The following is a 56,797-nucleotide window of genomic DNA, read 5'->3' as shown; positions in this document are numbered from 1 at the left end:
GATTTGTTCGCGAAGCTTTCACGGTAGGCACGCAGGCTACGGTAGAACGCGTAGAACTCCTGGTCCTGGCCGTAGGCCTTGGCATAGATCGCCGCTGCCTGGGCATCACCGTCACCGCGAGCCTCTTCAGACTCCCGATAGGCTTCAGCCAACAGCACGCGACGCTGACGATCGGCATCGGCACGGATGCCTTCCGCCAGTTCGTTACCCTTGGCCCGGTGCTCGCGAGCCTCACGCTCACGCTCGGTGCTCATGCGCTCGAACACGCTGCGGTTCACTTCCTTGGGCAGGTCGATGGCCTTGACCCGGACATCGACCACTTCGATACCCAGCTCCTTTTCCGCCATCTTGTTCAGCGACGCCGTGATATCCGCCATCAGCGCGTCACGCTCACCGGAAACCACTTCGTGCAGGGTGCGCTTACCGAACTGGTCACGCAGGCCCGACTCCAGGCGACGGGAAAGACGCTCGTCGGCAATCTGCTTGAGGCCGGAAGTCGCGGTGTAGAAACGCTCGGCATCCTTCACCCGCCACTTGGCGTAGGCATCCACCATCACGGCTTTCTTTTCCAGGGTCAGGAAGCGCTGCGTCGGTGCATCCAGGGTCATCAGGCGTGCGTCGAACTTACGCACCTGGTTCACGTAGGGCACTTTCACATGCAGGCCAGGCTGGACATCCGCCTGAACCACACGACCGAACTGCAGCAACACCGCACGCTCAGTCTGAGCGACGATGTAGAAGCTGTTCCAGGCAACCACCGCCACGACAACGCCCACGATCAGGGCGATCAGCGATTTATTGCTCATCAGCGAGTCTCCCTAGAACGCGTCTGCTGCTGTTGCTGCATATGGTCAGCCGCGGCGCGCGCATTCGCTTCATTGCTGGCCGCCGACGCTGCGCCCGTTACCGGAGCACTGCCGCTACGACCACTGTCGATCATCTTGTCCAGCGGCAGATAGAGCAGATTGTTCTGCCCGCCCTTGCTGCCAGTCACCAACACCTTGCTGGTGTTGCTGAAGACTTCCTGCATGGTGTCCAGGTACAGGCGCTGACGGGTGACTTCAGGAGCCTTGCGGTACTCGGCAACCAGTTTGGTGAAGCGATCTGCCTCACCCTTGGCCCGGGATACCACTTCGTCACGGTAACCGTTGGCATCCTCGAGGATGCGCTGGGCCTGACCACGGGCTTCCGGCACGACGCCGTTGGCATAGGTTTCAGCCTGGTTGCGCGAACGCTGTTCATCTTCACGGGCACGGATCACGTCATCGAAGGCTTCCTGTACTTCACGCGGTGCCGCTGCGCTCTGTACGTTCACCTGGGTCACGGTGATACCGGTGCGATAGTTGTCCAGGAAGCGTTGCAGACGCTCCTTGATCTCACTGGCCATCAATTCACGACCTTCGGTCAGCACCTGGTCCATGGCGGTGGAACCCACCACGTGACGCAGGGCGCTGTCGGTCGCATGCTGCAGGCTGATTTCCGGCTGATCGACGTTCAGCACGAAATCCTGCAGGTTGCTGATCTTGTACTGCACGGTCAGCGGCACTTCGACGATGTTCTCGTCCTCGGTGAGCATCTGGCCCTGCTTGGTGTAGGCACGCTCGCGCGTGACGTTTTCCATGTACTTGCGATCGATCGGCGGGAAGTAGATGTTCAGACCCGGGCCGACGGTTTCGTAGTATTTGCCGAAGCGCAGCACTACGGCCTGCTCCTGCTCGTCTACTACATACACCGCGCTGTACAGCCACACGGCAGCCAGCACGACAAGACCGATACCCAGCAGGCCGAAACCACCGCCCTTGCCGGAACTACCGCCGTCATCACCACGTTTCTTACCACCACCGAACAACCCATTCAGGCTTTCCTGCAGCTTACGGAAGGCCTCGTCGAGATCTGGTGGCCCCTTGCGATCGCCATTATTGCGGCGCTTACCACCCCAAGGGTCCTGATTATTCGAGTTGCCACCCGGCTCATTCCAAGCCATAGCGCTCTCCATCTGATAAAGCAAAGACGCACCCACGGCGCGCCGGCCAATGCTACAGAATGCCTGCTACAGCGGCACAACCGCTTGCCCAGGCTTTTATTGCAAAGTGTGTTGCTCGATGAATTCCGACGGCTGCATGCCTTCGCGACTGACCAGCCGGTTCAACTCGGCCCGTGGCAGGCGAACAGCAAGCAAGCTGACACCTTCGTCGTCGTGATCTTCTTTCTGCACAGCGTTCAACTGGAAAAACTGTGCTCGCAGTCGAGCAAAACGCTGAGGCAAGCGCAAGGTGCCTACAAACAAATCTTCACCCAGCAGCTCGGCGATGGCCTGCTTGAGCAGATCCAGCCCCTGGCCATCACGGGCCGACAGCCAGACCCGCTGCGGCTTGCCGTCGGGGTCGCGCTGGATCTGCGGCTCCACACCCTCGAGCAAATCGAGTTTGTTATAGACCTCCAGGATCGGCAAGTCTTGAGCCCCGATCTCCCCCAGCACCACCATAACCTGCTCGATCTGCGCCATGCGCTCGGGCTCATGGGCATCGATCACATGCAGCAGCAAATCGGAGTTGCTCGATTCTTCGAGGGTAGCCCGAAACGCCTCCACCAACTTGTGCGGCAAGTGGCGAATGAACCCCACGGTATCGGCCAGCACAATCGGCCCCAGGTCATCCAGCTCAAGCCGGCGCAGGGTGGGGTCGAGGGTGGCGAACAATTGGTCGGCAGCGAAAACATCGGACGCAGTGACCGCATTGAACAGCGTGGACTTGCCGGCGTTGGTGTAGCCCACCAGGGACACTGAAGGGATATCCGCACGCTTGCGGCCACGACGGGCCTGCTCACGCTGGCTGCGAACCTTCTCCAGGCGCGCCTTGATCTGCCGCAGACGCACTCGCAACAGGCGCCGGTCGGTTTCCAGCTGGGTTTCACCGGGCCCGCGCAGACCGATACCGCCTTTCTGCCGTTCAAGGTGAGTCCAGCCACGAACCAGACGGGTGCTCATGTGCTCAAGCTGGGCCAGTTCAACCTGGAGCTTGCCTTCATGGGTGCGCGCGCGCTGAGCGAAGATATCGAGAATCAGACCCGTGCGGTCGATCACGCGACACTCGAATACACGTTCGAGGTTACGTTCCTGACTGGGTGTGAGGATGTGATTGAAAATCACCAGGTCTACCTGTTCGGCTTTGACCAGGTCGCGTAACTCCTCGACCTTGCCGCTGCCAACCAGGTATTTGGCGGTTGGCCGATGACGCGGCACGCTAACAAACGCGACGGTCTCGGCGCCGGCCGATAATGCCAGCTCCTGAAACTCCTGCGGATCTTCGCGCGCCTCAGGGTCCTGACCATCCAAGTGAACGAGAATGGCCCGTTCACCACCACCGTGGCGCTCAAAGAACAAAGGAGACTCCTATCAGGCGTTACCTGGCTCAGCGTCACCCTGTTCGGATTCGGAAGCGCTAGGCAGGCGAATCGGGCGAACTGGAACCACTGTCGAGATAGCGTGCTTGTAAACCATTTGGCTGACGGTGTTCTTCAGCAGGATGACGAACTGGTCGAAAGACTCGATCGTACCTTGCAGCTTGATCCCGTTGACCAGATAGATGGAAACCCCAACCTTCTCTTTACGCAATGTATTCAAGTAAGGGTCTTGTAGCGAATGCCCTTTTGACATGTGCCGCACTCCTTTAAGGATCAATAATAAAAATCAGAAAACAGATGGCCAAAGCCGTCACACCCCCAAGGATAGACGGCAATTGCAAGGACTCAGCTCAATATGGAGATCGTCCCCAAGTATTTCAAGGCGCGTGGCAGATTGTCGCAATCCAGGCTGTCCAACCATTGCAGGTCAGCCCAACTACGTAACCAGGTGAACTGGCGTTTCGCCAATTGGCGCGTGGCAATGATGCCCCGCTCCTGCATTTCGGCTGACGTCAGCTTGCCATCCAGATGATCCCAGACTTGGCGGTAGCCCACTGCACGTATAGACGGCAACCCGGCATGCAGGTCACTTCTGGAACGCAGAGCTACGACCTCGTCAATGAATCCCTGTTCCAACATTTGTGTGAATCTTTGTGCAATACGCTGGTGCAGTACCTGGCGATTCGCCGGAGCGATGGCCAGATTGGCGACAGTATAGGGCAATTGACTGCGTCCCGATGCGCCTGCTTCAGTACTTTGCGCCAATTGACGCTGGCGATGGGCGGTCATTGTCAGGCCACTGACCCGATAGACCTCAAGCGCCCGGGTCAGACGCTGGGGGTCGTTGGGGTGGATCCGCGCCGCCGACTCGGGGTCCACCGCCGCCAGCTGGTCGTGCAGGGCCTGCCAGCCAAGGCGTGCAGCCTCGTCCTCCAGCTCGGCACGTACCTGCGGATCCGCCGCAGGCATGTCCGCCAGGCCTTCAAGCAGCGCCTTGTAATACAGCATGGTGCCGCCCACCAACAGCGGGATCTTGCCCCGGGCGGTGATATCGGCCATGGCCGCCAGCGCATCGGTACGGAAATCCGCCGCCGAGTAGCTCTCGGCAGGGTCGAGAATATCGATCAGGCGATGGGGAAACTGCGCCAGCAGTTCCCTGGAAGGCTTCGCGGTGCCAATGTCCATGCCGCGGTAGACCAGCGCCGAGTCGACACTGATCAGCTCGCAAGGCAGCACCTTGGTCAGTTCGATGGCCAGATCGGTCTTGCCCGCAGCGGTCGGGCCCATCAGGAAAATCGCTGGAGGAAGCTGGGTCATCAACGGCCGCGCAGAAAGAGTTTGTCCAGATCGTCCAGGCCCATTTGGGTCCAGGTCGGTCGACCGTGGTTGCATTGGCCACTGCGCTCGGTGTTTTCCATGTCCCGCAGCAAGGCGTTCATTTCCGGCAGGGCCAGGCGTCGATTGGCGCGGATCGCGCCGTGGCAGGCCATGGTGCCGAGCAGCTCATTGAGGTGGGCCTGGATCCGGTCACTGGTGCCGTACTCCATCAGGTCCGCCAGTACGTCGTGCACCAGGCGATTGGCTTCCGCCTGCTTCAACAATGCCGGGATCTGGCGGATCGCCAGGGATTCCGGGCCCAGGCGCTGCAGCTCGAAGCCCAGGCGCTGAAACCAGCTCATGTGTTCTTCAGCGCAATCGGCCTCACGCTGGCTGACGGCAATCGACTCCGGCACCAGCAGCGGCTGGCCGCTCAGGCCTTCGCTGGCCATGGCCACCTTCAAGCGCTCGTACATGATCCGCTCGTGAGCCGCGTGCATGTCCACCAGCACCAGACCCAGGGCGTTTTCCGCCAGGATGTAGATCCCCTTGAGCTGGGCCAGGGCATAGCCCAGGGGCGGAATGTCCTCCTGGCCGTCCGGCAAGGCCGCCGCCGGCGCCCCCGGCAACGGGGCAAAGAACTCGCGGTACACGCCCTGGCTCTCGGCGGCCGGCAACACTGGCTGTGGCCGTGGCGTGTACTGATATTGATAGCCACTGCCGGCTCCCGCGCCCGGCGCATTGAAGTTCGGCTGGGATTGGGGCTGCTCCAGAGCCAGGTTCGCGGCCAGGCGCATCTCACCCTGAGGCCCGAACTCACCGGCCTCGATACCTGTCGGGCGCACGATGCCGGCGACCGCCGCCGGCGCCGCCAACTGATCCTCGGGCCGCACATCACCCAGGGCCCGGTGCAAGGTGCCATAAAGGAAGTCGTGCACCATGCGCCCGTCACGGAAACGCACTTCGTGCTTGGTCGGGTGCACGTTGACGTCGACCACCGACGGGTCGACTTCGAAAAACAGAACAAAGGTCGGGTGTCGACCGTTGAACAGCACATCGCGATAAGCCTGGCGTACCGCGTGAGCCACCAGCTTGTCCCGTACTGCGCGACCGTTGACGTAGAAGTACTGCAGGTCCGCCTGGCTGCGGGAAAAGGTCGGCAAGCCCACCCAGCCCCACAGATGCAAGCCGTTGCGCTCGACTTCAATGGGCAACGCCTGCTCCAGGAAGCCCGAACCGCACACCGCCGCCACACGACGGGCACGAGCGGCGTCGTCCTTGGCCTCGTGCAGGCTGAGGATGCTCTTGCCGTTGTGCCGCAAGTGGAAGGCCACGTCGAAACGCGCCAGGGCCAGGCGCTTGATCACTTCCTGCAGGTGATCGAACTCGGTCTTTTCCGCCTTGAGGAACTTGCGTCGTGCCGGCGTATTGAAGAACAGGTCGCGGACTTCCACCGAAGTGCCTACCGGGTGCGCCGCCGGCTGCACCCTTGGTGCCATGTCCCGGCCTTCGGTTTCCACCTGCCAGGCCTGCTCGGCATCCCGGGTACGGGACGTAAGGGTCAGGCGCGCCACGGAGCTGATGGAAGCCAGGGCCTCGCCGCGAAACCCCAGGCTCATCACCCGCTCCAGGTCCTCCAGGTCGCGGATCTTGCTGGTGGCGTGCCGAGCCAGGGCCAGCGGCAAGTCGTCGGAGGAAATACCGCTACCGTCGTCACGTACCCGCAGCAGCTTGACCCCGGCCTGCTCCACATCCACATCGATGCGCTTGGCGCCGGAGTCCAGGCTGTTTTCCAACAGCTCCTTGATCACCGAAGCCGGGCGCTCGACCACCTCGCCCGCGGCAATCTGGTTGGCCAGGCGCGGGCTGAGCAGCTCGATGCGCGCGCTACTGATTACCGATTCACTCATTCCTTGGCCGCCAGTTCTGTACCGGGGATGGTCAACACCTGCCCCACTTTCAATTCATCGCTTTTCAGGTTGTTGGCACTGCGTAGCGTGGCCGCGGAGACCTGATAGCGCACGGCGATCATGGCCAGGGTTTCCCCCGGATTGACCCGGTGATCACGCGGCCCCTGGGCGATCTTCCCGGAATCGCGCAGCCAGGCAATATAGGTGCCCGGTGGCGGGTTCTGCTGGAAGAACTGCCGCACGCCGCTGCTGATGGAACGCGCCAGGGCCTGCTGATGGCTGGCGGTGGCCAGCTTCGAGGCCTCGTTGGAGTTGGAGATAAAGCCGGTTTCCACCAGGATCGACGGAATATCCGGAGATTTGAGCACCATGAACCCGGCCTGCTCCACCCGCTGTTTATGCAACGGAGTCACCCGGCCGATGTTGTTCAGGACTTTCTGCCCGACATTCAGACTGGAGGTCAGGGACGCTGTCATCGACAGGTCCAGCAGCACCCCGGCCAGCATCCGGTCCTTGTCATCCAGGCTGACGTTGCCAGCCCCGCCGATCAGGTCGGAACGGTTCTCGCTGTCCGCCAGCCAGCGCGCGGTTTCCGACGTGGCACCACGTTCAGACAAGGCAAACACCGACGCGCCAAAGGCCGCGGCCGAAGGCGCAGCGTCGGCATGGATCGAGACGAACAGGTCGGCGCCCTTCTTGCGGGCGATCTCGGTACGACCGCGCAATGGAATGAAGTAGTCGCCAGTACGGGTCAGCTCGGCGCGGAAACCCTTGAGGCCATTGACCTGACGTTGCAATTCGCGAGCAATGGCCAGCACCACGTCTTTTTCATGCTGCCCGCGGGAGCCGGAGGCACCCGGGTCTTCGCCGCCGTGGCCGGCATCGATCACCACAATGATGTCGCGCTTGCCCGCCGGGGCTGGCGGCAGCTTGATCGCCGGCTCCGCCGGAGTGACGGGCACTGCTGGGACAGTGGCCACAGTAGGTGGCGGCGCAGCAGGTGGCGCGGCGTCAGCCGGGTTGTCGAACAGATCGACCACCAGGCGATTGCCGTACTGAGCGTTGGGCGCCAGGGTGAAACTCTTCGGCGTGACGGCCTTTTTCAGGTCGATGACCACCCGCAGGTCACTGGGCGTGCGCTGTGCCGAGCGCATGGCGGTAATCGGTGTATTGGCCGTGGCGACGTTCAGCGGACCGCCAAGGGTCGCGCCATTGATATCGATCACCAGACGATCCGGGGCCGTCAGGGTAAAGACGCTGTGCTGAACAGGGCCGGACAGGTCGAATACCAGTCGCGTGTTATCCGGTGCCCGCCACAGGCGGACGCTGCGAACCTGTGTAGCGGCCACAGCATCGACGGCCAATGCCGTAAGCAACAGTCCTACGACAGCAACCAACGCGCGAATGCGCATACCTAACCCCATCAATTATTTGAATTCCAACGCCAAAGCGGCACACCAGGACTCGCCACGCGAGCCTTGAGACAACAGATGCACAGAACGCCCATTGTTATGCGGGGTAATGGTAATGGTCAGGTCAGGCTTTGGCAAAAAGCCTGCACCACGCTGGGGCCACTCCAGCAGGCACAGAGCATCGCCCTCGAAGTAGTCGCGAATCCCCAGGAACTCCAGCTCCTCAGGATCCACCAGACGGTACAGGTCGAAGTGGAAAGCCCGCACCGAGCCGATCTCGTACGGTTCGACCAGGGTAAAGGTCGGGCTCTTCACTGCCCCCGCGTGCCCCAGGCCACGGATGATCCCTCGCGACAAGGTGGTTTTGCCCGCTCCCAGGTCACCCTCGAGGAAGATCACCCCCACGCCTTGGGTCACCTGGGCAATACGTGCACCAAATTCCACCATGGCCGGTTCGTCGGCCAGAAAAAGGGTTAACTCAGACACGGTGATTGTTCCTCCAACAACTGACGAATGGCTGGAATCAGATCACTGGCCGCCAGCCCTCGGCCTAATTTGCCTTGCTGCTCGCCCGCGCTGGCATGCAGCCAGACCGCCAGGCAGGCGGCATCGAATGCCGACAAGCCTTGCGCCAGCAAGGCGCCGATCAGGCCAGCCAGCACATCACCCAAGCCTGCCGTGGCCATCGCCGGATGCCCTACGTCACAGCGGGCCAGCCGCCCATCGGCAGTGGCGATCAGGCTACCGGCCCCCTTGAGTACCGCAACCGCTGCGTATTTTTTGCTCAACGCCAGGGCCGCTGCAGGGCGATCCGCCTGCACCTCGGCGCTGGAGATACCCAGCAGCCGCGCCGCCTCTCCCGGATGGGGAGTGATGACACTCGCGGCAGGCAGTTGCAGCCCGCCCTCGGCCAGCAGGTTCAAGGCATCGGCATCCCACACCTGGGGCAACGGCGCATTGGCCGCCGCCGACAGCAGACTGCGCCCCCAGGCGCCCTGCCCCAACCCCGGCCCGACCACCAGCACCGTGGCCCGAGCCAGCAACCCCATCAACTGGTTGGCCGAATGAGTGCCCTGGGTCATGACCTCCGGCAAGCGCGCCGCAGCGGCAGCCACATGCTCACTGCGGGTCGCCAGGGACACCAGCCCCGCGCCACTGCGCAAGGCACTTTCCGCACTCAGCAAGGCGGCGCCGGCAAAACCTCGATCGCCCCCAATCAGCAACAGGTGGCCGAACTGACCCTTGTGGGCATCGCGAAGTCGCCCATTCAGATGTGGCAAATGGCCAGAAGTCAGCAACTGAACGTCAGGTAGAGGGTGTTTTGTCTGCGGCATGCGTCTTCGAGCTCCGATGTCTGGCAGAATTATACGCACCTCAGCCCCGGTTTCTCTCGCCTCATGCCCGCTATTACCCAGGATCTTCCCGCTCTCGCCCAATCGATCAAGGACTGGGGCCGCGAACTGGGCTTTCAACAAGTCGGCATCAGCGGCCTGGACCTGGCCGAGCATGAGCAGCACCTGGAACGCTGGCTCGCCGCCGGCTACCACGGCGAGATGGAATACATGGGCGCCCACGGCAGCAAGCGCTCCCATCCCGACCAGTTGGTGCCTGGCACCCTGCGGGTGGTTTCGCTGCGCATGGACTACCTGCCCGGCGACACCCAGATGGCCCAGCGCCTGGCCCAGCCTTCCAAGGCCTATGTTTCGCGCTATGCCCTGGGGCGCGATTATCACAAGCTGATCCGCAAGCGCGTACAGCAACTGGCCGAGCGCATCCAGCAAGCCATCGGCCCCTTTGGCTACCGCGCCTTCGTCGATAGCGCTCCGGTGCTGGAAAAAGCCATCGCCGAACAGGCCGGGCTCGGCTGGATCGGCAAGAACACCCTGGTGCTGAATCGCAAAGCCGGCAGCTACTTCTTCCTCAGCGAACTGTTCGTCGACCTGCCCCTGCCGGTGGACGCGCCCCACGCCACGGAACACTGCGGCCGCTGCACCGCCTGCCTGGACATCTGCCCGACCAACGCCTTCGTCGGCCCCTATGTGCTGGATGCCCGACGCTGCATTTCCTACCTGACCATCGAGCTCAAAAGCGCCATCCCCGAAGACCTGCGCCCGCTGATCGGCAACCGGGTATTCGGTTGCGATGACTGCCAGATCGTCTGCCCCTGGAATCGCTTCGCCCGCTCAACGGCCGAGGGCGACTTCAAGCCCCGGCACAACCTGGACAATGCCGAACTGGCAGAGCTGTTCATGTGGGACGAGGACAAATTCCTCAGCAATACCGAAGGTTCACCCTTGCGCCGCGCCGGCTACGAGCGCTGGCTACGCAACCTGGCGGTGGGCCTGGGCAACGCACCCTCTAGCATTCCGGTGCTGGAAGCCCTCAAGGCCCGCCAGGACTACCCCTCGGAACTGGTTCGCGAACATGTGCAATGGGCCCTGGACCAGCACGCCAACCGTCAGTGTTCGTCGTTGTAGACGAACTTGGGCATTTCCCAGTGAAAACGGATCGCCAGCAGGCGCAATAGAAAGCCGCCGAACAGGGTGACCAGGATCGACTGCTCGCTGGGCAGTTGCAGGTAGATGCACAGCATGTAGCACCAGGCCGCGGCGAAGGACACGCTGGCGTACAGCTCGCGGCGAAAGATCAGCGGGATATCGTTGCAGAAGATGTCCCTGAGGATGCCGCCAAAGACCCCGGTGATCACCCCGCTGACTGAAGCCACCAGCATGCCGTGGCCCATTTCCAGGGCAGTCATGCAGCCGATCAGGGTAAAGGCCACCAGGCCCACGGCGTCGAGCACCAGAAACAGCGAGCGCAGGTGACGCATCAAGGGCGCGATGAAGATCGTCACCAACGCCGCCACCGACGTCAGCACCAGATATTCCGGGTGCTTGACCCAGGTCAGCGGGTAGTGGCCCAGCAGCACATCACGCACCGAACCGCCGCCGAGTGCGGTGACGCAGGCAATCAGCACCACACCGAACCAGTCCATGCCGCGCCGGCCGGCAGACAGGGCGCCGGTCATGGCTTCGGCGGTAATGGCAATCAGATAAAGCATCAACAGCATGATGGCGGTCCTTGCAGGAAGGCGCGCAGTCTACTCAGTTGAAGCGGGCACCAAAAGGGGGCGGGTGCGGGCGCCGAGTCGCAGCGAGCGCCCGTTAGCCGGCAAGCCGGCGCCTGCGGGTCAGAACTTGATGAAGTGCTTGCGGTAGTGCTGGAGCTCGGCAATGGACTCGCGAATATCGTCCAGGGCCAGGTGGGTGCTGCCTTTCTTGAAGCTGTCGCGCACGTCCGGCGCCCAGCGGGCGGCCAGTTCCTTGAGGGTCGAGACGTCCAGGTTGCGGTAGTGGAAGTAGCTTTCCAGAGCCTTCATGTGGCGGTACAGGAAGCGCCGGTCCTGGCAGATGCTGTTGCCGCAGATCGGCGATTTGCCCTTGGGTACCCACTGCTCCAGGAAGGCAATGGTCTGGGCTTCTGCTTCGGCCATGCTGATGCGGCTTTCGCGAACCCGCTGGGTCAGACCGGAACCGCCGTGCTGGCGGGTGTTCCATTCATCCATGCCGGCGAGGATCTCGTCGCTCTGGTGGATGGCAATGACCGGTCCTTCAGCCAAGGTGTTGAGGTTGCTGTCAGTGACAATGGTGGCCATCTCGATGATGACGTCGGTGTCAGGGTTCAGACCGGTCATTTCCAGGTCGATCCAAATCAGGTTCTGCGGGTTTTGCATGGGTGGGCTCCTCGGCGTAGTTGCGCAGTTTAGCCTAGAGGGCCTGCCCGGCGTGCTAAACTCGCCGCCGTTTTACCTATCCGCCGTAATTATCGACACGGAACACCAATGGCCAAACGCCAGCTCAATCGCCGCCAAAACTGGCGCATCGAAAAGATCCAGGGTGAGCGCGCCGCCCGCGCCGCCAAACGCGAGTCCTCTGCCGTCGAGGCGCTGGAAGGTGGCGACCTGGGCCCGGAACAGACCGGCCTGGTCATCGCCCACTTCGGCGTCCAGGTCGAAGTCGAGGCTCGCGAAGGCGAAACGGCCGGCCAGGTGTTCCGCTGCTACCTGCGGGCCAACCTGCCGGCCCTGGTGACCGGCGACCAGGTGGTCTGGCGCGCCGGCAACCAGGGCATCGGGGTGATCGTCGCGCAACTGCCGCGCAGCACCGAGCTGTGCCGCCCGGACAGCCGCGGCCAACTCAAGCCGGTGGCCGCCAACGTCGACATGATCGTGATCGTGTTTGCGCCCATGCCCGAGCCCCACGCCAACCTGATCGACCGCTACCTGGTAGCCGCCGAGCATGCTGGAATCCGGCCGTTGCTGCTGCTGAACAAGGCCGACCTGATCGATGAGCAGAACGCCCCTGCGCTCAACGCCCTGCTCGCGGTCTACCGCCAGCTGGGCTACCCGCTGCTGGAGGTCTCGGCTCATCACGGCGACGGCATGGAGCAGTTGCAAGCCCTGCTGGACGGGCGCATCAGTGTATTCGTCGGCCAGTCGGGGGTGGGCAAGTCGTCCCTGGTCAACAGCCTGCTGCCGGAAGTCGAAACCCGCGTCGGCCCGCTGTCGGAGTTCTCCGGCCAGGGCACTCACACCACCACGACCGCGCGCCTATTCCACTTCCCCGGTGGCGGTGAGCTGATCGACTCCCCCGGTATCCGTGAGTTCGGCCTCGGCCATGTCAGCCGCGCCGATGTCGAGGCCGGGTTCATCGAGTTCAATGACTTGCTGGGCACCTGCCGCTTCCGCGATTGCAAGCACGATCGCGAGCCGGGCTGTGCCTTGCTCAAGGCCCTGGAAGACGGGCGCATCCAGCAGCAACGGATGAACAGCTACCGCTCGATCCTCGCCAGCCTGCCAGACAACAGTTACTGATTGACCTGACCCAGATACGACAAGGCCGCGATCTTCGCGGCCTTGTCGTTTGTCACTTCGCCGTGCCCGGCGTAGCGGGCGGCGTCACCGGAGCAGTGGGAGCCGGAGCCGGAGCCGGAGCGGAAGACTGGCCCGCCGCACCCTGCTCGTCCATCTTCAGCACACCGTCCTCGAAGATATTCATACGTTGACGCACCTCGTGCGCCGGCAGCGGTTCGCTACCGGGCGGCAAGGCATTCGGGTCGGCTGCCGCCCCCGGTACTTCACCGGGAGCACCGCTACCCTGGGTCGGTACCGGAGCATTGGGATCGGTCTGCTCACCCTCGATGGCACGCTGGGCCTTCTTGGTCAGCACGACGATATCGATGCGCCGGTTGACCGGGTTGAACGGGTCCTTGCGATCGAATAGCGCCGACGAAGCAAAGCCCACCACACGCGCAACTTGCGGATCAGGATAACCACCCGCCACCAGCGCCCGACGCGCAGCGTTGGCCCGGTTGGCCGACAGTTCCCAGTTGCCGAAGTCGCCAGTGCCCGAATAGGGCTTGGCGTCGGTGTGACCGCTGATGCTGATCTTGTTCGGCACGGTCTTGATGGTGTCGGCCATGGCCAGCAGGATGTCTTCGAAATACGGCTTCAGACGTGCACTGCCAGAGTCGAACATCGGCCGGTTCTCAGCGTCCATGATCTGGATCCGCAAGCCGTCCGGGGTGATCTCGAAGAGGATCTGGTCCTTGAACTTCTGCAGTTGCGGGTTTTCTTCAACCTTGTTCTGCAACTCTTGCAACAGCAACTCGAGACGCTCGCGCTCGACCTGCTCGGCCATGCCCTCCACCTGGTCGGCATCCACCGTGACCTTGTCCGGTTGTGGCTGGGACTTGATCTCGGGGTTGAGGGTGTTGTCCGGCGCCAGCTCAGGGGAGCCGCCCAGGTCGATGATGTAGGGCGTACCGCTTTCCGAGAAGCCGATCGGATCCTTGAAGTAACCGGCGATGGCGATCTTCTGTTCCGGGGTGGCCGTGGACAGCAGCCACAACACTAGGAAGAACGCCATCATCGCCGTGGCGAAGTCGGCGAAGGCGATTTTCCAGGCGCCCCCGTGATGTCCGCCAGCGAAGCGCTTGACGCGCTTGATGATAATCGGCTGATTATTTTCCATGACTTAGCGACCGCGAACCGCTTGTTCCAGCTCGGCGAAGCTAGGACGGTGCGCCGGGTACAGAACCTTGCGCCCAAACTCCACGGCCAGGGACGGCGGCATGCCGGAAGCCGAGGCCACCAGCGACGCCTTGATGGCTTCGTAGACGTTCAGTTCTTCCTTGGCGTCGTGGGCCAGGGAGTGGGCCAGCGGGCCGAAGAAGCCATAGGCCGCGAGAATACCGAAGAAGGTACCCACCAGCGCCGCACCTACGTGCAGGCCGATGGACTTCTGGTCGCCATCGCCCAGGGAAGCCATGGTCACCACGATCCCCAATACCGCCGCGACGATACCGAAACCGGGCATGCCGTCGGCAATCCCGTTGACCGCATGGGATGGATGCTCAAGGTCTTCCTTGAGGCTGAACAGCTCCATGTCGAACAGGCCTTCCAGCTCGTGGGGAGCCATGTTGCCGGAGGACATGATGCGCAGATAGTCACAGACGAAGGCGGTCATGCGTTCATCTTTGAGCACCGCAGGGTACTTGGCGAAAATCGGGCTGGCCGCGGCGTCCTCGATATCGCCTTCGATGGCCATCATGCCTTCGCGACGACTCTTGTTGAGGATCTCGTAGATCAGGCCCAGCACTTCCAGGTAGAAGGTGTGGGTGAAGCGCGAGCTGAACATGCCCAGGGATTTCTTGACGACGTGCATCGTCATGTAGCCCGGGTTGGCCTGGAGGAATGCGCCAAAGGCTGCGCCGCCGATGATCAGCACTTCGAAAGGCTGGATCAGTGCCGCGATTTTGCCGTGGGAAAGCACGTATCCGCCGAGCACGCTCGCGAATACGACGATGATGCCGATAATTTTAGCCATAGGTAGGGGAGTACTTATTGAGTCGGGTTCAAGGTCATATTCGGAAGTTCTTAAAACTCTTCTTCTACTTATCGGCAAAACTGCGCCAGACTATAGCCAGTTAAGGCGAAAAGCCAGTTTGGCCCGCTCTGGGCGTGTTCACAGCAGACGATGATTGCGCCCGACCATGTCTAATGAAACCAGCGTCCCACATTCTCCGCCCGCCTCTCTCGACGCCTGGGTAAAGCTCCTCAATGGCGTGCGCCTGCCGGTGCCCCAGGCCAGCCATGACCGGGTCTGCCGCGCCATTGCCAACAACCGCAGCTCGCTGCGGGAGATTGTCGATCTGATGCAAAACAGCCCGGCACTGGCCTTGAGCGTGATCCGCGAAGCCAACCGGCATTCCCACGGCAGCATGAGCGAACCGGCGGAAAACCTGGAGATCGCGGTCAACCGCCTGGGCCTCAAGCGTACCGAGGAGTTGCTCGAGCAACTGCCGACGCTGCCTGAAGAGCAGATCCCCCAGGCATTGCGCCAGTTCCAGCTGATCAGCCAGCACGCCAGCCAGCAAGCCAATGGCTTCTTTGCCGGACGCCTGGCGCGACTCTGGCAGGACATCCACTGGGGCAGCCTGCTGTTTCTCTCGCCGCTGTGGGCCATGGCCCTGGTCTATCCCAAGCTGCTGGAAGAGTGGGAACTGCGGGTCATCTACAAGCACGAATCCGCACACGACGTTGAACTGCAACTGTTCGGAGTGCGGCTGATGGAAATGTGCCAGGCCCTGGTCCTGGCCTGGCACCTGCCGATCTGGGTCCAGCAGGGCTATCGCCTGCTGACCCAGGAGCAGCACCTGCTGGCCAAGGTCATGCTGATTGCCCGCGACAGCGACAACCCGCTGCGCCAGCAACAACGCCTGGACGCTGAACCGGATCTGCGGCGCTGGCTGAACCAGCCGGCCAACACTGTGTTGCTGGCCAACGGCCTGGCGCTGGCGGCGCAACAGTCCTGGAACAGTCCCCATGGCCGGCGCTGGCAGAACCTTACCGCTCTTTATCTGCAGATCCCCCTGGACCAGGTCCAGCAACAGTTGCACCAACAGGCAGCACAAAGCGCCCGCAACGACACCCAGCCCGATCTCTGGCACCCGGCCCAGGCCCTGCTCTGGCCTTGGGATGCCCGACGCCTGCATCACGGCGAGCAACCAGCCCCGGCGCCCACCGCACTGGAACTGGCCAAGTGGCGCAAGCTCTGCGGCGAACTGTTGCTGGACCCCAGCCCCTTTACCAACGCCGTGCACCTTACCGGCTTTGCCCGGGATGCCCTGGCGGCATGCGGCATGCATCGGGTCATGCTGCTGATGGTCGATCGCAGCCTGAGCCACCTGCGAGTGCAACAGCTTTACGGCCTGCCCAGGGAAGCGGCCAGCCTGACCCTGCAGGCCAAGCAGAGCCCGCTGTTGCAACGCCTGCTGGAAAAATCCGCGCAGATCCGCCTGACCCCGGCCAACCGGGCCCAGTTCGCCCCTCACCTGCCAAGCTCGCTGCGCCAGCTGTTTCGCGGCGAACACCTGCTGATCCGCTCACTGTCGTGCAATGGCCGGGTACTGATGCTGGCGATCGCCGACCAGGGCGGCGTGCCGTTCTCGGAAATCAGCGTCCAGGCCTTCGGCAAGACCGCCCAGTGCATCGAAAAAGCCTTGCACAGCTTTACCAACCGCAGCCAATGACGCTTGCGCTACAATCCTTCCCTTTGCGCCCTGGGGACCTGACATGTCTGACTTCTCTGGCTTGCCGCTGGTCATTGAACCGAGCGACCTGCTCGCCCGCCTGAACGCCCGCGAACTGATCCTGGTCGACCTGACCAGCGCTGCCCGCTATGCAACCGGGCATATTCCCGGGGCGCGCTTCGTCGACCCCAAGCACACTCAGCTGGGCCAGGCGCCGGCTCCCGGGCTGCTGCCGCCGCAAGCGGCGCTTGAAACGCTGTTCGGCGAACTCGGGCACAACCCGGACGCGGTCTATGTGGTCTACGACGATGAAGGCGGTGGCTGGGCCGGGCGCTTCATCTGGCTGCTGGACGTGATCGGCCACCACCGCTACCACTACCTCGACGGCGGCCTGCCGGCCTGGCTGGCGGAAGGCCTGCCCGTGTCTACCGAAGTCCCGGCCGCGGTCGGCGGCCCCGTGGCGCTGGCCCTGCATGACGAGCCCACCGCCACCCGCGAATACCTGCAAAGCCGTCTCGGCGCGGCGGACCTGGTGATCTGGGACGCCCGCGGACCGCTGGAGTACTCCGGCGAAAAAGTCCTGGCAGCCAAGGGCGGGCATATCCCCGGCGCGGTGAATTTCGAATGGACCGCCGGCATGGATCAGGCACGCCACCTGCGCATCCGCCGCGACATGCCACAGATCCTTGCGGACCTGGGCATCAGCAAAGACAAAGAAGTGATCACCCACTGCCAGACCCACCATCGCTCCGGCTTCACCTATCTGGTGGCCAAGGCGCTGGGCTACCCACGGGTCAAGGGCTACGCCGGCTCCTGGGGCGAATGGGGCAATCATCCCGATACGCCCGTAGAGATTTAAGGTTTTTAAGGACACCCAATGAAAAAGCGTTTGTTCATCATCAGCCAGTACCTGCTGCCTCATCACCTGCTGTCGCGCCTGGCCGGCTGCATTGCCGAGTGCCGCGTGCGCTGGTTCAAGAATGCCTTCACCCGCTGGTTCGCCAAGCAGTATCAAGTGGATATGTCCGAGGCCCAGGTCGAGGACGTGACCGCCTACGAGCACTTCAACGCCTTCTTCACCCGCGCCCTCAAAGACGGCGCGCGGCCGCTGGACCCGACCCCGGGCGCGGTGCTCAGCCCTGCCGACGGCGCGGTCAGCCAACTGGGCCCGATCGAACACGGCCGAGTGTTCCAGGCCAAGGGCCACAGCTACAGCGTGCTGGAACTGCTGGGCGGTGACCCGGCCCTGGCACAGCCGTTCATGGGGGGCGACTTTGCCACCATCTACCTCTCCCCCAAGGACTACCACCGGGTGCACATGCCCCTGGCCGGCACCCTGCGGGAAATGGTCTATGTGCCGGGCCGGATCTTCTCGGTCAACCAGACTACCGCTGAAAACGTACCCGAGCTGTTCGCACGCAACGAGCGCGTGGTGTGCATCTTCGATACCGAGCGCGGCCCGATGGCGCTGGTGCTGGTGGGCGCGATGATCGTCGCTTCGATCGAAACCGTCTGGGCCGGCCTGGTAACGCCGCCCAAGCGCGAACTCAAGACCGTACGCTACGACGAAGCCGCCCGCGCTCCGATCCACCTGGAGAAAGGCGCCGAAATGGGCCGCTTCAAGCTGGGCTCCACGGCCATCGTGCTGTTTGGCCCGGACCAGGTGCAGTGGGCCCAAGAGCTGGCTGCCGGCTCGCCCGTACGGATGGGCCAGGGCCTGGGCCTGGGCCTGCCCAAGGCTTGAGGCCTGAATGCCGGACATAAAAAACGCCGCTGATCAGCGGCGTTTTTTATGGGCGGGGATTTTCCGGCGGCTCAGAGCTGCCCGTCGCGGTCACGGAACCCCAGCAGGTACAGCACGCCATCCAGGCCCAGGGTCGAGATCGCCTGCTTGGCCGACTGCTTGACCAGCGGCTTGGCGCGGAATGCCACGCCCAGGCCGGCAATGCCGAGCATCGGCAGATCGTTGGCGCCATCGCCGACAGCGATGGTCTGCTCCAGGCGCAGGCCTTCCTTGTGCGCCAGCTCACGCAGCAGATCAGCCTTGCGCTGGGCGTCGACAATCGGCTCCACCGCCACGCCAGTGACCTTGCCGTCCACCACTTCCAGCTCGTTGGCGAACACGTAGTCGATACCCAGCTTGGCTTGCAGCTGCTTGGCAAAGTAGGTGAAGCCGCCGGAGAGGATCGCGGTCTTGTAGCCCAGGCGCTTGAGTTCGGCGAACAGGGTTTCGGCGCCCTCGGTCAGGCGCAGGGAGGCGCCGATGGCGTCCAGCACATTGACGTCCAGGCCCTTGAGCAACGCCAGGCGCTCCTTGAAACTGGCGCGGAAGTCCAGCTCGCCGGCCATCGCCCGCTCGGTGATTTCCGCGACCCGATCGCCGACACCGGCCGCCTTGGCCAGCTCGTCGATGACTTCGGCCTCGATCAGCGTCGAATCCATGTCGAACACCGCCAGGCGCCGGTTACGGCGGAACAGCGAGTCTTCCTGGAAGGCGATATCGACGTTCAGCTCCTGGGCCACGCTGAGGAACTCGGCCCGCAGGGCTTGCGGATCGGCGGCTTCGCCACGTACCGAGAACTCGATGCAGCCCTTGCCCTGGTCGGCAGGCATATCCAGGGGCATGCGCCCGGACAGGCGATCGATATGGTCGATGTTCAGGCCGTACTTGGCGGTGATGGAGCTCACGCGCTGCAACTGTTCGGCGGTAACCTTGCGCGTCAGCAGGGTCACGATATGGCGCTTCTTGCCCTGCCCGGCGACCCACTGCTGGTAATCCTGCTCGGACACCGGCGTGAAGCGCACCTGCTGGTCGAGCTTGTAGGCGGTGAACAGGATGTCCTTGAGCACCGACGAGCTCTGCTCGTTGCTGGGAATTTCAACCAGGATGCCGAACGACAAGGTGTCGTGGATCACCGCCTGACCGATGTCGAGAATGTTCACACCACCCTGGGCCAGAACGCCGGTAATGGCCGCAGTCAGACCGGGACGATCTTCGCCGGTGATGTTTATCAGGACAATTTCGCGCAAGGCGCACCCCCGAGGTGGAAAAAAAGCGCATTCTACCCACTTTCGGTGACCATCGGGCACAGCCAGCGCTTTGCCGGTCTAGGGCCTGTCGCTATACTGCGCGTCAACTTCACGGACAAAAGAGCCGAGCTCAGTGAACCGGCCCACGCCAGTTAAAACCGATAACTTCTTCCTGCTGATCTTCCGTGCACTGCGCCACCGCCGTGTGCCGATTGCATTGCGCATTGCCAGCCATAACGTGATCCTGGTCGCCCTGGCCCTGGTGATCTATGCCGGCGTGATGGGCCTGCAGTTCAAGCAAGCCATGCACGAACAAGCCGACGCCCTGGGTCAGAGCCTGACCACCCAGACCGCCACCTCGGCCACCGAGCTGCTGGTGTCCAACGACATCCTCAGCCTCAACGTCCTGCTCAACAATCTGACCAAGAACCCGCTGGTGGCCCACGCGGCCATCTACAGCGTGGACAACCGCATCCTCGCCGAGGCCGGCCAGCGCCCCAAGAGCAGCCTGCTGGGTGAAACCGAGGGCGTGTACCAGACCAAGATCACCTTCCAGGACGTGACCGCGGGCAACCTGCGAATCAGCCTGGACATGGCGCAATTCCAGCAGCCGATGACCATCAGCCTGCAAAGCATGGGCATCCTCAGCGCCATCCTGCTGGCCCTGGCCCTGGCCTTGAGCCTGCGCCTGGGGCGGCACATCTCGACTCCGCTGCTGCAACTGCGAGTCTGGCTGCGTGACCTGGACGAACACACTCCCGCCACCCAGCGCCAGGACGAAATCGGCGATCTGGCGCGTCAGCTGCATGCCCGCCTGGTGCCGGAAAAACCCGAACCGGCACCGCAGCCCGAGGCTGAAGTGCAAGACGACGAGGACGATGAGCCGGCATTCGAAGTGCGCAACCTGCGGGACCCGAGCTTCGACGAAAGCGCTCCGGTAGCAGGCCTGAAGCCTGCACCCCGGCACCTGGTTCACGCCGAAGAAGATGAACTGGACGAGGAAGACCCCTTCGCCGACCTGCGGGACAGCTCATCGACGCCTGCTGCCAAGCCACAACCGCAACCACAGGTTCCGGCCCAGCCCCAGCACAGTGCGGTACTGGCGGTGCAACTCGGTGCCCAGGAGCAACTGCGACGCCTGCCCCGCGCCCGCCTGATGGAACTGCTGGAACGCTACCGCGATTGCCTCGACCAGGCCGCCTCGCTGTACCAGAGCGAACTGCATACCCTGAACGATGGCAGCACGCTGATGCTGTTCCACAGCGAAGACAGCGGTGACGACTACCTGACCAACGCCATCTGCTGCGGCGAGCTGCTGCGCGCCCTGGGCCATGCCCTGCAGATCGAAGTGGCGGACAGCGGCATCACCCTGCAACTGCAACTGGGCCTGACCCTGGGCGACGAACTGTTCGGCCTGAGCCAGATCGACCTGCTGCTCACCGAAACCGCTCAGGATGCCCTGGCCCTGTCCCAGCACAGCCGCAACCTGCTGCTGGTGGAGCGCAAGGTCAATGACGACCCGCTGCTGCGCCAGCGGGCACGTATCCGCCCGATCGCCAGCCCGGAAGGTGCCTGCTGCGTGGAACGCCTGATGGAGCCCTACCCGTCGATGCTGGAGCGGCAACTGGCACGCATGCATGAAACACGGGCCAAGCTGTAAGGCTGACCCGCAAAAAGAAGCCCGCCCAGTGCGGGCTTTTTCATGAGCTTTGTGTAGCCGCTGGCGCAGCCTGCGACAAGCCCCGCAGGGGCTTCAACGCTGGTGATATCGCTGCGTGCCTGCGGCCCGCTCGCAGCCTTCGGCAGCGGCTACAGGAGATTGCGTTGGCCAGAGCCAGAAACGACAAGGCCCGCTGTTGGGCGGGCCTTGTCTCGCGGCGTGTCAACTCAGAACCTGAACACTTCCATATCCGTGCGGATCGGCGTGGCCATCGGGATCTTCGGTTGCTTTTCCTGCTCGGCAGGCTTGGGCGCAGGAGCCGGGGCCGCCTTGCGTGGCACCTCCGCCACCGCCGGCTGATTGGCCAGAGGCTTGAGGGCACCCGACAACTGTTCCGCCAGACGCTGCAACAGCACGCCCTGGGCCTGGACCTGGGACGCCGTGGTTCCCGCGTGCTGCTCCTGCAGATGAACGATGCGGTTGTCCCGCACCTGGCCACGGCGGTCGATCAGGCGCCATTGCGCATCCAGCACCGCCGGCTGCGACTTGCCTGAATCCAGGCGAGTGATCGACAGCAGCACCTGGACATCCGGAGTGAAGCCGCTGGTGGCCGGAGCCAATACAACCCGCTGGCTGTCGAGATGACCGGCCACCTGGCGCAACAGCAACTGGTCGATGTCCGAAGACAGACTGCCGGCCCAGCGACCATCAGTGGAGGCCTGCAGGCTGCCATCATCCTGACGCTGCAGGAGGGTTTCACGTTGCAGGTAATCGGCGATCAGCACCGGCCCCAGCAATACCGACATGCCGGCACTGGCCGGCTGAGCTGGACTTCCGCTGTCCAGCTGATACAGCGACACCGGCTGGTGTACGCTGCAACCCGCCAGGCCAAGAACGCCGGCGAGCAAGAAAACAAGAGGAAGGCGCAGAGCAGTCATCATCCCATCCAGGTGGCGGCCACAAGGCTAGCCACAGTGTAAATACTCAAAAAAACCTGAATAACGCCCGGCCACGCCAGCGTTTGAAAGCGCATATCATCCGTGAATATGCGCCCTGACTCCAGTGTTGTAGCGTCGATCCTGCGCTTAAATCGCAGATCGAACGCTCTAGCCCGCCCTTAACTGAGAGGCTCTACCAACAACGCATCCACCCGCTGGAAGCCGCGAGGCAGTTTGTTGCCACGGCGCCCGCGCTCGCCTTTGTAGTGCTCCAGATCGTCAGCCTTGAGCGACAAGGTGCGCTTGCCAGCCTGCAGCACCAGGGTCGCGCCGTCCGGCAGCACCGCGATATCGGTGACGTACTCTTCGCGGCTGGCCACGCGCTCACCGGGAATGCCGATGATCTTGTTGCCCTTGCCCTTGCCCAGCTGCGGCAGGTCGCTGATCTTGAACACCAGCAGGCGCCCTTCGGTGGTCACCGAAGCCAGCCAGTTCTGTTCACGATCGGCCACTGGCCGCGGCGCCAGCACCTTGGCATTGTTCGGCAGGCTCAACAGCGCCTTGCCTGCCTTGTTCTTGGCCTGCAGGTCCTCGCCCTTGACCACGAAGCCGTAGCCGGCGTCAGAAGCGATCACATACAAGGCATCGTCATCCGGCAGCAGCACGCATTCGAACGTCGCACCCGGCGGCGGTGTCAGACGGCCGGTCAGCGGCTCGCCCTGACCCCGGGCCGATGGCAGCGTATGGGCCGCCACCGAGTAACTGCGCCCGGTGGAGTCGATGAACACCGCGAACTGGTTGGAACGCCCGGGCGCGGCGGTCTTGTAGCCATCGCCGGCCTTGTAGGACAGACCAGTGGCGTCAATATCATGCCCCTTGGCGCAACGCACCCAGCCTTTTTCCGACAGAACGATAGTCACCGGCTCGGTAGGCATCAGCTCGTTTTCCGACAGCGCCTTGGCCTCGGCCCGGGCGACGATCGGCGAACGGCGGTCATCGCCGTAGGTTTCTGCGTCTTGCAGCAACTCGGTGCGCACCAGCTTCTTCAGTTTGGCTTCGCTGTTGAGCAAGGCTTGCAGCTTGGCCTGCTCCTTGAGCAACTCATCCTGTTCGGCCCGCAGCTTCATCTCTTCCAGACGCGCCAATTGGCGCAGGCGCGTGTCGAGGATGTAGTCGGCCTGGATTTCGCTCAGGGCGAAACGCTCGATCAGCTTGGCCCGTGGATGCTCCTCGGTACGGATGATGTGGATCACTTCATCCAGGTTGAGGTAGGCAATCAGCAAACCGTCCAACAGATGCAGGCGACGCTCGACCTTGTCCAGGCGGAACTGCAGCCGGCGACGCACGGTGGTGACCCGGAACTCCAGCCACTCCACCAGCAGGGCCCGCAGGTTCTTCAACTGCGGCTTGCCGTCCAGGCCAATGATGTTGATGTTGACCCGGTAGGTGGATTCCAACTCGGTGGTGGCGAACAGGTGCTGCATCAACTCATCGGCGTCGACCCGGTTGGAGCGCGGGATGATCACGATGCGGCACGGGTTCTCATGGTCCGACTCGTCACGCAGGTCGGCCACCATCGGCAACTTCTTGGCCTGCATCTGGCCGGCGATCTGTTCCAGCACCTTGGCCCCGGAGACCTGGTGCGGCAGCGCGGTGACGATGATGTCGCCGTCCTCGACCCGGTACACGGCGCGCATGCGCACCGAGCCACGGCCGGTTTCGTAGATCTTCAGCAGGTCGGCACGCGGGGTGATGATCTCAGCTTCGGTGGGGTAGTCCGGGCCCTGGATATGCTCGCAGAGCTGCTCGACCGTGGCCTTGGGCTCATCCAGCAGGCGCACGCAGGCCGAAGCCACTTCCCGCAGGTTGTGCGGGGGCACGTCGGTGGCCATGCCCACGGCGATGCCGGTGGTGCCGTTGAGCAGGATGTTCGGCAGGCGTGCCGGCAGTACCAGAGGCTCCTGCAGCGTGCCGTCGAAGTTCGGCCCCCAGTCCGCAGTGCCCTGGCCCAGTTCGCTGAGCAGCACTTCGGAATAGCGCGACAGGCGCGCCTCGGTGTAACGCATGGCAGCGAAGGACTTGGGATCATCCGGCGCACCCCAGTTGCCCTGGCCGTCCACCAGCGTGTAGCGGTAGCTGAACGGCTGGGCCATCAGCACCATGGCCTCATAACAGGCCGAATCGCCGTGCGGGTGGAACTTGCCGAGCACGTCACCCACGGTACGCGCGGATTTCTTGTGCTTGGAATCGGCATCCAGCCCCAGCTCACTCATGGCGTAGACGATACGCCGCTGTACCGGTTTCAGGCCGTCGCCGATATGCGGCAGAGCACGGTCCATGATCACGTACATGGAGTAGTTGAGGTAGGCATTTTCGGTGAAGTCAGCCAGTGACCGGCGTTCTACGCCATCCAGGCTGAGATCAAGGGAGTCGCTCATGCGGGCCTCATTGGTTCGTAGTCTGGCGCAGCAGCATGCTGCCGCCGCGCTGAGTAAATTCAAGTTTTTTCAAAGCGCTCATGCCCAGCAGAACCTGGTCGCCGTCGAGCCCCGGCGCCACCAGCGCGGCCACGTCCCGCAGCACGATATCCCCCAGCTGCAGGAGTTCGATACGGGTCCGATAACCTTCGCTGCGCCCATTGGCCGTGCTCAGGGTGACCGGCGCACCGCGCTCCAGGCCCAGACGTTCAGCGAGATCCGCAGGTACCGAGACATCGGTGGCCCCGGTGTCGAGCATGAATTGCACCGGCCGCCCGTTGATATGGCCGCTGGCGACGAAATGCCCCTGACGATTGCCCGCCAGTTGCACTTCGATGTAACCCTCATGTTGTTGCGAACTGACGACAGTGTTGGGGTTCTCCTGGTGCGCTTCCCAGTCGGCAAAGAACCGCGTGGCCAGGAACAGCGCCGCCGCCCAGGCCATGATCAGCATCACCCGCCCGGCACTCTTCCCCGGTTGCTGGCTCACGGCTTGGCACTCCAGCCGCCTTCGGGAGCTGCAAAACGCCAGACGATCGGTCGGGCCTCGCCATCGGCGCGAGCACCGTTGTTGTTGTCCAGGCCAATCCAGGCGCCCTTGGCGTCCACCACCAGGGCTTCCGCCAACCCGTAGGGCTGTGGATAACGCCGATGCTCCACCAGTGCTTCGCCAGCATACGACCAGCACTGCTCGACCTTGGCGCTCAGCGCGTCCCGGCGACAGATCTGATAGGCGTTGCGCTCCAGGGTGAACAGCTTGCCGTCAAACAGCGACAGGTCGGCAAAGTCACGGGATACGGCCTTGGCGTTGGGCACCTGCTCAGGCTGCATTAGCGCCCCTGCTTCACTGAGCAGCACGCAACCGCCATCGCAGTCCCAGGTGGTCTGGCCACGCTTGATCAACAGCAGCCCGCGCCGCTCGCGTTCCGCCGCCAGCCAGATCCGATCCCCGGCAGGGTTGACCGCCAGCCCTTCGAACAGGGCATTGAAGTGCAGCAGCATGCCGCTGGCACGGGCTTCGCGCACCATGATCGGGGAAATCTTCAACCATGCCGCCGCGCCTTGCGCCGGAACCTGCAGCACCGCGGCATGGGCTTCGCTGACCACATATTTGTTGCCGGCGGCATCACAGGTGATGCCCTCGAAATCCAGGTCGCCGCCACGCACGAAGGACGCCGCCCAGGTCCGCACCTTCAAGCCCCAGGGCAAGCCGGAATCCGGCACCGCAGGCACCTCGATCCCGACGGTCTCGGCCTGCCAGACAGTGTTCCGGGTATCGAGCCTGTAGATCTGCTCGTCGTCGCGATCGGAGACGGTCCAAAGCTCCTGACCACACAGCGCCAGCCCGGACAGATTGCCGCCGCGCATGCCTTGCACAGGATGCTCGGACAGCAGTTTCAGTTCGGGCGCCGGCGCGGCCACCACCGAGGTTGCCAATAGCGCCAGGGCCAGGGCAAAACCTCTGTGCATCAGGCCAGCACCTCGGCCAGGTTGCCCTTGGACTCCAGCCAGGACTTGCGATCACCGGCGCGCTTCTTGGCCAGCAGCATGTCCATGATTTCCGCGGTGGCCTCGACGTCGTCCAGGGTCAACTGCACCAGGCGCCGGGTGTTCGGGTCCATGGTGGTCTCGCGCAGTTGCGGCGGGTTCATTTCACCCAGCCCCTTGAATCGGGTGACCTGTGGCTTGCCGCGCTTCTTCTCGGCCACCAGGCGGTCGAGAATGCCGTCGCGCTCGGCTTCATCCAGGGCGTAGTAGATCTCCTTGCCCAGGTCGATGCGGTACAGCGGCGGCATGGCCACGTAGACGTGACCGGCATCCACCAGCGGACGGAAATGCTGGACGAACAAGGCACACAGCAAGGTAGCGATGTGCAAGCCGTCGGAGTCGGCGTCGGCGAGGATGCAGATCTTGCCGTAGCGCAGCTGGCTCATGTCCTCGGCGCCCGGATCGACCCCGATGGCCACGGCGATGTTGTGCACTTCCTGGCTGGCCAGGACCTCGCTGCCGTCCACTTCCCAGGTGTTGAGGATCTTGCCGCGCAACGGCAGGATCGCCTGGAATTCCTTGTCCCGCGCCTGCTTGGCCGAACCGCCGGCGGAGTCACCCTCCACCAGGAACAGCTCGGAGCGCATCGGGTCCTGGCCGGCACAGTCCGCCAGCTTTCCTGGCAGCGCCGGGCCCTGGGTAATGCGCTTGCGCTCGACCTTCTTGCTGGCCTTCAAGCGGCGCCCGGCGTTGCTGATGGCCAGCTCCGCCAGTTGCATGCCCAGCTCGGGGTTGGCGTTGAGCCAAAGGCTGAAGGCGTCCTTGACCACCCCGGAAACGAACGCCGCCGCCTCGCGGGATGACAGGCGCTCCTTGGTCTGGCCGGAGAACTGCGCATCCTGCATTTTCATCGACAGGACAAAGGCAATGCGCTCCCAGACGTCTTCCGGGGCCAGCTTCAGGCCGCGGGGCAGCAGGTTGCGGAACTCGCAGAACTCGCGCATGGCATCCAGCAGGCCCTGGCGCAGGCCGTTGACATGGGTGCCGCCCTGGGCCGTGGGGATCAGGTTGACGTAACTTTCCTGGACGCTGTCGCCGCCTTCGGGCAGCCACAACAGGGCCCAGTCCACCGCTTCCTTGTTCCCTGCCAGGCTGCCGCAGAACGGCTCGGCCGGCAGGCGTTCGAATTCACTGACCGCATCCACCAGGTAGGAGCGCAGGCCATCTTCGTAGTGCCACTCGACCTTCTCGCCGCTGGACTTGTCCTCGAAGCTCACCAGCAGCCCCGGGCAGAGTACGGCCTTGGCCTTGAGCACGTGCTTGAGACGGCTGACGGAGAATTTCGGCGAGTCGAAGTATTTTGGGTCCGGAGCGAAGTACACGCTGGTGCCGGTGTTGCGCTTGCCCACGGTGCCGACCACTTCCAGCTCGGTGGCCTTGTAGCCGTCGGCGAAAGTCATCTGGTATTCGTTGCCGTCGCGCTTGACCCGCACCCGCACCTGGTTCGACAAGGCGTTGACCACGGAGATGCCCACCCCGTGCAGACCGCCGGAGAACTGGTAGTTCTTGTTGGAGAACTTGCCGCCGGCGTGGAGCTTGGTGAGGATCAGCTCGATCCCGGACACGCCTTCTTCCGGGTGGATGTCCACGGGCATGCCGCGGCCGTCGTCGGACACTTCCAGGGAATGGTCGGCGTGCAGGATGACCTGTATCGACTTCGCATGGCCGGCCAGGGCTTCGTCGACGCTGTTGTCGATGACTTCCTGGGCCAAATGGTTGGGCCGCGTGGTGTCGGTGTACATGCCCGGGCGTTTGCGCACCGGGTCGAGTCCCGAGAGGACTTCGATGGCGTCTGCGTTATAAGAGCTAGCGCTGGGAGTGGCCATGGGTTCTCGTCGTTAGTCGTTCAATGAATATGGGGCGAAGGCTCACAGTGCAGTGAAGTCGATCGCCTGGTACTGATCGGCAGTGATGCCGGCAAAATTCAACATCGCCGGCAATTGTCCGGCAAAACCTTGGAAACTATGATCGCCGCCGGCCTGTATGCGCAAGGCGCAGGCGCGGTAGTAGCGCTCGGCGCTGCGATAGTCCAGCGTCTCGTCCCCGGTCTGCAACCACACCTGATAACGCTCAGGGTCCTGGGGTGGCGCCACTTCCAGCGCTGCCAGGGCCGCGACATGGTCGTGGGTCAGCTCCCAGGTCTCGTCGGTGTACAGGTTCTTCTGCGTGCCCAGATAACCGTCGAACATCCGGTGCGGGCTGACAGCAGGGTTGATCAGCAGGGCCTTCAGACCATAGCGCTCGGCAAGGTGAGTCGCATAGTAGCCGCCGAGCGAGCTGCCGACCAGCAATGGACGACCGAGTTCGGCAATCGCCTGTTCCAGCTGGCCAATGGCCTGGCGCGGATGGTGATGCAGGGCCGGCACCCGCAGTTGCCCGGCCAGGCCGAGCTGCTCCATGACCTGGCGCAACTGGGAGGCCTTGGTCGATGCCGGAGCACTGTTGAAGCCGTGGATATAGAGGATCGAACCGGACATGCGAGCTCCCTGTGCACCTGGGCAAAAGCCGCAGTTTACAGGGATGGGGCCAGGTTACGCAGCCGCTTCAGTAGCCTTCGCTACCGTAGTCGATGGTGAATTCATAGCCTTCGACCCGCTGCACGCCGGTTTCCAGCCGTCCATCGGGCAGCAGCCGCAACCAACGGTAGCCCGGCACCTGCTCCTCGACCTTGAAGTCGTCGCTCAAGGGCTCGAACTGGATGCAGGTGGAAGGTGAGGCCAATAGCCGCACGTCGCCCCGCAGGCGATCGATCTCCTGGTGAACATGCCCCCAGAGCACGGCGCGCACCTGGGGGAAAGCGTCGATCACGGCAAACAGCGCCTGGGCATTGCGCAGGCCGATGGGCTCCATCCAGGCGCAATCGATGGACACCGGATGGTGATGCAGGCAGACCAGGTGGTGCCGCTCTGGTGCTTCGCTCAGGGAGCGGGTCAGCAGTTGCAACTGCTCATCCTGCAGATAACCCGGTACCGAACCCGGCACCGCCGAATCCAGCAGGGTGATGCGCCAGTTGCCGATGTCCACCACCGGGTCCAGCAAGTCACTGCCGCTGGCGGCCTGCTCCATGACCTGCGGTTCGTCGTGGTTGCCCGGCAGCCAGCGGCCTGGGGCGGCAATCTGCCGGGTCAGTTGGCGAAAGCGTTGATAGGACTCCAGCGTGCCGTCCTGGGACAGGTCGCCGGTGGCCAGCATCAGGTCGATCCGTGGCTGCTGCGCCAGCACCAGGTCGATGACCCGTTGCAGGCTGTCGGCGGTGTTCATGCCCAAGAGCGTGCCGTCCGTCTCGGCAAACAGATGGCTATCGGACAGCTGCACCAGCAACACGGGGTCGGCGGCAGTCAGTGCGGATACGCTTGGCACGGCGTTCTCCCGGAGCAAGATCACAAAGCGTGAAGAAGGGAGCAATTATGCTGGGGGAAGTGAAAAAGAGGAAACCTGGGAAGCGGACCCAGTTCACATCTAGCGCACGGCTTCGAACTCGTGGCCGCAGGCCAGGCAGTGGCTCAGCCACTCGCCGAGGAACACGTTCAGCTGGGCCTTTTCATCAGGCTGGTGCATGAAGGCATTGGGATAGGGATAGATGCTGCGAAAACGCCGGGCATGTTCGGCACTGATGACTTCCGCCATGCGCGCGTCGTGATAGACCTGCACTTCCAGCTGCGGCACAGGCAGCCAGGGCAGGCTGTGCTCCTGGCGCACCTGCAAGGTGGTGGTATACGGGCAGGCCAGTACCACCTCCAGGGCCAGTACGCCGAGCATCTGGTCACCCTGGGTCACGGCGATGCGCCGCGCCACGGGCTGGTTGCGCATGTCGGGCAGCAGGCGCATCAGCCGGGCGTAGTTGGCCTCGCAGGAAGCTTGCAGCCCCGCGAGATCCACCCGATAGCGGTCGCGTACCTTGTTTACGACCATAACCCCCTCACTTCCGCGCGATTGAGCGCCAGCCACTGCAAGGCAATGATGCTGGCGGCATTGCAAATCCGCCCGTCGCGCATGGCCTGCAAGGCATCCTCATAGGCCATCACGCACACCCGAATGTCTTCCGCCTCTTCCTCCAGCCCATGCAGCCCACCGGCGGCGCTGCTGTCGCAACGCCCCAGGTACAGATGGACGAATTCGGTGCTGCCACCGGGCGACGGGAAGTACTGGGTCATCGGCCACAGCGCCGAGATGTCCAGGCCAGCTTCCTCCTGCGCCTCGCGGCGGGCAACCTGTTCCGGCTGCTCGTCCTTGTCGATCAGCCCGGCCACCAGTTCCACCAGCCAGGGCGAAGCCGTCTTGCCCATGGCACCGACGCGGAACTGTTCGATCAGCACCACCTCATCGCGCTGCGGGTCGTACGGCAGTACGCAGACCGCATCGTGACGGACAAAGACTTCACGATTGATTTCACGCCCCATGCCACCGGCGAACAGCTCATGACGCAGTTGCAGGCGATCGAGCCGGTAGAAACCCTGGAAACAGTTTTCGCGCCGGATGATCTCGACGGCACTCGGCGTGGAGTTGGCAAAGTCAGTCATAACAATCCTCGTGTACAGCATGTTCAATCCGAGGATCCCCCTCGACTTCGCGCCATCCTAACGCGCTCGCAGCTGATCATGCAGCCCCTTTACCCTCAGCGGGATAGACGGCGAGGGGCTAAACCTACTCTAATTGCCTCTATTGAGCTTAGTGGCGAACCGACTGCCTCGCAGGCAGTCGAAGCCGGTAACTTTTGCCTCCCCCTGGTTTATGAAGGACGCCCATGTCGCTTGTCAAAATCGCCTCCGTGGCCTGTATCGCCCTGACCCTGGGTGCCTGCCAAAGCCTGTTTCAACCCAGCTACATGACCCCGCTGGAACCCACCCGGGACAAGTCCGAACAACTCAAGCCCGGCTGCAGCGGCGCCGACTGCCCACTGGTCAACCTCGACACCGTGCATTTCCCCGCCGAACCGCAGCTGGATGCCATCATTGAAAAGCGCCTGCTGCAAATGACCCGCACCAGCCCCGATGCTGCGCTGCCGGCCAGCCTTGCGGCCTATCGCGAGCAGTTCCTGCGCAGCGCGCCGGACCGCCACGGCATGTACCTGCAATCCAAGCTACGCGAGCAGCATGACGGCCTGGTGATCATCGAACTGGCCAGTTACCTGGACACCGGCGCCGCCAATGGCACCCCGGGCCGTGGCTTCGTCAACTATTCACGCCAGCAGCACAAGGCCCTGAACCTGGCGGACATGCTCCTGCCCGGCCAGGAAGAGATGTTCTGGAAGGCCGCGCGGGTCGCCCACAACAACTGGCTGATCAGCACTCACCTGGATCGCGAGGCCGAGTTCGTGAAGACCTGGCCCTTCCAGAAGACCCAGAACGTAGCGCTGACCCGCAACGCCGTGACCCTCAAGTACGACGTCACCACCATCGCGCCCTCGGTCCTGGGCCACATCGAACTGCAGATCCCCTACGACCGCCTCAAGGGCGTGCTCAAGCCCGAGCTGTTTCCTGGCGGTAACTGAAAGCCCGGCCCAACAGCCATTGCAGCAGCCCTGCCAGTACCAGTGACGGCAGGGTTGCGCCGATATCCGGGTACAGATTGGCCAGCAGGTGATAGGTGCTCACCCCACCCAGCCAGGCCAGCAGCGCCGGCCAGCGCAAGGCTGACGCCGGGTTCTGCCCCGAGCGCCGACGCAGGATGAAGTGATCCACCAGCACCACGCCAAACAGCGGCGCGAATACCGAACCGATCAGCAACAGGAAGTTCTGGTACTGGGCCAATGGCGCCAGGCAGGCGATCAGGGTGCAGAGCACGCCTATGGCCAGCGCCAGGTGCTCGACCTTGAGGCGCAGCAGGATGCCGCTGGAAACCGCCGCCGAATGGATATCGGCAAAGGCATTCTCCGATTCGTCCAGCAGAATCAGCAGCAACGGAATCCCCAGCCCGGCCCCGGCCAGCGCCAGCAGCAAGGCATTCACTTCACCACTGGGAGCGAAGGCCAGGGTGTAGGCGACGCCCAGGCTCATCAACCAGAAATTGCCGATGAAAAAGCCCAGGGCCGTGCCGCCGAACACGCTCTTGGCGCGCTTGCCGAACCGCGAGTAGTCGGCGATCAGCGGCAACCAGGACAAGGGCATGGCGATGGCGATATCGAAGCCCACGGCGAACGGCATCGAACCGTCCCCGGCCTGGGCCCAGAGCGCCGCCAGGTCGGCTCGGGCGAAGAGGTTCCAGGTCAGCCACAGGCAGGCGGCCAACAACAACCAGATTCCCCATTTGCGCAGGATCTGCCGGACGAAGGTCAAGGGCCCGCTGACCGCCAGCAAGGTGGCCAGGGCACCGAAAAACAGGGTCCAGAGCAACGGGTTGGCCAGCAAGCTGCCTTCGCTGAAGGCCCGGCTGCCCAGGAGGCTCGCGGCATCGCGCATGACGATGATTTCAAACGAGCCCCAGCCCACCAGTTGCAACAGGTTCAACAGCGCCGGCAGGCTGGCACCGCGCCGGCCCAGGCTGAGCTTGAGCGCAGCCATGGACGACAGGCCGGTGTCGCTGCCGATCACCCCCACCGCCGCCAGCAGCAGAACGCCGACCGCGGTGCCGAGCAGGATCGCCAGCAGCGAATGGGCCAGCCCCAGGCCTGGCGCCAGCAAGGCGCCGGTCTGCAGCACCATCAGGCCGATACCGAGGGAAAACCACAGGGAAAACAGATCGCGGGCGCCAAACACGCGCTTGTCGGCCGGTACCGCGAGATCGGGAGAGTAGGTACTGATTGGACTGCTCAAGGTTGATATCTCGAAGGAATAGGGTCTGCAGGAGCCGGATTGCCGGCGAAAGCGCCACCTTGTCGAGAGCGCGGCGCCCGGTTCGCGGGCAAGCCCGCTCCTACAGGAATGTTCACGGGGGCTATCTCGAACGCCCAGCCTCTGCAGGAGCCGGCTTGCCAGCGAAAGCGCCACCTTGTCGAGAGCGCAGCGCCTGGTTCGCGAGCAAGCCCGCTCCTGCAGAGAGGGGTCAGACTTTCTTGTACAGCTGGCTGCCTTCCTGCTTGAAGCGCTCGGCCTGTTCCGCCAGGCCCTTGGCGACATCCACATCCACCGCTTCGATACGCTGGTTGGCTGCGTACTCACGCACTTCCTGGGTGATTTTCATCGAGCAGAACTTCGGCCCGCACATGGAGCAGAAATGCGCGACCTTGGCCGAATCCTTGGGCAGGGTCTCGTCGTGGTACGAACGGGCGGTGTCCGGGTCCAGGCCGAGGTTGAACTGGTCTTCCCAGCGGAACTCGAAACGCGCCTTGGACAAGGCGTTGTCGCGGATCTGCGCGCCCGGGTGACCTTTCGCCAGATCCGCAGCATGCGCGGCGATCTTGTAGGTGATGATCCCGGTCTTCACGTCATCCTTGTTCGGCAGGCCCAGGTGTTCCTTGGGCGTGACGTAGCAGAGCATGGCGCAGCCGAACCAGCCGATCATCGCCGCACCGATACCGGAGGTGATGTGGTCGTAGCCGGGGGCAATGTCGGTAGTCAGCGGGCCCAGGGTGTAGAACGGCGCCTCGTCGCAGCACTCCAGCTGCTTGTCCATGTTCTCCTTGATCAACTGCATCGGCACGTGGCCCGGGCCTTCGATCATGCACTGCACGTCATGCTTCCAGGCGATCTTGGTCAGCTCGCCGAGGGTCTCCAGTTCACCGAACTGGGCTTCGTCGTTGGCGTCGGCAATCGACCCCGGGCGCAGGCCATCTCCCAGGGAGAAGCTGACGTCGTAGGCCTTCATGATTTCGCAGATTTCGTCGAAGTGGGTGTAGAGGAAGTTCTCCTTGTGGTGCGCCAGGCACCACTTGGCCATGATCGAGCCACCCCGAGACACGATGCCGGTGACCCGCTTGGCGGTCAGCGGCACGTAACGCAGCAAGACGCCTGCGTGGATGGTGAAGTAGTCCACGCCCTGCTCGGCCTGCTCGATCAGGGTGTCGCGGAACAGCTCCCAGGTCAGGTCCTCGGCCACGCCGTTGACCTTTTCCAGGGCCTGGTAGATCGGTACGGTACCGATCGGCACCGGCGAGTTGCGGATGATCCACTCGCGGGTTTCATGGATGTGCTTGCCGGTGGACAGGTCCATCACCGTGTCCGACCCCCAGCGGATGCCCCAGGTCAGTTTCGCCACTTCTTCCTCGATCGAGGAACCCAGGGCACTGTTGCCGATGTTGCCGTTGATCTTCACCAGGAAGTTGCGGCCGATGATCATCGGTTCCAGTTCGACGTGGTTGATGTTGGCCGGGATGATGGCGCGGCCACGGGCGATTTCCTCGCGGACGAACTCTGGGGTGATTTCTTTCGGAATGCTGGCGCCGAAGCTGTGGCCGGCGTGTTGCTGCTTCAGCAGGCCGGCGGCACGGGCCTCTTGCAGCTTCATGTTTTCGCGGATGGCGACGTATTCCATCTCGGCGGTGATGATGCCTTTGCGCGCGTAGTGCATCTGGCTGACGTTGGCCCCGGCCTTGGCCCGGCGCGGGTTGTTGACGTGGGCGAAGCGCAGCTTGGTCAGCTCCGGGTCGGCCAGGCGCTGCTGGCCGAAGTTGGAGCTCAGGCCGGCCAGGCGCTCGGTGTCGCCACGGTCTTCGATCCAGGCCGAACGCACATCGCCCAGGCCCTTGCGCACATCGATCACCACGTTCGGATCGGTGTAGGGGCCGGAGGTGTCGTACACGGTCACCGGGGCGTTGATCTCGCCGCCGAAGTCGGTGGGGGTCACGTCCAGGGTGATTTCGCGCATGGGCACGCGGATGTCCGGGCGCGAACCCTGGACATAGACTTTTTGCGAGCGGGTAAAGGGCTGAACCGATTGTTGGTCGACTTGGGCCGACTCACTGAGGTTGCTAGCGTTTTTTAATTTTGTAGTCATCACGGGCTCTCCAGACAGCATCCAGGCAGTGGATTTTTGTCGGAGCGAACCTGTAACGGACGGACGCACCCTGGCTAGGCAACTAGTTGAGTGCAGTGCTTGGTACTCGAGGGGTGTTCGATTGTCGAACAACATCCCGGACGAAGCACAAGAGGACTCGCCGGGTGACGAGAAATCTTGTTCCCTACGCAGGCGCTAACCTGATCAGGTTCAACGGGATCCGGATTATCCGATCTCAGCCTCATAGCAAGGCACCCCGACAAGAACCGGGCCAGTCTAGACAAAGCCACAGCAGAACGCCAACCCCCCGTACGATCAGCATGATGAATGGCGTAATTGCAGGATTGTTGCCACCCCCCAGCGCATCTACACTCGTTGCCCTGTGTCGAACCTTGACGCTCCGTGGGTCGCGCCTTAGCCTTGGCGCCTGAATTATTGCCGTAATATCAACTCTAGGGATCGCCGAATGCTGCGCAAACTCTCACTGGCTGTTGCCGTGTCTTGTGCGTCCAATGGAATGGCCTGGGCAGCAGAAGCGCCTTTGACCACCAAGACCGATCTGGTCAGCGTCTACCAGGAAGCGGTGGACAACAACGCCGATCTGGCCGCTGCGCGCGCCCAGTACGGTGCCCAGAAGGAAGTGGTGCCCCAGGCTCGTGCCGGGTTGCTGCCTAACCTTTCGGCCGGCGCGGACATGAACAACACCCGCACCAAGTTCGACGAACCGTCGATGACCTCTACCCGCAGCGGCAACGTCTACCAGGCGACCCTGGCCCAGCCACTGTTCCGGGCCGACCGCTGGTTCCAGCTGCAGGCGGCCAAGGACATCAACGAACAGGCTTCCCTGCAACTCTCGGCCACCGAGCAGAACCTGATCCTGCAGAGCGCAGAGAACTACTTCGCGGTGTTGCGCGCCCAGGACAACCTGGCCTCGACCAAGGCCGAGGAAGCGGCCTTCAAGCGTCAGCTGGACCAATCCAACGAACGCTTCGACGTGGGCCTGTCGGACAAGACCGACGTCCTGCAATCCCAGGCCAGCTACGATACTGCCCGGGCCAACCGGATCCTTGCCCAGCGCCAGGTGGATGATGCCTTCGAGGCCCTGATCACCCTGACCAACCGCGAGTACAACTCGATCCAGGGCATCGTCCATACCCTGCCAGTGCTGGCGCCGACCCCCAACGACGCCAAGGCCTGGGTGGACACCGCCGCCAAGCAGAACCTCAACCTGCTGGCCAGCAACTACGCAGTCAGCGCCGCCGAGGAAACCCTCAAGCAGCGCAAGGCCGGGCATGCCCCGACCCTGGACGCAGTGGCGCAGTACAAGAAAGGCGACAACGATGCTTTGGGCTTCAGCAACCCCAACCCGCTGACGCGCTATGGAAGCGACGTCGAACAGCGCTCCATCGGCCTGCAACTGAACATTCCGATCTACAGCGGCGGCCTGACCAGCTCCCAGGTGCGTGAATCCTACTCGCGCCTGAGCCAGACCGAGCAACAGCGTGAATCCCTGCGCCGCCAGGTGGTGGAAAACACCCGCAACCTGCACCGCGCGGTGAACACCGATGTCGAGCAGGTCCAGGCCCGGCGCCAGTCGATCATTTCCAACCAGAGCGCAGTGGAGGCCACGGAGATCGGCTACCAGGTGGGCACGCGCAATATCGTCGATGTGCTCGACGCCCAGCGCCAGCTGTACACCTCGGTGCGCAACTACAACAACAGCCGCTACGACTACATCCTCGACAACCTGCGCCTGAAACAGGCGGCCGGCACCCTCAACCCGGGGGACCTGCAGGACCTGTCGCGCTATCTCAAGGCCGACTACAACCCGGATCGCGACTTCCTGCCGCCAGACCTGGCCAAGGCCGCCCAGGAGCAGCTCAGGGCCCGCCCCTGAAGGTCGCAAGCATGAAAAAGGCCACCTTTGCAGGTGGCCTTTTTCATGGCGGTGTAACGGCCTTTTATGGCCACTGCGCAGCCTGCGGCAGCGGCTACAGAAGGCGACGATCAGTGCCTGCCCAGGAGGCGGCCAAGGCCATCGAGCAGCCGTTGCAAGGCGCCCTGGTTGGCCTTGAGCACCTTGAGCCCCGCATCGGCCATCTTGCGCGCATCCTGGGGTAGCTCGAACAGACGCTGCACCGCCACCGCGAGCCCCTCGGCATCGTCCACTTCCTGCAAGGCTCCGGCCTCACGCAGCATCGCGGCGATTTCCAGGAAATTGAACAGATGCGGCCCGCTGATCACCGGCTTGGCCAGGGCCGCCGGCTCCAGCAGGTTGTGCCCACCGTTGGGCACCAGGCTGCCGCCGACAAAGGCGCTGTCGGCCAGGGCATAGAGGAACAGCAATTCGCCCATGGTGTCCCCCAGCAGTACCGAGGTGGTGGCAAGCACCGGCTCGGCTGCAGAACGGCGTACCGTGGCAAAACCCTGCTGCCGGCACAGCTCATGCACCGAGTCGAAGCGCTCCGGGTGCCGCGGCACCAGGATCAGCAAGGCATTGGGGTAATTGCCCAGCAGTTGCCGGTGGGCATCGAGCACCACCGCGTCTTCGCCCTCGTGGGTACTCGCGGCGATCCACACCGGGCGCTCCATGGCCTGCCATTGCTGGCGCAGCTCAGTGGCCCGCTGCAGCAACTGCGGGTCGATGCTCAGGTCGAACTTGATCGATCCGGTCACTTGCACAGTCTCTGGCCGGGCCCCAAGCCGGAGGAAACGCTGGGCCTCGGCTTCGGTCTGCACCGCGAACAGGCTCATCTGCGCCAGCATCGGTGCGGTCAGCCGAGCAAAACGCCCATAGCCCTTGGCCGAACGCTCGGACAACCGGGCATTGGCCAGGGCTACCGGAATCCCGCGCCGGGCACACTGGTCGATATGGTTGGGCCACAGTTCGGTTTCCATGATCACTGCCAGCTTGGGCTGCACCCGATCGAGAAACCGCGCCGCGGCGCAAGGCAAGTCGTAGGGCAGGTAGCAGTGCTGGATCCGCGGCTCGTTGGCAAACAGCGCGTGGATGCGCTCGGAGCCGGTGGGAGTCATGCAGGTCACGGTAATCGGCAGCTGTGGATAACGCGCCAGCAGCGCCCGGATCATCGGCGCGGCAGCGATGCTCTCGCCCACCGACACCGCATGCACCCAGATGCCACCGGGTTGCATGCTCGGCAAGCCGAGAGAGAAACGCTCGCCAATGCGCTTGGCATAAGCCGGCGCCTTGCGCGAGCGCAGCCACAGGCGGATCGCTACCAACGGCAGCCCCAGGTAAAACAATGCGGTATAGAGAGTTCTATTCATGGCGGCGGAGTTTATCGGTTTTTTAGCCGATCGCCTTCAGGTGCACGGCAAAACGTTCTGCCAGCCAGTGCGCCGCGGGGCCCAGAGGTTCGTCACGGCGCCAGGCCAGCTCCACCACCAGTGCCGGGGGCGTCCATTGGCTGGCCAGCTCCACCATCTGGTTCTGATAGGCCGGGTACTGCACCACATGCCGTGGCAGCCAGGCCCAGCCCAGCCCGCGCATCAGCCATTCGGCCAGGACGTAGAAGCTGTCAGCCCGCCAGACCTGGGGGCTGACCTGCTCACCACCGGGGTAGCCACTGGCTTGCGGAGCGATGAGCAACTGCCGGTGTAGCGCCAGCAACTGGCGGTTGACCCTTTTTTCATGGGCCAGCGGATGCCCCACGGCGCAGACAGTGACCATCTCCACACTGCCCAGGGCCCGGCGCTCCAAAGTTTCCGGCATCTGCTCATGGTGAAACAGCAACCCCAGGTCGGCCCGGCGCTCCACCAGTTTGCGCGCTACGTCGCCCTGGGCCCCGCTGGCCAGTTGCACCTCCAGGCTGGGAAAGTGTTCCGCCAGGGCCTCCAGGCTGTCGAGCACCGGCTGATAGGGCATCGCTTCGTCCTGGGCCAGGCGCAACCGCGCTTCCTGGCCGCGCATCAAGGCCAGCGCCCGGCCATTGAGGCGGTCGCACTGGCGCAGGATCTCCCGCGCTTCCTGCAACAGTGCGCTGCCCGCCTCCGTCAGCCTTGGCTGGCGGCCACTGCTGCGTTCGAACAGGCTCACTCCCAGGTCATCCTCCAGCTGGGCGATGGCACTGCTGATGGCCGATTGCGCCTTGCGCTGCTGGCGGGCCACGGCAGAAAACGAACGCAGTTCGGCGACCCCGACAAACAGGCGCAACTGCTCCAGGTTCCATTGCATGTTCATGGCACAACCTATCTATCATCCAGATAGGTAATGACTTTACCCCATCTGAACTTTCTCTAGAATGCCGACCTCATAAAGCAGTCCCAGCCCCGAGGAACCCTCCCATGAACGCTTACTACTACCTGGCTATCGCCATCTGCGCGGAAGTGATCGCCACTGTTTCAATGAAAGCGGTCAAGGGCCTGAGCACTCCGCTGCCCCTGGCATTGATCATCGTCGGCTACGGGGTGGCCTTCTGGATGCTGACCCTGGTGGTGCGTACGGTGCCGGTGGGCGTGGCCTACGCGGTATGGGCCGGCATGGGCATCGTCATGGTGAGCATCGCCGCGCTGTTTCTGTACGGCCAGAAGCTGGATATCCCGGCGATGCTGGGCATGGCGCTGATCGTCCTCGGCGTGGTGGTGATCCAGTTGTTCTCGAAAACCGCCGGGCACTAGAAAGCAGCCTCACGCCACACGCCTCAAGCGGCCAGAGTGAGCGCCAAGCTTGCAGCTTGAGGCCTGAGGCTTGAAACTTGCGGCTTCGTTTTACTTACCGAGGTCGCTGCATGCCATCCGCTATTTCCACCGATGTGCTGATTGTCGGCGCAGGCGTCGCCGGTCTCTGGCTCAACGCTCGCCTGCAACGCCTGGGTTTTTCCACCGTGCTGGTGGAAAGCGCCAGCCTCGGCGGCGGACAGAGCGTGAAATCCCAGGGGATCATCCACGGCGGCGCCAAATACGCCCTGCACGGCGCCCTCACTGGCGCCTCCGAGGCCATTGCCGACATGCCACGGCGCTGGCGCGAAGCCCTGGCGGGCAATGGCGAGCTGGACCTGTCCGGCGTGCGCCTGCTGTCCGAGGCCCACTACCTCTGGTCCCCCGGCACCCTGGCCGGCAACCTCACCAGCTTCTTCGCCAGCAAGGCGGTACGCGGGCGGGTCGATCAGGTCAAGGGCGAGCAACTGCCCCCGGCCCTGCAGGACAAGCGTTTCAAGGGCAAGGTTTACCGCCTCGCCGAACTGGTAGTGGATGTGCCGAGCCTGATCGAGCGCCTCGCGCACCTGGCGGGAGACAGCCTGCTGGCCGGGCAGAAGATCGAGCCCCTGCTGGAGAACGGCCAACTGCTGGGCCTGCGGGTCGACGGCCGGGAAATCCGCGCGCAACGCATTGTTCTCAGCGCCGGAGCCGGCAATGCCGAGCTGCTGCAAGCGGCCGGCCTGAGCCAGCCCGCCATGCAAAGGCGACCATTGCACATGGTGCTGGTCAAGGGCCCGAGCCTGAAACCGCTGTACGCCCACTGCCTGGGCGGCGGGCCAAAACCACGGATCACCGTCACCACTCACCCGGCCGCCGACGGCCAGTGGGTCTGGTACCTGGGGGGCGATATCGCCGAAGCCGAGGGAGTGGCCCGGGAACCGGCAGCGCAGATTGCCGCAGCCCAGAAGGAACTGGGGCAACTGCTGCCCTGGATCGACCTGAGCCAGGCGCAATGGGCCACCCTGCGGGTCGACCGCGCCGAACCGGCACAGTCGGGCCTGGCCCGCCCGGACAACGCCTTCCTCGCCGAGCAGGATCGCCTGCTGGTGGGCTGGCCGACCAAGCTGGCCCTGGCACCGGACTTCGCCGACCGGGTCCTGGCTGCCCTGGAGCGCGACGGCATTCGCCCCGCCGCCGACCAGGCCCTGCCCGAACTGCCCAAGCCGCCCCTGGCGCAACCAGCCTGGGAGCAACTGCTGCCATGAGCCAGCCAACCCTGCACGATCTGCATCGTCCCTTGGGCAGCACCGGCCTGCTGGTGTCGCCCCTGGGTCTGGGCACGGTGAAACTGGGCCGCGACCAGGGCGTGAAATACCCCAACGGCTTCCAGATCCCCGACGACCAGGAGGCCCGCATGCTGCTCAAGCTGACCCGCGACCTGGGCATCAACCTGATCGACACCGCTCCGGCCTACGGCCGCAGCGAAGAGCGCCTGGGCCCGCTACTGCGCGGCCAGCGCCAGGAATGGGTGATTGTCAGCAAGGTCGGCGAAGAGTTCGCCGATGGCCTGTCGCGGCACGATTTCAGCGCGGCCCATACCCGGATGTCCGTGGAGCGCAGCCTGCAACGCCTGGAAACCGACTTCATCGACCTGGTGCTGGTGCATTCCGACGGCAACGACCTGGCGATCCTCGAGCAGTGCGAGGTCTACCAGGCCCTGGCGCAGCTCAAGCAGGAGGGCAAGATCCGTGGCTTCGGCTTCTCCGGCAAGACCGTAGACGGCGGCCTGAAGGCCCTGGAGCAAGGCGATTGCGCCATGGTTACCTACAATCTGAACGAACAGGCCGAGCGGGCAGTCATTGACTACGCTACCGCTCACCACAAGGGCATCCTGGTGAAAAAGGCGCTTGCCAGCGGCCACGTCTGCCTGAGCCCGGGCATCGATCCGGTGCGGGCCAGCTTCGAGCTGCTGTTTGACCGGCCCGGTGTCGCCAGTGCTATTGTCGGGACCATCAATCCCTTGCACCTGGCCCATAACGTGTCGACTGTGGCGCAGGTCCTTGGCAAGAACTGATGCCGCCGACGCGGCCGACCCCGACGCAAGAAGGAGCCGAGATGTCGCGACCGCTCATTAGAAAGAACCCCAGCAACTTCAAGACCCTGCCCCTGTTCGTCGAAGCGACTCCCGAAGGCTTGAGCTACCAGAGCGTCGGAATGCCGCTGAACTTCGCCCAGACCCTGCAGCGCCGGCGCGCGGTGACGGTGGCCGACAATCAGCGCTTCGCCCTGGAGCTGGCCAACCTCGGGGTCTCGGTGCGCCTGACCCTGCACTGGCAGAACCGCGACTACTGGGTGCTGGTGCGCCAGCGCCGCCAGGATCGCGGCGATGTGGTGCTCAAGCTGATTTCCGGCTACGTCCCGGCTCACGAGCTCAACCTGCCACTGCATACCGCGATCCAGGAAATTGCCGAGGAATGCCTGCTGGAAACCCCCGAAGGCTGGCTCGGTGGGCGCTTCAATGACACCTGGCTGCCCGCGCCCTACGCCGGCGCCCTGCACTATCGCGAGGCCCTGCCCTTTCGCCTGACCCCGCTGTCCGGGGCGGCGCTGCCGGTGCGCTGTGGCAACCTGCAGTTGCTGGAGCGTCCCCGGGCCTATGTGCACCTGCCCACCGCCTCACTGCAGTTGATCTACGACCTGCGCCTGGACGTGCCGAGGGAAGCCAAGTCCCTGAGCCTGTTCCACGTCGACGAGCGCCTGGAGGGCGACCAACTGGTGGCACGGCTGGACCGCAAGCGCCCGGACCTGTACCTGATGCCCCTGGACAACGGCGAGCCCTGCGCCGAGCTCTACACCCTGAAGAAAGACCAGTTGCATCCGGCCAGCACCCGCGGCCTGTACCTGGCGGAAAGCTTCGCCCAGCAGGAAGGCTGGGTGGTGAGTGACGAGCGGATTCGCTGGAAGGACTGGCTCAGGCAGCGGGGCCTGGAGCCACCGCAAAAGGCGTCGAAGCTATCGCGGCTAACCGGCCGGGCCCGGCAGATCCTGCGCAAGATCGTCCCCGGCAAGGCCCGGCGCCAGGGCTGAGGCAAAAAAAAGGCGCCTGCAACAGGCGCCTTTTTTGCGGACCGCAAGGCCGTTACTCGGCCTTGTCGGTCTTGCGGATCTTCTCGACGATAGCCGTGGTCGAGCTGTTTTCCACCAGCCCCAGCACCTTAACGGTGCCGCCATAGGCACCGACTATATCGGCACCTACAACCTGGTCGATGGAATAGTCACCGCCCTTCACCAGCACGTCCGGCCGAACCTGGGACAGGAGGTTTTCCGGGGTGCCTTCGGGGAAACTGATCACCCAGTCCACCGCCCCCAGCCCCGCCAGCACCGCCATGCGCCGGTCGACACTGTTGATCGGACGGCCAGGGCCCTTGAGGCGGCTGACCGAAGCGTCATCGTTGATCGCCACGATCAACCGGTCGCCCTGGGCTCGCGCCTGTTCCAGGTAGGTCACGTGCCCGGCGTGCAGGATGTCAAAGCAGCCGTTGGTGAAGACGATCTTCTCGTTGTGGGCTCGGGCATCATCGATGGCCAGCAACAACTGGTCGAGGCTCAGCACCCCGCGCTCGGAGCCTTCCTCGCGCTGGATCGCCCGGCGCAGTTCGGGAGCACTGATGGCGGCGGTACCCAGCTTGCCAACCACGATGCCGGCCGCCAGATTGGCCAGGCCCACTGCGTGGGGCAGCTCTTCGCCGGCGGCAATGGCGGCCGCCAGGGTGGAGATCACCGTATCCCCGGCACCGGTAACGTCGAACACTTCCCGGGCCCGGGCTGGCAAGTGCATGGCCGGGTGGTCGGGGCGCAACAGGGTCATGCCATGTTCGCCACGGGTCACCAGCAGCGCCCCCAGCTCCAGGTCATGCATCAACTGCGCGCCCTTGCTCACCAGTTCGTGCTCGTCGGCGCAGCCGCCGACGATGGTCTCGAACTCGCTGAGGTTCGGCGTGATCAGGCTGGCGCCGCGGTAGATGGAGAAATCCTTGCCCTTGGGGTCCGCCAGCACCGGAATGCCCCGGGCCCGCGCAGCGGCGATCAGCACCTGGTGATTGCGCAGCGCGCCCTTGCCGTAGTCGGACAACACCAGCACCTTGATCCCGTCGAGCAGGGCATCGACCTCGGCCGCCAGGGCTAGGGCGTCGGTGGCGAAGGGTTCTTCGAAATCGATACGCAACAACTGCTGGTGACGGCTCATGACCCGCAGCTTGACGATGGTCGGCTGGTGCTTGATGCGCTGGAACAGCGCACGCACGCCCGCGCCTTGCAGGCTGTTGGCCAGGCTGTCGGCGGCTTCATCGTCGCCGGTCACGCCCACCAGGGAGGCCGGCGCGCCGAGGGCAGCGATGTTCAGGGCAACGTTGGCGGCACCGCCGGGGCGATCCTCGATTTGCTCGACCTTGACCACCGGCACTGGCGCCTCAGGGGAAATCCGTGAGGTACCACCATGCCAGTAACGGTCGAGCATGACATCGCCGACCACCAAGACGGGGGCTTGATCGAATCGCGGCATGGACAACTTCATGGAGCATCCCACATACAAAATGAACAGGGGCGCGATATTAACACAGGGTTGGCGCCGCCTAGTTCTATGCCTTGAATGGGGCCGACGAAGAATTCTTGCCGCTTATTTACGGGGCAGCAGTTGCAGCAGGCGGCGGATCGCCTCCGGCAGTGCCACGGTCGCCGTGTCGATCTCGCAATCGGCCTGCAACGGCGCTTCATAGGGGCTGTCGAGCCCGGTGAAGTCCTTGATCCGCCCCTCCAGCGCAGCCTAGTACAACCCTTTGGGGTCACGCCGGGCACAGGTGTCAAAAGGTGTACTGACGTACACCTCGATGAATTCCCCCGGGCCGAACAGCGCGCGGGCGGCATCGCGCTCGGCGCGAAACGGCGAGATCGCCGACACTATGACCAGCAGGCCGGCGTCCACCATCAGCCGTGCCACCTCGGCCATGCGGCGGATATTCTCCTTGCGCGCCTCGGCCCCCATTCCCAGGTCACTGCACAGGCCACTGCGAACGTTGTCGCCGTCGAGGACGAAGGTGTGCATACCCAACTCGTTGAGCCGCAGTTCCAACAGATTGGCCAGGGTCGACTTGCCGGCCCCCGACAATCCGGTCAGCCAAAGACAGCAGGGTTGCTGCTGCTTGAGGGCGGCCCGGGCCTCGGTGGACAACGACAGGCTGTAGGGACGGATTTGCGGGCGCTCCAGCGGTACACAGGCAAGCTTATTCATAACCGAGCATCTCGTAGTCGCGTTGATAGACCCGGCGCACCAGGCGCCGGGTGCGTACCGAACAGATATCCCTGACGGGGGTGCTATGGCGCTGCTGGGTGCTGTTGACATGGGGCAGTCGGGTCTGGACCTGCAACTGCTCGCACAGCAGTTGGAAATCTCGCTGCAGGTGCTCCTGATAGCCGACGAAATCCAGGGCCAGGCGGCCCAGGGAGTCGGTGAGAAAATCGCTCTGGGCAGCAAAGTGCATCTGCTTGTGGATGGTTTCCGGGTGCAGCCAGCGGCCGATAAAGTCATCGAAGTCGCGGTAATGCCCTACCAGCGCCTGGGCTACCTGGTCCCGTCGGCCGAGGCGATTGCCACGCAGGAAAGCGTAGGCCGAGTAGGCGCGCTCCAGGGGGTCGCGCACGAAAGCAAACTTGAAGCTGCTGGAAAAGGCCTGGGGAAACTGCTGCTCGTACCAGTACAACGGCAGGTGCCCGGGCATCCAACCGTCGAACAATGCCGAACAGATGCTGCTGCCCGCGCACTTGGGGACATGAATGAACAGGCAGGAGTGTCGGGAGAAGGCATCAGGAAAGCGCACATTGGCCGACATGGACTTGTTAACCACTTGGCGATCCACCACCGAGAGGCGCCCAAGCAGGAAATTGCGCTGGGTCTTGGGTAATAACTTCCACACAAAGCGTTGCAACATTCTGCTACCCACGCGAGAGGGATGGCCCCCTCGATCTGTTCAAAGATTCAGGCGGGAACCATAACAAGCGGGAAACGCAAAATTATTTAGGCTTGGTCAAGACTGTAAGGAAGCGGCTACAAATGATGCCAAGGTGCCTTGCACACCAAGGCCCCGGGGAGCGAGCCGGCTCGCTCCCCGGAACAGGTCAGGCGATTCCGCTGGGCGCGGGCTCTTCCAGGCCCATGGCATGCAACCGCGAGTAGTAGCCGTTCTGTGCCAGCAACTGGGCATGGCTGCCGCGCTCGACAATCCGCCCCTGGTCCATGACCAGGATCAGGTCGGCTTTCTCGATGGTCGACAGGCGGTGGGCAATCACCAGGGTGGTGCGGCCCTTCATGACCTTGTCCAGGGCGGCCTGGATGTGCCGCTCGGATTCGGTATCCAGGGCCGAAGTGGCCTCGTCGAGAATCAGCAGCGGGGCGTTCTTCAGCAAGGCCCGGGCAATCGCCAGGCGCTGGCGCTGGCCACCTGAAAGCAGTACGCCGTTCTCCCCTACCTGGGTATCCAGGCCTTCGGGCAACTGGGCAATGAAGTCCATGGCATAGGCATCGGCGGCGGCCTTCTCGATGTCCTCACGCGGCGCACCGGCCAGGTCACCGTAGGCAATGTTGTTGGCCACGGTGTCACTGAACAGGGTGACGTGCTGGGTAACCTGAGCAATATGCCGACGCAAGTTCAGCAGGCGGAAGTCTTCGACCTCGGTGCCATCCAGAAGAATCTGGCCCTTGTCGTGGTGGTAGAACCGCGGAATCAGGTTGGCCAGAGTCGACTTGCCACTGCCGGAACGCCCCACCAGCGCCACCATTTTCCCGGGCTCGATACTGAAGCTGATGTCATCGAGCACCTGCCGTTCGGTTCCCGGGTAGGTGAAACTCAGGTTGCGCACCTCCAGGTGCCCATTGATGCTGGCGCGCTCGACGGTGCCGCGATCGACCTCAGGCTCGACGTCCAACTGCTCGAAGATGCTCTCCGCACCCGCCACGCCTTTCTGGATCGTTGAGCTGACTTCGGACAGCTGGCGGATCGGCTTGGGCAGCAGACCGGCCATGGTGATATAGGCCACCATTTCACCGGCAGAAGCATCACCGCGCAGATACAGCACCAGGAACATCAGCACCGCCATGGCGCTGTAGATCACCAGTTGCAACAGTGGGGTGTAGATGGCGCCGGTACGGGTCATGCGCAGTTGCTTGTCAGTGTTGCCCTGGCTGGCCGCAAGAAAACGCTGCTGCTCATAGGTCTCGCCGCCAAAGCTGCGAACCACGCGATAGCCCTGGATGGTTTCCGAGGCAACATGGGTCACATCACCCATGGCCACCTGGATCTTCTTGCTCTGCTTGCGGAATTTCTTGCTGGCGGTGCGGACCATGACCGCGATCAGCGGCAGGATGGCGATCATCACCAGGGTCAGGCGCCAGTTCATCCACAACAGCGAGCCGAACAGGAAGATCACGGTCATGCCTTCGCGGATCACCACCTTGATCGCGTCCGTCGCCGCCCCCGTGACCATGGTCACGTTGAAGGTGATACGCGAGATCAGGTGCCCGGAGTTGTGCTTGTCGAAGTAACGGTTGGGCAGGGTCAACAGGTTGTTGAACAGTTGCACCCGCAAATCGTGCACCAGCCCCAGGGATACCTTAGCCAGGAAGTAGTTGCCCAGGTAGGAGCCCAGGCCTTGCCAGGCAGCGATCAGCACGATCAGCAGCGGCACCGCTTGGAGCAACTGCATGTCGCGCAGATAAGGCACACCGGGAAACAGCACCGCCTGAGGGTTGGACAGGCCGTCGACGAAATACTTGAGGATGTAGCCGAGCATGGGCTGAGTCGAAGCGAAGATCAGGAACCCGACGATGCTGATGAGAAACAGACCAATATAGGGCCGCACATAGCCGAGCAGACGGAAGTAGATTTTCAAGCTCGAGGGGCTTGCGTCAGGACTGGAGTCGGTCATATCACGCGAATGTCGTCAAAAAGGAGGCTGACTTTAGCACAGCTTGTTCGCGGTACTGGCACTCCCATAGGCCCGAGATTGTTCAGCTGACCAACGACATCGCCAGCCATAAGTCGTTATGATTGCCAGCTTAACTTCCGGGATGAACGTTCAAGCATGCAACCCAATGCCCTTCACAACACGGCCAATCGAGTATTCGATTTCATTTGCCTGTGGATTCTGCCTATCGGTTATCTACTGCTTCTCTGTGCGATGTTCTTCCTGCCGGGGCGCAGTGGATTGCACAAGCTGTACTACGGACTGTTCAGCATCCCGACGCTGATCGCGCTGTGTACTCGCCCCAGCGAACTGAAAAGCCTTCTGCGCGAACCTGTCTTCATCGCCATGTTGCTGTTCTGCACCTGGGCCATTGTCAGCCTGGCCTGGAGCCCTCCGGTGGACAGCGTGCTGGGGGAAATCAAGACGCCTCTGCACACCCTGATGCTGTTCGCCGGCTGCATGCTACTGGTTCGCTACCGCGGCGAGGTGCTACAGCCGCTGGTCTTTTGTGCTGCGATCGTTGCTCTCATCGCCTCGATCTTCAACCTGTACGTCTTCGTTCGATACCACACCCCCGAACTGCGCATGATCGGTGCGGGCGCCTTTGACAACCCATTGCTGAGCTCCCATGTCTTTGGGTTCTTCTGTGTCTACTGGCTGTGCCTGAGCATGAACTGCCGTCGTTACCAGATACTCTGGCTGAGCGTTCCGGCGCTGGTCATCATGGTCGCCGCGCTGATCGCCACGGGCTCCAGAACGCCTCTGGTGGCATTGACCCTGGCGGCACTGTGGCTGAGCTTCATTAGTTGGAACCGTCGTTCGCTGATGCTGCTGGGCGGCATGCTGGCAGGCGGTATAGCCGTCGTTGCGCTGTTCTCGCAGATGCTTCTGGAACGGGGCAGCTCTTCGCGTTTCGATCTCTGGCGCCTGGCCCTGGAACAGATTGCCAACCACCCATGGATCGGCCACGGCTACAACGCCAGTCTGTCCCTGGACCCCGGCATCGGTTTCCTGCTGCAAGAGCCCCATAACTTCGCCCTGGGCGTGCTCTACTATGTGGGTATCATCGGCCTTCTGCCGTGGCTGTTCATGCAGGCCTGGGCCCTGTTCAAAAGCTGGCAACTGCGGGCCGAACCACTACTGATCCTGGCCTCGACCTGGCTGATGTTCGGCATTGGCGCAGGCCTGACCGAAGGCGGCGGGATTCTCTCTCGCCCCAAAGAGCACTGGTTCCTGCTGTGGATTCCCCTGGCCCTGATCGCTGCCCTGTGTATCAGCCAACGTGCGCGACGCTCACCCAGCCACACGGTCGAGTCGCTCACCCAGGCCGACGCCGACAAGCTGATGGCCAATGCCCGGGTTATCGAAGCCGACGGCCTGGGCCCCAAGGTCCTGCGTCTTGACGACGGCAGCTTCCTCAAGCTGTTTCGCCCTCGCCGCTGGTACACCTCCGGAGGGTTCAACCCCTACTCCGAGCGGTTTGTCACCAATAGCGAGCAACTGCGCGAGCTGGGCATCACCACCCCGAAAATCCTCGGACTGTATCGTCTTGCCGACGGCAGCAACGCCGTCCGCTACCAACCGCTACCCGGCCAGACTCTGCGCCAGAGTCTGCAATTGGCAAGCTCTGGCGACGAGCGTTCCAAGTTGATCAAGCGCTTTGGCGCCTTCATGGCCAACCTGCATGAGCAAGGGGTGTATTTCCGCTCACTGCACCTGGCCAATGTGCTGGTACTGGAAAATGGCGAGTTCGGGCTGATCGATCTTGCAGACCTGCGGGTCTACCCCTCATCACTGAGAAAATCGCTGCGCCAGCGCAATGTGCGCCATATGCAGCGCTATGCCGAGGATTGTGGCTGGCTGTTCCTGGAGCACCTGGACGCACTGCAGGCCGGTTACGCCCAGGGCACCTCGATGCCCCTGGCCACCGGACTGTTGAAGCAGCTACCGGCGAATGACCTGCACCAGGTGGCTCGCTGATCCCTGCGCACGCACCTGTTCCATGACAGCTACACAGGGCTGCCTGGAACAGGTTCGGAAGGGATTAAACAGCGAGCGGTCAGGCTGAACGCTGCCGGGCGTAGGCCAGGAAGCCGTCAATATCATCGCTGCAGAGCTTGTCGGCCAACCCGTGCAACTCAGCCTCCGGCCAGTCCCACCAGGCACTCTGCAAGAGTTGCTGGCGCTGCTCCTCGGGAAAGCGCCAGCGCAGGAAACGCGCCGGGTTGCCACCGACCACCGCATAAGGCTCGACGTCCTTGGTGACCAGCGCTCCCGCCGCGACAATCGCACCATGGCCAATGGTCACACCGGATAACAGCGTGCTGTTGGAACACAGCCACACATCACTGCCCACCCGGACGTCGCCATTGGTCCCGGCGTAGCCACTGATGTGCGCGGCCTGAGGTAGCATGGCCGGGAAGGGATAAGTGGTGACCCAATCCGCTCGGTGGTGGCCACCGAGGAATATCTGCACCCCTTCGGCAATCGAGCAGTACGCCCCGATGCTCAGGGTCGAGCCCTCCTGCCAGTCATGCACCTCGGGCAAGCCATAGCTGCCACGCCCGATGCTGTAACCTGGATATCTCTGCTGGAAACGCACCACGCCGCGCTCGATTTTCGGCAGCTTGCGGATCGCACGCTTGGCGCGCTTCTCCAGAAAACGTTGAATCCAGCCCATGCTCCGGCGTCTCTTCAGTCTTTTTCCAGTGGAGAAAAATAAAGGCGGCCCAATCCACGCCAGGTTTTCTTGTTCCAGGCCTTGAACGGAATCTGTGCCAGCAGCTCGCGTGCCAGTTTGCGATCCCGATTGGAGACTTTGAGGAACATCGAACTGAGGAACTTGTAGCGCACCTCGTCATACAGCGGGTGGTCGCTGAACAGGGCGTAGGAACGCAGGATGTTGTCGATCATGAACCTGTGGTTCTTGTAGGAGTTGGTGGCGTGCTTGCGATACCGCGCCATCAACACGTTCAAGCCATCGATGAAATAGCCGGCCCGGGTGATCTTCAACTCGATCAGCAGGTCTTCAAGACGGATATTCGGATCGAAACCGCCGACCTTTTCCAGGGCCTCACGACGAATCATCAGGGTCGGAGCCGGTGGATAGGGCTTGCGCTCAAGGAACATGTCGTCGAAGTCCAGGCGCCGGAACGGTACGTCACGGCGCTGGCGCTTCTCGGGAAACAGGTTGCCATCGCTGTCGATCAGCTCGATATTGCCCGCGCAGATCCCCACCTCAGGCTTGCCATCCATGTAGGCCACCTGAGTCGCAATGCGCTCGGGCAGCATGATGTCGTCGGAGCCGAAAGGCACGATCAGGCTGCCCCTAGACCGTGCAATGGCACCATTGAGAGTGTTGGTCAGGCCCTGATTCTGCTGGACCCGGAAGTCGAAGCCATGCTGTTCCTGCAGGCGCCGGATACGCTCGACACTGTCATCGCTGGAACCGTCATCCACCACCAGCAGCTCGATGTTCGGATAGGTCTGGTTGAGCACACTGAGAATGCTTTGCTCAATGTAGGGCGCGTGGTTGTAGGAGGCGATAATCACCGTCACCACAGGTTGCTGGTCTGCCATTACTGCCTCTTGCCCGCTTGACTCAAGCCGGAGTCGATCAATTGCCGGTACTCCTCGCGGAACACCTCGATATCGTGTTCTTTCTGCAGATAGGCATAGGCCTGCTGGCCCTTGGCGGCCAGTTCCTCGTCGGACAGCCCGAGATAGGCATCCAGCGCGGCGACCAGCGCCGATACATTGGCCGGCTCCACGGCCAGGCCGCCAGCTCCCTCGATCAGGGGCAGCATGGCCGGCACGTTCGAGGCAATCACCGGCAACTGCCCGCTCATGCCTTCAAGCAAGGCCAGGCCCAGCCCCTCGGCCAGCGATGGCATGGTCCAGATATCGAAGGCCCGCACGTATTGCAGGGCGTTCTCCTTGAACCCCAGCAGGTGAGCCCGGCCCTGCAGCCCCAGGCGCTCGATTTCAGCACGCAGATTGGCTTCCTCACGACCGGCACCAATGATTGCCAACTGAGTTTTCGGGTACTTGTCCTTGAGTTGAGCAAAGGCCTGCAGCAGATAGGTATGACCCTTGACCGGCACCAGGCGGCCCAAGGCACCAATCAGCCGCACATCGGGGGCCAGCCCCAGCAACTCTCGGGAGCGCTCGCGGGAATGCTGCAAGGCCTCTGCCTGTTCAATGTCGATGGCGTTGGTGATCGCCCAGGTGTTCTGGTCGGTGAAACCGCATTGGCAATCGAGCAGGTACTGCTTGACGGCCGGGGACACACCGACAAAGCGCCAATGCCGATCGATCAGACGCTGGGTCTGGCGGCGCCGGTAAAGCCGGTCGTACTCACCAAAACCGTGGGAAATTCCGATGCACAACGACACCTTCAACCAGCGGTTGAGGGCCAGCATCATGTTCACCGGCTTGAAGCGATTGCAGATCACCACATCGAACTGTTCCTTGCGGCAGAACTGATACAGCCGCCACATGGCCCGCAGGCGCATGCCCTTGAGGGATTTGTCGGAAAACTCGAAATACACCGAATGCGCGGCGCGACTCACCGGATCGTTCGGCCCGGGGCGCCCCCGCAGGAACGCTGCGGTGACTTCGTAACGCTCAGCCGGCAAGGCCTTGACGATCTGCTCGGCGAGATCGGCGAAGTCGTGGGATTTGACGTTGTAGTCCGGCTGCAACTGCAGGACCTTGAAGCGCTGACTCATAACTATCCCCGGTGAAAACCTGCGGCATCGATGATCCAGGACGGCTCACTGGCCAGGGCTTGGAGCGACTGCGCATCCTGCTCCGGCAACTGCGACCACTCATTGCGCTTCCAGCACACAAAGTGGAAGTACGGGAAACTGCGGTCGCCGTCGCGGTCATTGGTCAGATGCCCATCCTTCCAGTACCAGCGCGTCGGAAAATCACGGCTGCCGTCATGCCACTTGATGACTCCGCCCGGCGTGCTGAAGGCCTCGGTGAACTCACTGCGGCGGCGCCATGGATTGAACTTGCCCACCAGCTTGAACAGCGGCTCAGGAAAATTCTTGCGCCAGAGGAAAATCCGACTGAACGCCCCTTCATCCAGTGCGTGATGCTGCTGGTCGGTAAAGCGCGTCTGCCAATCCTTGATCTGCCTGAACAACTCAAGCTTGCGCGCAGTATTGCGTATCAGGCACAAGTGCCCGGCGACACGCCGTTCATGGGTGGAGAACAGGTCATACCCCGCCAGGCGATCCGCAGTGAAATAGGCCCGCAGGTCACCGTAGACCAGGTCGATATCGCCGAAGGCCCAGAAGTCGTAGCCCTCCAGACGATCAATATGGATGTACCCCATTGCCGGCCTGATATCACAGAGCTTGTAGGCCGCATTGGGCGCAAAGTCGATCTCCAGGCGCCGGGATACCAAAGCGCAGTACTCAGCAAAGCTCATGCTTTCTAGCTTGACGTTCGGCGGCAGATTGTCCGGGGTCCCGCAGTCGCTGAAAAAGAGCCAGTCGATATCCGGATTCCGGCGGCAGCTTTCGAGAAAAAACGGCATCCAGAATGGCCAACGCCCGAAGTAGGGCATGAGAAACAAGATTCGCGGGCGAGGATTGATCACAAAGGACTCACTGTCGGATTGGGGCTACAAAACGCCCCATGGTTATGTCGGTTTATCGCTGTTGCAATAGCCAGAACAGCTCATGGCGTCTGACCGCCTTGCGAAAGAACTCATTCTCCCCAAGTGCTGAAGGCATCCTACTGGCCATAAGCCATTGTATCGACCTGCGCAGGCGTCGCTTGAACGGCATTTTCGGTTGCAGGTCATGCATCATGCCCAAGGCCATGGCCTTGTCATACTGCTCGCCCTGGGACAGTGACAAGCACCAGGGACGCAACACCGCCGTCGACTCGAACACCGGCGGCAACGCAATGCCTGCGCCCGAATCCCCCATGGGCCAGCGGTCGTTGTCATGCAGGTGATTGGCGTAGCCAAGGATAGTGGTCGGCTGCCAGGCCAGCCCTTCCAGGGCTTGCATGACCGCCTCGCGAGCACAGATGTGGTCGGGATGAGGGTCCAGCGTCGGGTGCGGCAGCACTATCACCTCAGGGCGCGCCTTGAGCAGCAGCTCACGCAGGTCGGCCAGGAGATTGTTCCAGGTCGGCAACCCGTCCTGGTCGGCGGGCAGCGGGAATGGATTGAACTGGCGGAACAAGCGGATATCGCTCAGTTGCGCCTCGCGAGAAGCCACCGGCTGTTCAGGGGAGGCCTGCATGGCAGGCAGCTGCAGGCAGAAATAGCCCAACTGCACGCAATGGGATTCAGGCACCCCGGCCCAGCGCGGCACAGTAATACTGTCCCAGGCCCGCAAGCGCCCCTTGATCCGCGCCGCCTCTGCCGGGTTCATGCCCATGGCCTGGTAATGCTCAGCCTCGATTTCGCCTGCGGTGAGGGTCACGATCCAGGCCTCGTCGGCCTGGCTGTACAGACCGAAGGCTGCCAACTCGGCATCGTCGGCATGGGGAGCGATCACCATCACCCGCTGGCGCCGGTAGTCGGGATCCCGCCAGGACATCAGTTGCGGCTGGATGCGGAGCCGACAGAAGCGCCCGCGCAACCTCAGCTCGCCACTGACCAGGGAACTGGCCAGGCCGCTGAGGTTGAGGTAGCGCAGGCCATTGACCCCGCGCTCGAACACCTGACGATCGGCAAGCGGACCGCCCGACACCTCAACAGCCGGGTCGAGAAAACGTCCCAGCCACGAGCTCTTGACGTGCACGCCTAGAACCAGGGTTTCATCCCCGGCCAGCGCCAGCGGCGCCTCCAGCAACAGGCGCCCCGCTTCAAGGCGCACCGCGGCCTGCTGGGCATCGCTGCCGAAGTCGTAGCAGTAATCATCCTTGGGCGAATAGAACAGATGATCGGCAAACCAGGCTTCATGGGCCAGCCAGGCCAATACCGCCAGCAATACCGGCACCCACCAGGCCACCAGTATGCCGACCACCAATAGCAGCACCAGCCCGATCAACAGAGCGATTCGTTTATTGCGCCGGTGACGCTTGAGCAGTTGTTGTTTGCGACTCATGGGCTGACTCACACCTGGAAAACCGGCACAGGATTGCACCAACGGTCCTTGTATTCACGGTCGGCACGACCGAAGGAGAAACGCAGCGGCTTGTTCAGGGCACGGGCCTGTTCCCAGGCACTCTGGGTGTTGAGAAAACTCAGCACGCTGCCAGGGCTGAACTCACGAGTCTCCGGGTCTACCCCACCGTTCACGTACTCGACGCTGATCCACTCCGGCGCTTCGACCCGGTAGATCAGTTGCACGGCAATCGGCGCGTCGTTGAGGAAGATCACCGAACCGATCAGCAGCTCGCGCAGGCGCTCCAGCACCTCGGCCATACGCTCGGCACCGGTGGCGGCAAAGCCCCAGCGGCGCTGGAACAGATCGCAGTAGATCGCCGCCAGCTCGGGGCTGCTGAAATCACTGACCGGGCGTACAACCCCGCCCGCCTCTTCCAACAGGCGCAGCTCACGACGCTGGTTGTAACGAAACTTCTTCGACAGCTCTTCCGGCGTCCTGGCCATGGCCAGCTGTTCAGCCTGGGGCTTGAGGCCGGTCAGGCGCCCCTCGTTCAATGCGGACAGGTAACGCCCACGATGACGCAACACCGCCTGAGCATCGGCAGCGGCGGGCAGGATCAGCTCGGCATTACCGATATCGAACAGGCCCTTCCTGCCGGCCCGCTTGAGCACGTCCTTGGACAGCGCCAGGTCGCGCCCCCAGGTGGCAATGGCCGCCTGCAATTGGCCGTTGCGCTCCCAGGCCAGGTAGCGCACCGGGATCTGCGCCAGGTCCGCCAACTGCTCCACCACCAGGGGATGGGTTGCCACACTGCCACCGAACCGCTGCCAGGCATCGGCGTAGGTCGATGCGTCAATGACTGACCAGCCACGTTCGCGCCAGCCTTGAAATCGATTGAGCATCAGCCCCTCGCGGTCAGATCGGTGACTTGCGGCAAACGCCAGAATACGTCGCGTACAGCACGGTCGGAGAAGCGCTCGCGCAGGCGATCGAGCATCAGCTCGGCACAGACCCGGCGCTGGTGATCGTCCATCGCGGCCAGATGCTGAAGCCCCTGGGCCATATGTTCAACGTCGCCCAGGGGGAACAGGATGCCCACCCCTTCGACCACTTCCCGGGCACCGCCACAGGCGGTGGCCAGCAGCGGCACGCCGGCGGCCATGGCCTCCAGCAGGACCATGCCAAAAGGCTCGTGGTCGGAGCTCAAGGCAAACACATCGAAGGCGCGGAAATAGCGTCGGGCCTGAGGCACCTGCCCGAGGAACAGCACGCGATCGGCAATCCCCAGCTCGCGGGCCAGGGACTTCAGGTCTTTTTCCAGACGCCCGGTTCCGAGAATCGCCAGTTGGCTATGCGGCGGCAATTGCGGCAAAGCCGCGGCAAAGCCACGCAGCAAGGTGGCCTGGTCCTTGTCCGGATGCAGGCGCCCGACGTTGCCGACAATCCAGGCATCGGCGGACAGGCCCAGCTCGCTGCGCGCCTGGGCAGCGCTCAGTTGCTCGGCCTGCAGTGCCTCAAGGTCGATACGGTTGTACAGGGTCTGAATGCGCTGCGCCGGCCATTTCGGCAGGCAGGCACGCATGTCGTCACGCACCGCATCGGACACCCCGAGCAGGCTCAGGCGCTTACGGAACAGTTGGGCGAAGAGCTTGCGGCTGCCGCGCTTGTAATCGGAAAACGCATGATGGACACCGATCACCGGCAAGCCGGTACCGAGCAAGGCGATATAGATCGGCTTGAAGCGGTGAGCGATGCAGAAGCTGAAATTGCGTGACGCGGCGATCTTGCGCAGGTCGCGGATGGCGCCCAGCTTCAGGCCGCGGATGGCCTTGGAGCTGTATTCCATGAACAGCACTTCATCAGACGCGCAGCCCGCGGCGACATCG

At 63.1% G+C, this 56,797-nt stretch carries 50 protein-coding genes, 1 pseudogene and 1 riboswitch (2 of these 52 only partly in view); of the genes and pseudogenes, 13 read left to right on the top strand and 38 right to left on the bottom strand.

Annotated elements, in window-relative coordinates; all coding sequences use genetic code 11:
- The 9 genes from hflC to AC1RGE_RS27440 form a co-directional block, all read right to left on the bottom strand.
- Positions 1-806, bottom strand: the 5' portion of a protein-coding gene (gene hflC / locus AC1RGE_RS27480; RefSeq protein WP_011058941.1) for a protease modulator HflC. 64 nt of this gene lie to the left of the window's left edge; 806 of the gene's 870 nt are visible here — the first part of the coding sequence; the start codon lies at positions 804-806; the stop codon falls past the left edge of the window.
- Positions 806-1,984, bottom strand: coding sequence for an FtsH protease activity modulator HflK (gene hflK / locus AC1RGE_RS27475; protein WP_011058940.1), 1,179 nt, complete (start codon positions 1,982-1,984; stop codon positions 806-808). Before hflK ends, hflC begins: the two co-directional genes overlap by 1 nt.
- A gap of 96 nt (positions 1,985-2,080) precedes the next feature.
- Complete coding sequence (hflX, locus tag AC1RGE_RS27470; RefSeq protein WP_011058939.1) at positions 2,081-3,382, bottom strand: ribosome rescue GTPase HflX; 1,302 nt, start codon at positions 3,380-3,382, stop codon at positions 2,081-2,083.
- Positions 3,383-3,394: 12 nt separating this feature from the next.
- Positions 3,395-3,655 (bottom strand): RNA chaperone Hfq, encoded by a 261-nt coding sequence (gene hfq, locus AC1RGE_RS27465; RefSeq protein ID WP_007921378.1) that lies wholly within the window; start codon positions 3,653-3,655, stop codon positions 3,395-3,397.
- 92 nt (positions 3,656-3,747) lie between these two features.
- The gene (gene miaA / locus AC1RGE_RS27460) at positions 3,748-4,719 is read right to left on the bottom strand and encodes a tRNA (adenosine(37)-N6)-dimethylallyltransferase MiaA (protein WP_053148774.1); all 972 of its coding nucleotides are present in this window, start codon (positions 4,717-4,719) and stop codon (positions 3,748-3,750) included.
- A complete protein-coding gene (gene mutL, locus AC1RGE_RS27455) occupies positions 4,719-6,629 on the bottom strand; it encodes a DNA mismatch repair endonuclease MutL (protein WP_015633938.1) in 1,911 nt (636 codons plus the stop codon). The genes miaA and mutL overlap by 1 nt, the downstream gene beginning before the upstream one ends.
- The gene (locus AC1RGE_RS27450; RefSeq protein WP_198409248.1) at positions 6,626-8,053 is read right to left on the bottom strand and encodes an N-acetylmuramoyl-L-alanine amidase; all 1,428 of its coding nucleotides are present in this window, start codon (positions 8,051-8,053) and stop codon (positions 6,626-6,628) included. Before AC1RGE_RS27450 ends, mutL begins: the two co-directional genes overlap by 4 nt.
- A 3-nt stretch (positions 8,054-8,056) precedes the next feature.
- The gene (gene tsaE, locus AC1RGE_RS27445) at positions 8,057-8,527 is read right to left on the bottom strand and encodes a tRNA (adenosine(37)-N6)-threonylcarbamoyltransferase complex ATPase subunit type 1 TsaE (RefSeq protein WP_011058935.1); all 471 of its coding nucleotides are present in this window, start codon (positions 8,525-8,527) and stop codon (positions 8,057-8,059) included.
- A complete protein-coding gene (locus AC1RGE_RS27440) occupies positions 8,515-9,375 on the bottom strand; it encodes an NAD(P)H-hydrate dehydratase (protein WP_011058934.1) in 861 nt (286 codons plus the stop codon). Before AC1RGE_RS27440 ends, tsaE begins: the two co-directional genes overlap by 13 nt.
- Before the next feature lie 63 nt (positions 9,376-9,438).
- Here AC1RGE_RS27440 and queG point away from each other — a divergent pair, with 63 nt between their 5' ends.
- The gene (gene queG, locus AC1RGE_RS27435; protein ID WP_011058933.1) at positions 9,439-10,518 is read left to right on the top strand and encodes a tRNA epoxyqueuosine(34) reductase QueG; all 1,080 of its coding nucleotides are present in this window, start codon (positions 9,439-9,441) and stop codon (positions 10,516-10,518) included.
- On the opposite strand, the gene AC1RGE_RS27430 is transcribed toward queG, so the two are convergent.
- Together AC1RGE_RS27430 and orn are read right to left on the bottom strand one after the other, a co-directional pair.
- Entirely contained in the window at positions 10,500-11,114 is a 615-nt protein-coding gene (locus AC1RGE_RS27430) for a trimeric intracellular cation channel family protein (protein WP_169893104.1), read from the bottom strand. The two genes, queG and AC1RGE_RS27430, sit on opposite strands and share 19 nt — an antisense overlap.
- Positions 11,115-11,231: 117 nt before the next feature.
- Complete coding sequence (orn, locus tag AC1RGE_RS27425; RefSeq protein WP_011058931.1) at positions 11,232-11,774, bottom strand: oligoribonuclease; 543 nt, start codon at positions 11,772-11,774, stop codon at positions 11,232-11,234.
- A 108-nt stretch (positions 11,775-11,882) separates the two neighbouring features.
- Between orn and rsgA the strand changes: the two genes are divergently transcribed.
- Positions 11,883-12,914 carry a small ribosomal subunit biogenesis GTPase RsgA gene (gene rsgA, locus AC1RGE_RS27420; protein WP_011058930.1) on the top strand — a complete coding sequence of 344 codons (1,032 nt, stop codon included), beginning with the start codon at positions 11,883-11,885 and terminating at the stop codon, positions 12,912-12,914.
- Positions 12,915-12,966: 52 nt separating this feature from the next.
- Here the strand turns inward: rsgA and motB are convergent, their stop codons facing one another.
- Together motB and motA are read right to left on the bottom strand one after the other, a co-directional pair.
- A complete protein-coding gene (motB, locus tag AC1RGE_RS27415) occupies positions 12,967-14,073 on the bottom strand; it encodes a flagellar motor protein MotB (RefSeq protein WP_123473056.1) in 1,107 nt (368 codons plus the stop codon).
- 3 nt (positions 14,074-14,076) lie between these two features.
- Complete coding sequence (gene motA, locus AC1RGE_RS27410; RefSeq protein WP_011058928.1) at positions 14,077-14,928, bottom strand: flagellar motor stator protein MotA; 852 nt, start codon at positions 14,926-14,928, stop codon at positions 14,077-14,079.
- A gap of 166 nt (positions 14,929-15,094) precedes the next feature.
- Here motA and AC1RGE_RS27405 point away from each other — a divergent pair, with 166 nt between their 5' ends.
- The 3 genes from AC1RGE_RS27405 to asd are packed head-to-tail and all read left to right on the top strand — an operon-like array spanning position 15,095 to position 18,377.
- Positions 15,095-16,633, top strand: a complete 1,539-nt coding sequence (locus AC1RGE_RS27405; protein ID WP_011058927.1) for an HDOD domain-containing protein — start codon at positions 15,095-15,097, stop codon at positions 16,631-16,633.
- A 43-nt stretch (positions 16,634-16,676) separates the two neighbouring features.
- A complete protein-coding gene (gene rhdA / locus AC1RGE_RS27400) occupies positions 16,677-17,492 on the top strand; it encodes a thiosulfate sulfurtransferase (RefSeq protein ID WP_492585358.1) in 816 nt (271 codons plus the stop codon).
- Between the two features lie 18 nt (positions 17,493-17,510).
- Positions 17,511-18,377 (top strand): archaetidylserine decarboxylase, encoded by an 867-nt coding sequence (gene asd / locus AC1RGE_RS27395; protein ID WP_011058925.1) that lies wholly within the window; start codon positions 17,511-17,513, stop codon positions 18,375-18,377.
- 71 nt (positions 18,378-18,448) lie between these two features.
- Here asd and serB read toward each other — a convergent pair whose 3' ends face one another.
- Entirely contained in the window at positions 18,449-19,663 is a 1,215-nt protein-coding gene (gene serB, locus AC1RGE_RS27390; protein WP_015633931.1) for a phosphoserine phosphatase SerB, read from the bottom strand.
- 133 nt (positions 19,664-19,796) lie between these two features.
- Here serB and AC1RGE_RS27385 point away from each other — a divergent pair, with 133 nt between their 5' ends.
- Positions 19,797-21,323: an AhpA/YtjB family protein gene (locus AC1RGE_RS27385; protein ID WP_015633930.1), complete on the top strand. Its 1,527-nt coding sequence runs from the start codon at positions 19,797-19,799 to the stop codon at positions 21,321-21,323.
- Between the two features lie 227 nt (positions 21,324-21,550).
- Here AC1RGE_RS27385 and AC1RGE_RS27380 read toward each other — a convergent pair whose 3' ends face one another.
- The 9 genes from AC1RGE_RS27380 to AC1RGE_RS27340 form a co-directional block, all read right to left on the bottom strand.
- Positions 21,551-22,261 carry a PqiC family protein gene (locus AC1RGE_RS27380; RefSeq protein WP_026019966.1) on the bottom strand — a complete coding sequence of 237 codons (711 nt, stop codon included), beginning with the start codon at positions 22,259-22,261 and terminating at the stop codon, positions 21,551-21,553.
- A gap of 179 nt (positions 22,262-22,440) precedes the next feature.
- Complete coding sequence (gene parC, locus AC1RGE_RS27375; RefSeq protein ID WP_011058921.1) at positions 22,441-24,699, bottom strand: DNA topoisomerase IV subunit A; 2,259 nt, start codon at positions 24,697-24,699, stop codon at positions 22,441-22,443.
- Between the two features lie 7 nt (positions 24,700-24,706).
- On the bottom strand, positions 24,707-25,228 hold the full coding sequence (locus AC1RGE_RS27370; RefSeq protein ID WP_011058920.1) for a retropepsin-like aspartic protease family protein: 522 nt from the start codon (positions 25,226-25,228) through the stop codon (positions 24,707-24,709).
- Positions 25,225-26,208 carry an esterase-like activity of phytase family protein gene (locus AC1RGE_RS27365; RefSeq protein ID WP_011058919.1) on the bottom strand — a complete coding sequence of 328 codons (984 nt, stop codon included), beginning with the start codon at positions 26,206-26,208 and terminating at the stop codon, positions 25,225-25,227. Before AC1RGE_RS27365 ends, AC1RGE_RS27370 begins: the two co-directional genes overlap by 4 nt.
- On the bottom strand, positions 26,208-28,112 hold the full coding sequence (gene parE, locus AC1RGE_RS27360; RefSeq protein ID WP_011058918.1) for a DNA topoisomerase IV subunit B: 1,905 nt from the start codon (positions 28,110-28,112) through the stop codon (positions 26,208-26,210). The genes AC1RGE_RS27365 and parE overlap by 1 nt, the downstream gene beginning before the upstream one ends.
- Positions 28,113-28,154: 42 nt before the next feature.
- Positions 28,155-28,763, bottom strand: coding sequence for a YqiA/YcfP family alpha/beta fold hydrolase (locus AC1RGE_RS27355; RefSeq protein ID WP_015633927.1), 609 nt, complete (start codon positions 28,761-28,763; stop codon positions 28,155-28,157).
- A gap of 67 nt (positions 28,764-28,830) precedes the next feature.
- Positions 28,831-29,646: a 3',5'-cyclic-AMP phosphodiesterase gene (gene cpdA, locus AC1RGE_RS27350; protein WP_011058916.1), complete on the bottom strand. Its 816-nt coding sequence runs from the start codon at positions 29,644-29,646 to the stop codon at positions 28,831-28,833.
- Positions 29,647-29,745: 99 nt separating this feature from the next.
- Positions 29,746-30,198 (bottom strand): DUF1249 domain-containing protein, encoded by a 453-nt coding sequence (locus AC1RGE_RS27345; protein ID WP_011058915.1) that lies wholly within the window; start codon positions 30,196-30,198, stop codon positions 29,746-29,748.
- Positions 30,189-30,806: an NUDIX domain-containing protein gene (locus AC1RGE_RS27340; RefSeq protein ID WP_011058914.1), complete on the bottom strand. Its 618-nt coding sequence runs from the start codon at positions 30,804-30,806 to the stop codon at positions 30,189-30,191. Before AC1RGE_RS27340 ends, AC1RGE_RS27345 begins: the two co-directional genes overlap by 10 nt.
- A gap of 224 nt (positions 30,807-31,030) precedes the next feature.
- On the opposite strand from AC1RGE_RS27340, the gene AC1RGE_RS27335 reads away from it, so the two are divergent.
- Complete coding sequence (locus AC1RGE_RS27335; protein WP_011058913.1) at positions 31,031-31,777, top strand: RsiV family protein; 747 nt, start codon at positions 31,031-31,033, stop codon at positions 31,775-31,777.
- Here the strand turns inward: AC1RGE_RS27335 and cytX are convergent.
- Together cytX and thiC are read right to left on the bottom strand one after the other, a co-directional pair.
- Entirely contained in the window at positions 31,746-33,038 is a 1,293-nt protein-coding gene (gene cytX / locus AC1RGE_RS27330; protein WP_019093041.1) for a putative hydroxymethylpyrimidine transporter CytX, read from the bottom strand. The two genes, AC1RGE_RS27335 and cytX, sit on opposite strands and share 32 nt — an antisense overlap.
- Before the next feature lie 229 nt (positions 33,039-33,267).
- Positions 33,268-35,157, bottom strand: a complete 1,890-nt coding sequence (thiC, locus tag AC1RGE_RS27325; protein WP_011058911.1) for a phosphomethylpyrimidine synthase ThiC — start codon at positions 35,155-35,157, stop codon at positions 33,268-33,270.
- 164 nt (positions 35,158-35,321) lie between these two features.
- Positions 35,322-35,426, bottom strand: a riboswitch (TPP riboswitch).
- A 197-nt stretch (positions 35,427-35,623) separates the two neighbouring features.
- Between thiC and AC1RGE_RS27320 the strand changes: the two genes are divergently transcribed.
- Complete coding sequence (locus tag AC1RGE_RS27320; RefSeq protein WP_011058910.1) at positions 35,624-37,054, top strand: TolC family outer membrane protein; 1,431 nt, start codon at positions 35,624-35,626, stop codon at positions 37,052-37,054.
- Positions 37,055-37,164: 110 nt separating this feature from the next.
- Here the strand turns inward: AC1RGE_RS27320 and waaA are convergent, their stop codons facing one another.
- Together waaA and AC1RGE_RS27310 are read right to left on the bottom strand one after the other, a co-directional pair.
- Entirely contained in the window at positions 37,165-38,445 is a 1,281-nt protein-coding gene (gene waaA / locus AC1RGE_RS27315; RefSeq protein ID WP_011058909.1) for a lipid IV(A) 3-deoxy-D-manno-octulosonic acid transferase, read from the bottom strand.
- Between the two features lie 22 nt (positions 38,446-38,467).
- Positions 38,468-39,352, bottom strand: a complete 885-nt coding sequence (locus AC1RGE_RS27310) for a LysR family transcriptional regulator (RefSeq protein ID WP_015633922.1) — start codon at positions 39,350-39,352, stop codon at positions 38,468-38,470.
- 110 nt (positions 39,353-39,462) lie between these two features.
- On the opposite strand from AC1RGE_RS27310, the gene AC1RGE_RS27305 reads away from it, so the two are divergent.
- The 4 genes from AC1RGE_RS27305 (at position 39,463) to AC1RGE_RS27290 (ending at position 42,903) form a co-directional block, all read left to right on the top strand.
- The gene (locus AC1RGE_RS27305; protein ID WP_011058907.1) at positions 39,463-39,795 is read left to right on the top strand and encodes a DMT family transporter; all 333 of its coding nucleotides are present in this window, start codon (positions 39,463-39,465) and stop codon (positions 39,793-39,795) included.
- A gap of 110 nt (positions 39,796-39,905) precedes the next feature.
- Positions 39,906-41,081: an NAD(P)/FAD-dependent oxidoreductase gene (locus AC1RGE_RS27300; protein WP_093406913.1), complete on the top strand. Its 1,176-nt coding sequence runs from the start codon at positions 39,906-39,908 to the stop codon at positions 41,079-41,081.
- Positions 41,078-41,890 (top strand): aldo/keto reductase, encoded by an 813-nt coding sequence (locus tag AC1RGE_RS27295; protein ID WP_015633920.1) that lies wholly within the window; start codon positions 41,078-41,080, stop codon positions 41,888-41,890. The genes AC1RGE_RS27300 and AC1RGE_RS27295 overlap by 4 nt, the downstream gene beginning before the upstream one ends.
- A 41-nt stretch (positions 41,891-41,931) precedes the next feature.
- Positions 41,932-42,903: a hypothetical protein gene (locus AC1RGE_RS27290; protein WP_019093038.1), complete on the top strand. Its 972-nt coding sequence runs from the start codon at positions 41,932-41,934 to the stop codon at positions 42,901-42,903.
- A 52-nt stretch (positions 42,904-42,955) separates the two neighbouring features.
- Here the strand turns inward: AC1RGE_RS27290 and hldE are convergent, their stop codons facing one another.
- From hldE to msbA, 4 genes and pseudogenes are all read right to left on the bottom strand, one after another.
- Positions 42,956-44,389, bottom strand: a complete 1,434-nt coding sequence (hldE, locus tag AC1RGE_RS27285; protein ID WP_011058903.1) for a bifunctional D-glycero-beta-D-manno-heptose-7-phosphate kinase/D-glycero-beta-D-manno-heptose 1-phosphate adenylyltransferase HldE — start codon at positions 44,387-44,389, stop codon at positions 42,956-42,958.
- Positions 44,390-44,491: 102 nt separating this feature from the next.
- Positions 44,492-45,103: pseudogene (cysC, locus tag AC1RGE_RS27280) on the bottom strand (adenylyl-sulfate kinase).
- Complete coding sequence (locus tag AC1RGE_RS27275; RefSeq protein ID WP_011058901.1) at positions 45,096-45,800, bottom strand: sulfotransferase family 2 domain-containing protein; 705 nt, start codon at positions 45,798-45,800, stop codon at positions 45,096-45,098. The pseudogene cysC and the gene AC1RGE_RS27275 overlap by 8 nt, the downstream one beginning before the upstream one ends.
- Positions 45,801-45,987: 187 nt before the next feature.
- Positions 45,988-47,793 (bottom strand): lipid A export permease/ATP-binding protein MsbA, encoded by a 1,806-nt coding sequence (msbA, locus tag AC1RGE_RS27270; RefSeq protein WP_011058900.1) that lies wholly within the window; start codon positions 47,791-47,793, stop codon positions 45,988-45,990.
- A 156-nt stretch (positions 47,794-47,949) separates the two neighbouring features.
- On the opposite strand from msbA, the gene AC1RGE_RS27265 reads away from it, so the two are divergent.
- Positions 47,950-49,812 (top strand): O-antigen ligase family protein, encoded by a 1,863-nt coding sequence (locus AC1RGE_RS27265; protein WP_011058899.1) that lies wholly within the window; start codon positions 47,950-47,952, stop codon positions 49,810-49,812.
- A 79-nt stretch (positions 49,813-49,891) separates the two neighbouring features.
- On the opposite strand, the gene AC1RGE_RS27260 is transcribed toward AC1RGE_RS27265, so the two are convergent.
- The 7 genes in view from AC1RGE_RS27260 to AC1RGE_RS27230 are tightly spaced (at most 52 nt apart) and all read right to left on the bottom strand, a layout consistent with a single transcriptional unit that may run on beyond the window.
- The gene (locus AC1RGE_RS27260) at positions 49,892-50,512 is read right to left on the bottom strand and encodes a CatB-related O-acetyltransferase (RefSeq protein WP_011058898.1); all 621 of its coding nucleotides are present in this window, start codon (positions 50,510-50,512) and stop codon (positions 49,892-49,894) included.
- Positions 50,513-50,526: 14 nt separating this feature from the next.
- On the bottom strand, positions 50,527-51,411 hold the full coding sequence (locus AC1RGE_RS27255; protein WP_015633916.1) for a glycosyltransferase: 885 nt from the start codon (positions 51,409-51,411) through the stop codon (positions 50,527-50,529).
- A complete protein-coding gene (locus AC1RGE_RS27250) occupies positions 51,411-52,562 on the bottom strand; it encodes a glycosyltransferase (RefSeq protein ID WP_011058896.1) in 1,152 nt (383 codons plus the stop codon). The genes AC1RGE_RS27255 and AC1RGE_RS27250 overlap by 1 nt, the downstream gene beginning before the upstream one ends.
- Before the next feature lie 2 nt (positions 52,563-52,564).
- Positions 52,565-53,443 carry a DUF6625 family protein gene (locus AC1RGE_RS27245; protein WP_019093035.1) on the bottom strand — a complete coding sequence of 293 codons (879 nt, stop codon included), beginning with the start codon at positions 53,441-53,443 and terminating at the stop codon, positions 52,565-52,567.
- 52 nt (positions 53,444-53,495) lie between these two features.
- Positions 53,496-54,908 (bottom strand): PIG-L deacetylase family protein, encoded by a 1,413-nt coding sequence (locus tag AC1RGE_RS27240; RefSeq protein WP_103290461.1) that lies wholly within the window; start codon positions 54,906-54,908, stop codon positions 53,496-53,498.
- A gap of 8 nt (positions 54,909-54,916) precedes the next feature.
- Positions 54,917-55,813 carry an antimicrobial resistance protein Mig-14 gene (locus AC1RGE_RS27235; RefSeq protein ID WP_258611404.1) on the bottom strand — a complete coding sequence of 299 codons (897 nt, stop codon included), beginning with the start codon at positions 55,811-55,813 and terminating at the stop codon, positions 54,917-54,919.
- Positions 55,813-56,797 carry the 3' portion of a glycosyltransferase gene (locus AC1RGE_RS27230; protein ID WP_011058892.1) on the bottom strand. It continues 146 nt past the right edge of the window, so only the last 985 of its 1,131 coding nucleotides appear in the window; its start codon lies off the right edge, out of view; its stop codon occupies positions 55,813-55,815. The genes AC1RGE_RS27235 and AC1RGE_RS27230 overlap by 1 nt, the downstream gene beginning before the upstream one ends.

The sequence above is a fragment of the Pseudomonas sp. GW823-FHT02C05 genome (assembly GCF_058797595.1).
The sequence above is the reverse complement of the archived record's forward strand: the minus strand, read 5'-3'. Positions and strand labels throughout refer to the sequence as shown.

Bases quoted from the DNA above. Each gene is read 5' to 3' on its own strand.
- hflK (WP_011058940.1), bottom strand. From the start codon at position 1,984: ATGGCTTGGAATGAGCCGGGTGGCAACTCGAATAATCAGGACCCTTGG.
- hfq (WP_007921378.1), bottom strand. From the start codon at position 3,655: ATGTCAAAAGGGCATTCGCTACAAGACCCTTACTTGAATACATTGCGT.
- miaA (WP_053148774.1), bottom strand. From the start codon at position 4,719: ATGACCCAGCTTCCTCCAGCGATTTTCCTGATGGGCCCGACCGCTGCG.
- mutL (WP_015633938.1), bottom strand. From the start codon at position 6,629: ATGAGTGAATCGGTAATCAGTAGCGCGCGCATCGAGCTGCTCAGCCCG.
- AC1RGE_RS27450 (WP_198409248.1), bottom strand. From the start codon at position 8,053: ATGGGGTTAGGTATGCGCATTCGCGCGTTGGTTGCTGTCGTAGGACTG.
- AC1RGE_RS27440 (WP_011058934.1), bottom strand. From the start codon at position 9,375: ATGCCGCAGACAAAACACCCTCTACCTGACGTTCAGTTGCTGACTTCT.
- queG (WP_011058933.1), top strand. From the start codon at position 9,439: ATGCCCGCTATTACCCAGGATCTTCCCGCTCTCGCCCAATCGATCAAG.
- orn (WP_011058931.1), bottom strand. From the start codon at position 11,774: ATGCAAAACCCGCAGAACCTGATTTGGATCGACCTGGAAATGACCGGT.
- rsgA (WP_011058930.1), top strand. From the start codon at position 11,883: ATGGCCAAACGCCAGCTCAATCGCCGCCAAAACTGGCGCATCGAAAAG.
- motB (WP_123473056.1), bottom strand. From the start codon at position 14,073: ATGGAAAATAATCAGCCGATTATCATCAAGCGCGTCAAGCGCTTCGCT.
- motA (WP_011058928.1), bottom strand. From the start codon at position 14,928: ATGGCTAAAATTATCGGCATCATCGTCGTATTCGCGAGCGTGCTCGGC.
- AC1RGE_RS27405 (WP_011058927.1), top strand. From the start codon at position 15,095: ATGTCTAATGAAACCAGCGTCCCACATTCTCCGCCCGCCTCTCTCGAC.
- rhdA (WP_492585358.1), top strand. From the start codon at position 16,677: ATGTCTGACTTCTCTGGCTTGCCGCTGGTCATTGAACCGAGCGACCTG.
- asd (WP_011058925.1), top strand. From the start codon at position 17,511: ATGAAAAAGCGTTTGTTCATCATCAGCCAGTACCTGCTGCCTCATCAC.
- AC1RGE_RS27380 (WP_026019966.1), bottom strand. From the start codon at position 22,261: ATGACTGCTCTGCGCCTTCCTCTTGTTTTCTTGCTCGCCGGCGTTCTT.
- parC (WP_011058921.1), bottom strand. From the start codon at position 24,699: ATGAGCGACTCCCTTGATCTCAGCCTGGATGGCGTAGAACGCCGGTCA.
- AC1RGE_RS27365 (WP_011058919.1), bottom strand. From the start codon at position 26,208: ATGCACAGAGGTTTTGCCCTGGCCCTGGCGCTATTGGCAACCTCGGTG.
- parE (WP_011058918.1), bottom strand. From the start codon at position 28,112: ATGGCCACTCCCAGCGCTAGCTCTTATAACGCAGACGCCATCGAAGTC.
- AC1RGE_RS27355 (WP_015633927.1), bottom strand. From the start codon at position 28,763: ATGTCCGGTTCGATCCTCTATATCCACGGCTTCAACAGTGCTCCGGCA.
- AC1RGE_RS27345 (WP_011058915.1), bottom strand. From the start codon at position 30,198: ATGGTCGTAAACAAGGTACGCGACCGCTATCGGGTGGATCTCGCGGGG.
- AC1RGE_RS27340 (WP_011058914.1), bottom strand. From the start codon at position 30,806: ATGACTGACTTTGCCAACTCCACGCCGAGTGCCGTCGAGATCATCCGG.
- AC1RGE_RS27335 (WP_011058913.1), top strand. From the start codon at position 31,031: ATGTCGCTTGTCAAAATCGCCTCCGTGGCCTGTATCGCCCTGACCCTG.
- thiC (WP_011058911.1), bottom strand. From the start codon at position 35,157: ATGACTACAAAATTAAAAAACGCTAGCAACCTCAGTGAGTCGGCCCAA.
- AC1RGE_RS27320 (WP_011058910.1), top strand. From the start codon at position 35,624: ATGCTGCGCAAACTCTCACTGGCTGTTGCCGTGTCTTGTGCGTCCAAT.
- waaA (WP_011058909.1), bottom strand. From the start codon at position 38,445: ATGAATAGAACTCTCTATACCGCATTGTTTTACCTGGGGCTGCCGTTG.
- AC1RGE_RS27310 (WP_015633922.1), bottom strand. From the start codon at position 39,352: ATGCAATGGAACCTGGAGCAGTTGCGCCTGTTTGTCGGGGTCGCCGAA.
- AC1RGE_RS27305 (WP_011058907.1), top strand. From the start codon at position 39,463: ATGAACGCTTACTACTACCTGGCTATCGCCATCTGCGCGGAAGTGATC.
- AC1RGE_RS27300 (WP_093406913.1), top strand. From the start codon at position 39,906: ATGCCATCCGCTATTTCCACCGATGTGCTGATTGTCGGCGCAGGCGTC.
- AC1RGE_RS27295 (WP_015633920.1), top strand. From the start codon at position 41,078: ATGAGCCAGCCAACCCTGCACGATCTGCATCGTCCCTTGGGCAGCACC.
- AC1RGE_RS27290 (WP_019093038.1), top strand. From the start codon at position 41,932: ATGTCGCGACCGCTCATTAGAAAGAACCCCAGCAACTTCAAGACCCTG.
- hldE (WP_011058903.1), bottom strand. From the start codon at position 44,389: ATGAAGTTGTCCATGCCGCGATTCGATCAAGCCCCCGTCTTGGTGGTC.
- AC1RGE_RS27275 (WP_011058901.1), bottom strand. From the start codon at position 45,800: ATGTTGCAACGCTTTGTGTGGAAGTTATTACCCAAGACCCAGCGCAAT.
- msbA (WP_011058900.1), bottom strand. From the start codon at position 47,793: ATGACCGACTCCAGTCCTGACGCAAGCCCCTCGAGCTTGAAAATCTAC.
- AC1RGE_RS27265 (WP_011058899.1), top strand. From the start codon at position 47,950: ATGCAACCCAATGCCCTTCACAACACGGCCAATCGAGTATTCGATTTC.
- AC1RGE_RS27260 (WP_011058898.1), bottom strand. From the start codon at position 50,512: ATGGGCTGGATTCAACGTTTTCTGGAGAAGCGCGCCAAGCGTGCGATC.
- AC1RGE_RS27255 (WP_015633916.1), bottom strand. From the start codon at position 51,411: ATGGCAGACCAGCAACCTGTGGTGACGGTGATTATCGCCTCCTACAAC.
- AC1RGE_RS27250 (WP_011058896.1), bottom strand. From the start codon at position 52,562: ATGAGTCAGCGCTTCAAGGTCCTGCAGTTGCAGCCGGACTACAACGTC.
- AC1RGE_RS27240 (WP_103290461.1), bottom strand. From the start codon at position 54,908: ATGAGTCGCAAACAACAACTGCTCAAGCGTCACCGGCGCAATAAACGA.
- AC1RGE_RS27235 (WP_258611404.1), bottom strand. From the start codon at position 55,813: ATGCTCAATCGATTTCAAGGCTGGCGCGAACGTGGCTGGTCAGTCATT.